The organism is Brevundimonas sp. SS2672, assembly GCF_059579685.1.
The window spans coordinates 1,409,216-1,463,867 of the sequence record NZ_CM184201.1 but is presented as its reverse complement, the minus strand read 5'-3'; the positions used below and the strand labels follow the sequence as shown (position 1 = coordinate 1,463,867).

The 54,652-nt window shown below is 66.3% G+C and carries 58 protein-coding genes, 3 tRNA genes, 1 other RNA gene and 2 pseudogenes (2 of these 64 cut by a window edge); 40 read left to right on the top strand and 24 right to left on the bottom strand.

All coding sequences use genetic code 11. The features are described from left to right. A protein-coding gene (locus AC52GN_RS07485; protein ID WP_496528653.1) for an NHL repeat-containing protein crosses the window boundary here: on the bottom strand, nucleotides 1-734 show its 5' portion. The gene continues 256 nt to the left of window position 1, outside the view; the window shows 734 of its 990 coding nt (coding positions 1-734); the start codon lies at nucleotides 732-734; its stop codon lies off the left edge, out of view. Nucleotides 735-955: 221 nt separating this feature from the next. Here AC52GN_RS07485 and rpmF point away from each other — a divergent pair, with 221 nt between their 5' ends. The 11 genes from rpmF (at nucleotide 956) to gcvA (ending at nucleotide 11,064) form a co-directional block, all read left to right on the top strand. Beyond that, nucleotides 956-1,138, top strand: coding sequence for a 50S ribosomal protein L32 (gene rpmF, locus AC52GN_RS07480; RefSeq protein WP_040345353.1), 183 nt, complete (start codon nucleotides 956-958; stop codon nucleotides 1,136-1,138). Nucleotides 1,139-1,304: 166 nt separating this feature from the next. Further along, nucleotides 1,305-2,582: a phosphopyruvate hydratase gene (eno, locus tag AC52GN_RS07475; protein WP_496528652.1), complete on the top strand. Its 1,278-nt coding sequence runs from the start codon at nucleotides 1,305-1,307 to the stop codon at nucleotides 2,580-2,582. 153 nt (nucleotides 2,583-2,735) lie between these two features. Next, on the top strand, nucleotides 2,736-3,056 hold the full coding sequence (locus AC52GN_RS07470; RefSeq protein ID WP_291776129.1) for an FtsB family cell division protein: 321 nt from the start codon (nucleotides 2,736-2,738) through the stop codon (nucleotides 3,054-3,056). Nucleotides 3,057-3,221: 165 nt separating this feature from the next. Further along, nucleotides 3,222-4,199 (top strand): pyruvate dehydrogenase (acetyl-transferring) E1 component subunit alpha, encoded by a 978-nt coding sequence (gene pdhA, locus AC52GN_RS07465; RefSeq protein WP_496528781.1) that lies wholly within the window; start codon nucleotides 3,222-3,224, stop codon nucleotides 4,197-4,199. 3 nt (nucleotides 4,200-4,202) lie between these two features. Further along, complete coding sequence (locus tag AC52GN_RS07460; protein WP_496528651.1) at nucleotides 4,203-5,561, top strand: pyruvate dehydrogenase complex E1 component subunit beta; 1,359 nt, start codon at nucleotides 4,203-4,205, stop codon at nucleotides 5,559-5,561. Beyond that, nucleotides 5,558-5,875, top strand: coding sequence for a DUF5076 domain-containing protein (locus AC52GN_RS07455; RefSeq protein ID WP_343829776.1), 318 nt, complete (start codon nucleotides 5,558-5,560; stop codon nucleotides 5,873-5,875). Before AC52GN_RS07460 ends, AC52GN_RS07455 begins: the two co-directional genes overlap by 4 nt. Then, entirely contained in the window at nucleotides 5,875-7,140 is a 1,266-nt protein-coding gene (locus AC52GN_RS07450; protein ID WP_496528650.1) for a pyruvate dehydrogenase complex dihydrolipoamide acetyltransferase, read from the top strand. Before AC52GN_RS07455 ends, AC52GN_RS07450 begins: the two co-directional genes overlap by 1 nt. A gap of 15 nt (nucleotides 7,141-7,155) precedes the next feature. After that, nucleotides 7,156-7,635, top strand: coding sequence for a glutathione peroxidase (locus AC52GN_RS07445; protein ID WP_338574968.1), 480 nt, complete (start codon nucleotides 7,156-7,158; stop codon nucleotides 7,633-7,635). Between the two features lie 2 nt (nucleotides 7,636-7,637). Further along, nucleotides 7,638-9,044, top strand: coding sequence for a dihydrolipoyl dehydrogenase (lpdA, locus tag AC52GN_RS07440; RefSeq protein WP_496528649.1), 1,407 nt, complete (start codon nucleotides 7,638-7,640; stop codon nucleotides 9,042-9,044). Between the two features lie 65 nt (nucleotides 9,045-9,109). Continuing rightward, a complete protein-coding gene (locus AC52GN_RS07435; protein WP_496528648.1) occupies nucleotides 9,110-10,111 on the top strand; it encodes a cysteine synthase A in 1,002 nt (333 codons plus the stop codon). Beyond that, the gene (gene gcvA, locus AC52GN_RS07430) at nucleotides 10,111-11,064 is read left to right on the top strand and encodes a transcriptional regulator GcvA (RefSeq protein ID WP_496528647.1); all 954 of its coding nucleotides are present in this window, start codon (nucleotides 10,111-10,113) and stop codon (nucleotides 11,062-11,064) included. The genes AC52GN_RS07435 and gcvA overlap by 1 nt, the downstream gene beginning before the upstream one ends. 68 nt (nucleotides 11,065-11,132) lie before the next feature. On the opposite strand, the gene AC52GN_RS07425 is transcribed toward gcvA, so the two are convergent. From AC52GN_RS07425 to AC52GN_RS07405, 5 genes are read right to left on the bottom strand one after another with little or no spacing between them, the layout of a single operon-like run. Next, nucleotides 11,133-11,942, bottom strand: a complete 810-nt coding sequence (locus AC52GN_RS07425) for an MBL fold metallo-hydrolase (RefSeq protein ID WP_346486958.1) — start codon at nucleotides 11,940-11,942, stop codon at nucleotides 11,133-11,135. Continuing rightward, nucleotides 11,939-12,724 (bottom strand): TatD family hydrolase, encoded by a 786-nt coding sequence (locus AC52GN_RS07420; protein WP_343829783.1) that lies wholly within the window; start codon nucleotides 12,722-12,724, stop codon nucleotides 11,939-11,941. Before AC52GN_RS07420 ends, AC52GN_RS07425 begins: the two co-directional genes overlap by 4 nt. Before the next feature lies 1 nt (nucleotide 12,725). Further along, nucleotides 12,726-13,706, bottom strand: coding sequence for a DNA polymerase III subunit delta' (locus AC52GN_RS07415; RefSeq protein ID WP_291775253.1), 981 nt, complete (start codon nucleotides 13,704-13,706; stop codon nucleotides 12,726-12,728). Continuing rightward, nucleotides 13,703-14,329: a dTMP kinase gene (gene tmk, locus AC52GN_RS07410; protein ID WP_291775255.1), complete on the bottom strand. Its 627-nt coding sequence runs from the start codon at nucleotides 14,327-14,329 to the stop codon at nucleotides 13,703-13,705. Before tmk ends, AC52GN_RS07415 begins: the two co-directional genes overlap by 4 nt. Nucleotides 14,330-14,369: 40 nt before the next feature. Beyond that, complete coding sequence (locus AC52GN_RS07405) at nucleotides 14,370-15,245, bottom strand: septal ring lytic transglycosylase RlpA family protein (protein WP_496528646.1); 876 nt, start codon at nucleotides 15,243-15,245, stop codon at nucleotides 14,370-14,372. A 149-nt stretch (nucleotides 15,246-15,394) separates the two neighbouring features. Here AC52GN_RS07405 and AC52GN_RS07400 point away from each other — a divergent pair, with 149 nt between their 5' ends. The 7 genes from AC52GN_RS07400 (at nucleotide 15,395) to AC52GN_RS07370 (ending at nucleotide 21,219) form a co-directional block, all read left to right on the top strand. Continuing rightward, nucleotides 15,395-16,336: a DMT family transporter gene (locus AC52GN_RS07400; RefSeq protein WP_452112259.1), complete on the top strand. Its 942-nt coding sequence runs from the start codon at nucleotides 15,395-15,397 to the stop codon at nucleotides 16,334-16,336. A 65-nt stretch (nucleotides 16,337-16,401) separates the two neighbouring features. Beyond that, nucleotides 16,402-16,491 (top strand) — tRNA-Ser (locus AC52GN_RS07395). Nucleotides 16,492-16,661: 170 nt separating this feature from the next. Continuing rightward, a complete protein-coding gene (locus AC52GN_RS07390; RefSeq protein WP_496528645.1) occupies nucleotides 16,662-18,158 on the top strand; it encodes an efflux transporter outer membrane subunit in 1,497 nt (498 codons plus the stop codon). Next, a complete protein-coding gene (locus tag AC52GN_RS07385) occupies nucleotides 18,159-18,500 on the top strand; it encodes a hypothetical protein (RefSeq protein WP_496528644.1) in 342 nt (113 codons plus the stop codon). A gap of 38 nt (nucleotides 18,501-18,538) precedes the next feature. Continuing rightward, a complete protein-coding gene (locus AC52GN_RS07380) occupies nucleotides 18,539-19,156 on the top strand; it encodes an HlyD family secretion protein (protein WP_496528643.1) in 618 nt (205 codons plus the stop codon). Beyond that, nucleotides 19,153-20,085, top strand: a complete 933-nt coding sequence (locus AC52GN_RS07375; protein WP_496528642.1) for an ABC transporter ATP-binding protein — start codon at nucleotides 19,153-19,155, stop codon at nucleotides 20,083-20,085. The genes AC52GN_RS07380 and AC52GN_RS07375 overlap by 4 nt, the downstream gene beginning before the upstream one ends. Before the next feature lie 78 nt (nucleotides 20,086-20,163). Then, the gene (locus AC52GN_RS07370) at nucleotides 20,164-21,219 is read left to right on the top strand and encodes an ABC transporter permease (RefSeq protein ID WP_496528641.1); all 1,056 of its coding nucleotides are present in this window, start codon (nucleotides 20,164-20,166) and stop codon (nucleotides 21,217-21,219) included. Here AC52GN_RS07370 and AC52GN_RS07365 read toward each other — a convergent pair. Next, nucleotides 21,216-21,797 (bottom strand): DUF488 domain-containing protein, encoded by a 582-nt coding sequence (locus tag AC52GN_RS07365; protein WP_496528640.1) that lies wholly within the window; start codon nucleotides 21,795-21,797, stop codon nucleotides 21,216-21,218. The genes AC52GN_RS07370 and AC52GN_RS07365 overlap by 4 nt on opposite strands. 8 nt (nucleotides 21,798-21,805) lie before the next feature. Beyond that, complete coding sequence (locus tag AC52GN_RS07360; RefSeq protein WP_338575140.1) at nucleotides 21,806-22,033, bottom strand: hypervirulence associated TUDOR domain-containing protein; 228 nt, start codon at nucleotides 22,031-22,033, stop codon at nucleotides 21,806-21,808. Nucleotides 22,034-22,208: 175 nt separating this feature from the next. On the opposite strand from AC52GN_RS07360, the gene tkt reads away from it, so the two are divergent. From tkt to AC52GN_RS07340, 4 genes are read left to right on the top strand one after another with little or no spacing between them, the layout of a single operon-like run. Next, a complete protein-coding gene (gene tkt, locus AC52GN_RS07355; RefSeq protein WP_496528639.1) occupies nucleotides 22,209-24,308 on the top strand; it encodes a transketolase in 2,100 nt (699 codons plus the stop codon). After that, nucleotides 24,305-25,432 carry a transaldolase gene (gene tal, locus AC52GN_RS07350; protein ID WP_496528638.1) on the top strand — a complete coding sequence of 376 codons (1,128 nt, stop codon included), beginning with the start codon at nucleotides 24,305-24,307 and terminating at the stop codon, nucleotides 25,430-25,432. Before tkt ends, tal begins: the two co-directional genes overlap by 4 nt. 15 nt (nucleotides 25,433-25,447) lie before the next feature. Next, the gene (gene gnd / locus AC52GN_RS07345; protein ID WP_496528637.1) at nucleotides 25,448-26,458 is read left to right on the top strand and encodes a phosphogluconate dehydrogenase (NAD(+)-dependent, decarboxylating); all 1,011 of its coding nucleotides are present in this window, start codon (nucleotides 25,448-25,450) and stop codon (nucleotides 26,456-26,458) included. Continuing rightward, entirely contained in the window at nucleotides 26,455-27,291 is an 837-nt protein-coding gene (locus tag AC52GN_RS07340) for a Cof-type HAD-IIB family hydrolase (protein WP_496528636.1), read from the top strand. The genes gnd and AC52GN_RS07340 overlap by 4 nt, the downstream gene beginning before the upstream one ends. Here AC52GN_RS07340 and AC52GN_RS07335 read toward each other — a convergent pair. The 4 genes and pseudogenes from AC52GN_RS07335 to AC52GN_RS07320 form a co-directional block, all read right to left on the bottom strand. Then, nucleotides 27,286-29,091 (bottom strand): glycoside hydrolase family 15 protein, encoded by a 1,806-nt coding sequence (locus AC52GN_RS07335; RefSeq protein ID WP_496528635.1) that lies wholly within the window; start codon nucleotides 29,089-29,091, stop codon nucleotides 27,286-27,288. The genes AC52GN_RS07340 and AC52GN_RS07335 overlap by 6 nt on opposite strands. Before the next feature lie 24 nt (nucleotides 29,092-29,115). After that, entirely contained in the window at nucleotides 29,116-29,349 is a 234-nt protein-coding gene (locus tag AC52GN_RS07330; protein ID WP_496528780.1) for an oxidoreductase C-terminal domain-containing protein, read from the bottom strand. 30 nt (nucleotides 29,350-29,379) lie between these two features. Beyond that, a pseudogene (locus AC52GN_RS07325) lies at nucleotides 29,380-29,985 on the bottom strand (NAD(P)/FAD-dependent oxidoreductase); the annotation flags it as partial. Nucleotides 29,986-30,007: 22 nt separating this feature from the next. Continuing rightward, nucleotides 30,008-30,081 (bottom strand) — tRNA-Gln (locus AC52GN_RS07320). A 218-nt stretch (nucleotides 30,082-30,299) separates the two neighbouring features. On the opposite strand from AC52GN_RS07320, the gene AC52GN_RS07315 reads away from it, so the two are divergent. From AC52GN_RS07315 to AC52GN_RS07290, 6 genes are all read left to right on the top strand, one after another. Beyond that, nucleotides 30,300-30,376, top strand: a tRNA-Pro gene (locus AC52GN_RS07315). Nucleotides 30,377-30,451: 75 nt separating this feature from the next. Next, on the top strand, nucleotides 30,452-31,000 hold the full coding sequence (locus AC52GN_RS07310; protein WP_496528634.1) for a DUF924 family protein: 549 nt from the start codon (nucleotides 30,452-30,454) through the stop codon (nucleotides 30,998-31,000). A gap of 76 nt (nucleotides 31,001-31,076) precedes the next feature. After that, complete coding sequence (locus AC52GN_RS07305; protein ID WP_496528633.1) at nucleotides 31,077-32,024, top strand: CsgG/HfaB family protein; 948 nt, start codon at nucleotides 31,077-31,079, stop codon at nucleotides 32,022-32,024. 131 nt (nucleotides 32,025-32,155) lie between these two features. Then, nucleotides 32,156-33,013, top strand: a complete 858-nt coding sequence (locus tag AC52GN_RS07300; protein ID WP_496528632.1) for a thymidylate synthase — start codon at nucleotides 32,156-32,158, stop codon at nucleotides 33,011-33,013. Between the two features lie 14 nt (nucleotides 33,014-33,027). Beyond that, nucleotides 33,028-33,327 carry a nucleoside triphosphate pyrophosphohydrolase family protein gene (locus tag AC52GN_RS07295; protein WP_291775869.1) on the top strand — a complete coding sequence of 100 codons (300 nt, stop codon included), beginning with the start codon at nucleotides 33,028-33,030 and terminating at the stop codon, nucleotides 33,325-33,327. A 90-nt stretch (nucleotides 33,328-33,417) separates the two neighbouring features. Next, nucleotides 33,418-34,089 carry an aquaporin gene (locus tag AC52GN_RS07290; RefSeq protein ID WP_291775867.1) on the top strand — a complete coding sequence of 224 codons (672 nt, stop codon included), beginning with the start codon at nucleotides 33,418-33,420 and terminating at the stop codon, nucleotides 34,087-34,089. Here AC52GN_RS07290 and AC52GN_RS07285 read toward each other — a convergent pair whose 3' ends face one another. Then, complete coding sequence (locus AC52GN_RS07285; RefSeq protein ID WP_496528631.1) at nucleotides 34,090-34,689, bottom strand: hypothetical protein; 600 nt, start codon at nucleotides 34,687-34,689, stop codon at nucleotides 34,090-34,092. Nucleotides 34,690-34,743: 54 nt separating this feature from the next. Between AC52GN_RS07285 and AC52GN_RS07280 the strand changes: the two genes are divergently transcribed. Together AC52GN_RS07280 and AC52GN_RS07275 are read left to right on the top strand one after the other, a co-directional pair. Continuing rightward, nucleotides 34,744-35,271, top strand: a complete 528-nt coding sequence (locus AC52GN_RS07280) for a dihydrofolate reductase (protein WP_496528630.1) — start codon at nucleotides 34,744-34,746, stop codon at nucleotides 35,269-35,271. Between the two features lie 15 nt (nucleotides 35,272-35,286). Next, complete coding sequence (locus AC52GN_RS07275; RefSeq protein ID WP_338575239.1) at nucleotides 35,287-35,607, top strand: YbjQ family protein; 321 nt, start codon at nucleotides 35,287-35,289, stop codon at nucleotides 35,605-35,607. Here the strand turns inward: AC52GN_RS07275 and AC52GN_RS07270 are convergent. Together AC52GN_RS07270 and AC52GN_RS07265 are read right to left on the bottom strand one after the other, a co-directional pair. Then, nucleotides 35,604-36,026 carry a universal stress protein gene (locus tag AC52GN_RS07270; protein WP_312219178.1) on the bottom strand — a complete coding sequence of 141 codons (423 nt, stop codon included), beginning with the start codon at nucleotides 36,024-36,026 and terminating at the stop codon, nucleotides 35,604-35,606. The two genes, AC52GN_RS07275 and AC52GN_RS07270, sit on opposite strands and share 4 nt — an antisense overlap. A gap of 11 nt (nucleotides 36,027-36,037) precedes the next feature. Then, nucleotides 36,038-37,105: an Mrp/NBP35 family ATP-binding protein gene (locus AC52GN_RS07265; protein ID WP_496528629.1), complete on the bottom strand. Its 1,068-nt coding sequence runs from the start codon at nucleotides 37,103-37,105 to the stop codon at nucleotides 36,038-36,040. An 87-nt stretch (nucleotides 37,106-37,192) separates the two neighbouring features. Between AC52GN_RS07265 and miaA the strand changes: the two genes are divergently transcribed. Beyond that, complete coding sequence (gene miaA / locus AC52GN_RS07260) at nucleotides 37,193-38,065, top strand: tRNA (adenosine(37)-N6)-dimethylallyltransferase MiaA (RefSeq protein WP_496528628.1); 873 nt, start codon at nucleotides 37,193-37,195, stop codon at nucleotides 38,063-38,065. On the opposite strand, the gene AC52GN_RS07255 is transcribed toward miaA, so the two are convergent. Further along, nucleotides 38,062-39,177: a sialidase family protein gene (locus AC52GN_RS07255; protein WP_496528627.1), complete on the bottom strand. Its 1,116-nt coding sequence runs from the start codon at nucleotides 39,175-39,177 to the stop codon at nucleotides 38,062-38,064. The genes miaA and AC52GN_RS07255 overlap by 4 nt on opposite strands. Nucleotides 39,178-39,247: 70 nt before the next feature. Here AC52GN_RS07255 and ssrA point away from each other — a divergent pair. The 3 genes from ssrA (at nucleotide 39,248) to AC52GN_RS07240 (ending at nucleotide 40,782) form a co-directional block, all read left to right on the top strand. Continuing rightward, nucleotides 39,248-39,615: a transfer-messenger RNA gene (gene ssrA, locus AC52GN_RS07250) on the top strand. Nucleotides 39,616-39,717: 102 nt separating this feature from the next. Then, complete coding sequence (locus AC52GN_RS07245) at nucleotides 39,718-40,215, top strand: SspB family protein (protein WP_496528626.1); 498 nt, start codon at nucleotides 39,718-39,720, stop codon at nucleotides 40,213-40,215. Nucleotides 40,216-40,296: 81 nt separating this feature from the next. After that, nucleotides 40,297-40,782: an Ivy family c-type lysozyme inhibitor gene (locus tag AC52GN_RS07240; RefSeq protein WP_496528625.1), complete on the top strand. Its 486-nt coding sequence runs from the start codon at nucleotides 40,297-40,299 to the stop codon at nucleotides 40,780-40,782. 61 nt (nucleotides 40,783-40,843) lie between these two features. Here AC52GN_RS07240 and AC52GN_RS07235 read toward each other — a convergent pair whose 3' ends face one another. Beyond that, nucleotides 40,844-41,194, bottom strand: coding sequence for a RusA family crossover junction endodeoxyribonuclease (locus AC52GN_RS07235; protein WP_291775843.1), 351 nt, complete (start codon nucleotides 41,192-41,194; stop codon nucleotides 40,844-40,846). Between the two features lie 105 nt (nucleotides 41,195-41,299). Here AC52GN_RS07235 and fumC point away from each other — a divergent pair. After that, nucleotides 41,300-42,692: pseudogene (gene fumC, locus AC52GN_RS07230) on the top strand (class II fumarate hydratase). 64 nt (nucleotides 42,693-42,756) lie between these two features. Here the strand turns inward: fumC and AC52GN_RS07225 are convergent. Continuing rightward, entirely contained in the window at nucleotides 42,757-43,152 is a 396-nt protein-coding gene (locus tag AC52GN_RS07225) for a YccF domain-containing protein (RefSeq protein WP_200167394.1), read from the bottom strand. Nucleotides 43,153-43,245: 93 nt separating this feature from the next. Next, nucleotides 43,246-43,479, bottom strand: a complete 234-nt coding sequence (locus AC52GN_RS07220; protein ID WP_291776148.1) for a DUF2171 domain-containing protein — start codon at nucleotides 43,477-43,479, stop codon at nucleotides 43,246-43,248. An 84-nt stretch (nucleotides 43,480-43,563) separates the two neighbouring features. Here AC52GN_RS07220 and AC52GN_RS07215 point away from each other — a divergent pair, with 84 nt between their 5' ends. Together AC52GN_RS07215 and AC52GN_RS07210 are read left to right on the top strand one after the other, a co-directional pair. Beyond that, nucleotides 43,564-44,157, top strand: coding sequence for a glutathione S-transferase family protein (locus tag AC52GN_RS07215; RefSeq protein WP_496528624.1), 594 nt, complete (start codon nucleotides 43,564-43,566; stop codon nucleotides 44,155-44,157). Further along, nucleotides 44,157-44,345: a DUF4169 family protein gene (locus tag AC52GN_RS07210; RefSeq protein WP_291775834.1), complete on the top strand. Its 189-nt coding sequence runs from the start codon at nucleotides 44,157-44,159 to the stop codon at nucleotides 44,343-44,345. The genes AC52GN_RS07215 and AC52GN_RS07210 overlap by 1 nt, the downstream gene beginning before the upstream one ends. Here AC52GN_RS07210 and AC52GN_RS07205 read toward each other — a convergent pair. Continuing rightward, complete coding sequence (locus AC52GN_RS07205) at nucleotides 44,342-45,646, bottom strand: diguanylate cyclase domain-containing protein (RefSeq protein WP_346487735.1); 1,305 nt, start codon at nucleotides 45,644-45,646, stop codon at nucleotides 44,342-44,344. The two genes, AC52GN_RS07210 and AC52GN_RS07205, sit on opposite strands and share 4 nt — an antisense overlap. 178 nt (nucleotides 45,647-45,824) lie before the next feature. Here AC52GN_RS07205 and AC52GN_RS07200 point away from each other — a divergent pair, with 178 nt between their 5' ends. Further along, nucleotides 45,825-46,754 (top strand): YihY/virulence factor BrkB family protein, encoded by a 930-nt coding sequence (locus AC52GN_RS07200; protein ID WP_496528623.1) that lies wholly within the window; start codon nucleotides 45,825-45,827, stop codon nucleotides 46,752-46,754. Here the strand turns inward: AC52GN_RS07200 and AC52GN_RS07195 are convergent. After that, nucleotides 46,720-46,965 (bottom strand): sulfurtransferase TusA family protein, encoded by a 246-nt coding sequence (locus AC52GN_RS07195; protein ID WP_496528622.1) that lies wholly within the window; start codon nucleotides 46,963-46,965, stop codon nucleotides 46,720-46,722. The two genes, AC52GN_RS07200 and AC52GN_RS07195, sit on opposite strands and share 35 nt — an antisense overlap. Then, nucleotides 46,962-47,456, bottom strand: coding sequence for a CinA family protein (locus AC52GN_RS07190; protein ID WP_496528621.1), 495 nt, complete (start codon nucleotides 47,454-47,456; stop codon nucleotides 46,962-46,964). Before AC52GN_RS07190 ends, AC52GN_RS07195 begins: the two co-directional genes overlap by 4 nt. Before the next feature lie 73 nt (nucleotides 47,457-47,529). Between AC52GN_RS07190 and AC52GN_RS07185 the strand changes: the two genes are divergently transcribed. Beyond that, on the top strand, nucleotides 47,530-49,806 hold the full coding sequence (locus AC52GN_RS07185) for a spermidine synthase (protein ID WP_496528620.1): 2,277 nt from the start codon (nucleotides 47,530-47,532) through the stop codon (nucleotides 49,804-49,806). On the opposite strand, the gene mfd is transcribed toward AC52GN_RS07185, so the two are convergent. Beyond that, the gene (mfd, locus tag AC52GN_RS07180; RefSeq protein WP_496528619.1) at nucleotides 49,803-53,252 is read right to left on the bottom strand and encodes a transcription-repair coupling factor; all 3,450 of its coding nucleotides are present in this window, start codon (nucleotides 53,250-53,252) and stop codon (nucleotides 49,803-49,805) included. The two genes, AC52GN_RS07185 and mfd, sit on opposite strands and share 4 nt — an antisense overlap. Next, complete coding sequence (locus tag AC52GN_RS07175) at nucleotides 53,252-53,581, bottom strand: FAD assembly factor SdhE (protein WP_496528618.1); 330 nt, start codon at nucleotides 53,579-53,581, stop codon at nucleotides 53,252-53,254. Before AC52GN_RS07175 ends, mfd begins: the two co-directional genes overlap by 1 nt. An 87-nt stretch (nucleotides 53,582-53,668) precedes the next feature. Here AC52GN_RS07175 and recG point away from each other — a divergent pair, with 87 nt between their 5' ends. Next, on the top strand, nucleotides 53,669-54,652 hold the 5' portion of the coding sequence (gene recG, locus AC52GN_RS07170) for an ATP-dependent DNA helicase RecG (protein WP_496528617.1). It continues 1,107 nt past the right edge of the window; 984 of the gene's 2,091 nt are visible here — the first part of the coding sequence; it begins with the start codon at nucleotides 53,669-53,671; its stop codon lies off the right edge, out of view.

Below are 54,652 nucleotides of genomic sequence, written 5' to 3'. Positions count from 1 at the left end.
CCGTCGCCGCCGTCCAGCGCCGAATCACCTGTGTCGATCGCCGTGATCTCGCGGGTGCTCGTATCGATTCGGAAAAGCTTGCCGGCCTTCATCTGCACGACGATCAGATAGCGTCCGTCCGGCGTGGCCGCGATTCCGTTCAGATTGGCGTCCTCGCCGTAGCGAATGGCCGTTCCCTCGAACGACAGCCAGGGCTGCAGCGCCTGATCGGCGATGGGATCGCGCGGCGCGCGCCATAGCACCGGTCGCACGGTGTCGGTGAAGTAGGCCGCATCGGTCGTCAGGGCCACGTCGTTGATCAGCGCCGCGCCTTCGGGGGTGGTGAATCGCGCCAGTCGTCGACCGGTGGCGATGTCGACGACATGCATCGAGCCTGTCCGCGCCCCGGCGACCCACAGGCGTCCTTCTCCATCGGCCTTGAGGCCCAGAGCCACTGAAACCGGCGTCGCGGGGCGGGCGTCGGCCATATCCAGCGGATCGCCGATCACGATGGTCGCCCTGTTTTCGGGATCAACGCTGACGACGACGCCGGTATTGGCGCTGGTGGTGTAGATCGCGCCGGTGGCCGGATCGACCGTCACGCCCTCGGGGTAGGCCGCCGCTTCGGGTAGAGCCAGGACCGCGATGCTCGACGTGGACTGTTCCCGAGCCTGAGCCGGCGTTCCGGCGAGGAGGCCGATGAAGGCGACCGACCCCGCCGTCGTCATCCAGAAATCGCGCCAAGAATCGCGCATGTCGTCCTCCCGTGATATTCAGCGCCGGAACTCTGCCGTAGGGATGGACAGGACGCCACCCTCGTCGAGGCGGCGGCGGGCTGAACCATTATCATTCCGCGACTTGAAATCCCTTGCGGCTTCATGCATAAGCCCGCCCTCGCGTGGCGGCTCTTATCGGGGGGCCGCCGCTGTTGTTTTCGCGTCTTCACCGGCGCACCGACTTAGAGATTGAGACGGACATGGCCGTTCCGAAGCGCAAAGTATCCCCCTCGCGTCGCAACATGCGTCGCGCTCACGACGCCCTGGGCGCCAACACCTATGTCGAAGACAAGGACACCGGCGAGCTGCGTCGTCCGCACCACATCGACCTGAAGACCGGCATGTACAAGGGCCGTCAGGTTCTGACCCAGCAGGAAGACTAAGGTCTCCTCTGGCGATCCGGCTCCGGCCGGGCGCAAATTCAGCGGCGCGCGAGCCTCTCGCGCGCCGTTTTCGCATATGTTCACCGTCGTCTCGCCTGTGGCGATTCAAGCGGGTCTGGTCTAAACCGGCCCGACCTTTCCCAACTCAGTCAGAGCGCAGAGATTCATGACCGATATCGTCGACATCGTCGCCCGCCAGATTCTCGACAGCCGGGGCAATCCGACGGTTGAAGTGGACGTGATCCTCGAAGACGGCAGCTTCGGCCGCGCCGCCGTGCCGTCGGGCGCCTCGACCGGCGCGCACGAAGCCGTCGAACTGCGCGACGGCGACAAGGACGTCTGGGGCGGCAAGGGCGTCGAGAAGGCGGTCGACGCCGTCAACGGCGAGATCTTCGACGCCCTGTCCGGCATGGACGCCGAGGACCAGCGCCGCATCGACGAAGCCCTGATCGAACTGGACGGCACCGAGAACAAGTCGCGTCTGGGCGCCAACGCCATGCTGGGCGTGTCGCTGGCCGTGGCCAAGGCCAGCGCCATCTCGGCCGGTCTGCCGCTGCACCGCTATATCGGCGGCGTCTCGGCCCGCATCCTGCCGACGCCCATGATGAACATCATCAACGGCGGCGCCCACGCCGACAACCCGATCGACATTCAGGAATTCATGATCATGCCGACGGGCGCCGAGAGCTTCTCGGAAGGCCTGCGCATGGGCGCCGAAATCTTCCATGCGTTGAAGAAGGCGCTGAAGGACGCCGGCCACAACACCAACGTCGGCGACGAGGGCGGCTTCGCTCCGAACCTGGCCTCCGCCGACGAAGCCCTGACCTTCATCACCAAGGCGGGCCAGGCGGCGGGCTATCTGGCAGGCGAAGACTTCCACCTGGCGCTGGATGTCGCCTCGACCGAGTTCTTCAAGAACGGCAAGTATGAGCTGGCGGGCGAGGGCAAGTCCTTCGACGCCGAGGGCATGGTCAACTATCTGGCCGATCTGGTCGAACGCTTCCCGATCGTCTCGATCGAGGACGGCTGCGCCGAGGATGACTTCGACGGCTGGAAGCTGCTGACGGATCGCCTGGGCGACCGTGTCCAGCTGGTCGGCGACGATCTGTTCGTGACCAACCCGCGCCGTCTCGCCGCAGGTATCGGCGAGGGCCTGGCCAACTCCATCCTGATCAAGGTCAACCAGATCGGCACCCTGTCCGAGACGCTGGACGCCGTCGATATGGCGCACCGCGCGGGCTACACCGCCGTGATGTCGCACCGTTCCGGCGAGACCGAGGACTCGACCATCGCCGACCTGGCCGTGGCCACCAACTGCGGTCAGATCAAGACCGGCTCGCTGGCCCGTTCGGACCGGACGGCCAAGTACAACCAGCTGCTGCGCATCGAAGAGATGCTGGGCGACCAAGCCGCCTATTTCGGCGACGGCATGCTGCTGAAATAAGCTGCATCACGAAGATGTGCTGGGCGCCGCCTCCGAACCTCGGGGGCGGCGTTCGCAATTACGGCCAAGCTACGGTTCGTTAGGCATTTTCGCTCACTGATAGGTCACCGTGTTTGTGCGCGCTCAGAAGGAGCGTCCGTTGTGCCCGAGCAGATGAAGCCCTACCTGCCGTCCGTCCTGCTGCTGTTGCTGATCGCCTATCTGGGCGTGCAAGCCCTGACGGGTGAACGCGGCCTGCTAAGTGGCGGTGAACGCGACGCTTTGCTGTCCCAGCGACAGTCCCAACTGACGCGCTTGACCGAGCAGCGCCAGGACCTGGAAGTCCGCGTCCGCTACCTGCGCACCGAGAGTCTCTCGAAGGATCTTCTGGAGGAGCGGGCGAGGGCGGTGATCGGCTTCGCCGACCCGCGCGACTATGTGGTTCGGCTGAACGGCCCCGCTGGCCACAACCGTGGCGCGACCCGCGCCTCCTGAACTATTGTTACAGCCTGGCTGGCTGCTTTGCGTTTCGGGAACGAAGGCTGCTAAAGCCCCTTTCTGTAACGATAAGAGTCCCTGAAACAGGGGTGTAAGCCGGGAGATGCCGGATGGCGAAAGCCGCCGCTCAGAAAAACTCGCCCAGCACGGGCGAAAAGATTCCTGAACACGCCGCAGGCTTCCAAGGAAGACCTGCTGCGTTTCTACCGCGAGATGGTTCTCATCCGTCGCTTTGAAGAGCGCGCGGGCCAACTCTACGGCATGGGCCTGATCGGGGGCTTCTGCCACCTGTACATCGGTCAGGAAGCCGTGGCCGTCGGCGTTCAGGAGAGCGTCAAGCAGGGCTACGACAAGATCATCACGGGCTACCGCGACCACGGCCACATGCTGGCCGCGGGCATGGACCCGAAGGAAGTCATGGCCGAGCTGACGGGCCGCATCGGCGGATCGTCCAAGGGCAAGGGCGGGTCCATGCACATGTTCGACGTGCCGACCGGATTCTATGGCGGTCACGGCATCGTCGGCGCGCAGGTCGCGCTGGGCACGGGTCTGGCCTTCGCGGGCAAGTACCGCGGCGACGACTCGGTCAGCTTCGTCTACTTCGGCGACGGCGCCTCGAACCAGGGGCAGGTCTACGAGAGCTTCAACATGGCCCAGCTGTGGAAGCTGCCGGCCATCTACATCATCGAGAACAACCAATACGCCATGGGCACGAGCATCGAGCGCTCGTCGTCCACGACCGAACTGTATCAGCGCGGCGCCAGCTTCGGGATTCCCGGCGAGCAGGTCGACGGCATGGATGTACTGGCCGTGCGTGACGCCGCCGCCCGCGCCGTGGCGCGCGCCCGCGCCGGCGAAGGTCCCTACATCCTGGAAGTGAAGACCTACCGCTATCGCGGCCACTCCATGTCCGACCCGGCCAAGTACCGCACCAAGGAAGAGGTGGACGAGGTCAAGAAGACCCGCGACCCGATCGACCACATCAAGATGCTTCTCGCCGCCGCCAAGGCGACCGAGGACGAACTGAAGGCGATCGACAATGAAGTGAAGGCCGTCGTGGCCGAAGCTGTACAGTTCGCTCAAGAGAGCCCTGAGCCGGATCCGTCCGAGCTCTACACCGACGTCTACGTGGAGGCCTGATACGTGACGGACATTCTGATGCCGGCGCTGTCCCCCACGATGGAAGAGGGCACGCTGACCAAGTGGCACATCAAGGCTGGCGACGTCGTGTCGGCCGGCCAGGTGATCGCCGAGATCGAAACCGACAAGGCGACGATGGAAGTCGAAGCCGTGGACGAGGGCGAAGTTCTCGAAATCCTGGTGCCGGAAGGCGCCGAGGGCGTGAAGGTCAATACGCCGATCGCACGTCTGGCGGGCGAAGACGGCGCTGCGGCGCCCGCGCCGAAGGCCGCTGAGCCGATGACGGCCGTTGAAGCCGAGGCGCCTGTCGCCGCAACGGCCGCCGCTGCGCCTGCCCAGCCCAAGGTCGAATTGCGTGATCCTGAGATTCCGGCCGACGCCAAGCTGGTGAAGACCACCATCCGCGACGCCCTGCGCGACGCCATGGCCGAGGAAATGCGCCGCGACGAGGCCGTCTTCCTGATGGGCGAGGAAGTCGCCCAGTATCAGGGAGCCTATAAGGTCAGCCGGGATCTGCTGCAGGAATTCGGGGATCGCCGCGTGGTCGACACTCCGATCACCGAGCACGGATTCGCCGGCCTGGGCGTGGGCGCGGCGTTTGCCGGCCTGAAGCCGATCGTGGAGTTCATGACGTGGAACTTCGCCATGCAGGCGATCGACCACATCATCAACTCGGCGGCCAAGACCCTGTACATGTCCGGCGGCCAGATGGGCTGTCCGATCGTCTTCCGCGGCCCGAACGGCGCCGCCGCCCGCGTGGCCGCCCAGCACAGCCAGGACTACTCCGCCTGGTACGCCCAGATTCCGGGCCTGAAGGTCGTGGCGCCCTATGACGCCGCCGACGCCAAGGGGCTGCTGAAGGCCGCCATCCGCGATCCGAACCCCATCGTCTTCCTCGAACACGAGATGATGTACGGCCACGAGTTCGACGTGCCGGACGTCGAGGACTATGTCGTGCCGATCGGCAAGGCCAAGGTCCGCCGCGAAGGCACGGACGTCACCATCACGGCGCACAGCCGTATGGTCGGCTTCGCCCTGCAAGCCGCTGAAAAGCTTGCTGAAGAAGGCATCTCGGCCGAAGTCGTCGACCTGCGCACCCTGCGTCCGCTGGATCACGAGACGATCGTCGAGAGCGTCAAGAAGACCAACCGCCTGGTTTCGGCCGAGGAGGGCTGGGGTCCCATGGGCGTCGGCGCCGAAGTGGTCGCCCGCGTGATCGAGCACGCCTTCGACTATCTGGATGCGCCGCCGCTGCGCGTGCACCAGGAAGACGTGCCGCTGCCCTACGCCGCCAACCTGGAAGCCCTGTCCCTGCCGGGCGTCGACAAGATCGTCGCCGCCGTGAAGAAGGTGATGGCGTGACCCAGCCCGCAGAGTTCGAACTGACCGTGCCGGACAGCGTCGCCGCTGACGCCGACGCGGTCGAACTGCTGCGCATGTGGTGGTCGAAAGACGAACCGGTGATGTCGGTGAAGCCTGCCTTCGCCGACCCCATCAAGTTCGGAGAACTCCTGGCCTATGCCGCGCGCCACATGGCGCATGGCTACGCCGTGCGTCACGGCCACAATGAAAAGGCCGCCTATGACCGCATCCTTCAAGGGCTCAGCGACGTGATCAAGGCCGATAACGTCCGCACCGTCGCCGAGCCGGTTTCACCGCAAGCGGGGAACGCCTGATGACCGATATCCTGATGCCCGCCCTGTCTCCGACGATGGAGGAGGGCGTGCTGGCCAAGTGGCACGTCAAGGTCGGCGACACCGTCTCGGCCGGCGACGTGATCGCCGAGATCGAGACCGACAAGGCGACGATGGAAGTCGAAGCCGTGGACGAAGGCGAAGTGCTGGAAATCCTGGTGCCGGAAGGCTCCGAGGGCGTGAAGGTCAATACGCCTATCGCCCGCCTGTCCGGCGACGACGTAGCGCCCGCGCCCAAGAAAGTTGATGCTCCGGCCGAGACGCCGAAGGCTGAAGCGCCCAAGGCGGAGGCTCCGAAGGCCGAAGCCGCGCCCGCTCCGGCCGCACCGAAGTCTGACGACGGCGGCCGCATCTTCGCCTCGCCGCTGGCGCGCCGTCTGGCCGCCCAGGCAGGTCTGGACCTGAAGGCCGTCAAGGGCACCGGCCCGCACGGCCGCATCGTCAAGCGCGACGTGGAGGCCGCCGGCAAGGGCGGCGCTCAACCGGCCGCCGCGACGGCTGCGACCGCAGCCGAGCCGCGCAAGGCCCTGTCGCTGGTTCAGATGGGCATTCCGGACGGCAGCTATGACCTGATCCCGCTGGACGGCATGAAGAAGGCCGTCGCCCGCCGCATGGTCGAGAGCGTGCAGAACGTGCCGCACTTCCCGCTGTTCATCGACGTCGAGATCGACCAGCTGATGGCCGTCCGCGCCAAGGTGAACAAGATGCTGGAGCCGCAGGGCGTCAAGGTCTCGGTGAACGACTTCGTCATCAAGGCCGCCGCCCTGGCCCTGAAGATGGTGCCGGAGGCGAACGCCTCCTACACCCCCGAAGGCATCGCCATGCATCACAACGCCGACGTTTCCATGGCGGTGGCGATCGACGGCGGCCTGATCACCCCGATCATCCGCAAGGCCGAGACCAAGGGCCTGGCCCAGATCGCGACCGAGTCCAAGGACCTGGCCAAGCGGGCCCGTGAGCGCAAGCTGAAGCCCGAAGAGTTCCAGGGCGGCACCTTCTCGGTGTCCAACCTGGGCATGTTCGGCATCAAGCAGTTCACCTCGATCATCAATGAGCCGCAGGGCTGCATCATGAGCGTGGGCGCCGGCGAACAACGTCCAGTCGTCAAGGACGGCCAGATCGTGCCGGCTACCGTCATGACCGTGACCCTGACCTGCGATCACCGCGTGGTCGACGGTGCGACGGGCGCCCGCTTCCTGCAGGCGTTCAAGCCGCTGATCGAAGATCCCGTGGCGATGCTGGCGTAAGGGGAGGGTGAAGTCATGACCTCGGTCTATGACTTCTCCGCCCGGGCCATCGATGGCGCGGACGTGGCGCTGGACCGCTTTCGCGGTCAGGCGTTGCTGATCGTCAATACGGCGTCAAAGTGCGGCTTCACCGGCCAGTATGCCGGGTTGGAGAAGCTGCACCGCGACTTCGTCGACGCGCCGTTCGAGGTCCTGGGCTTTCCCTGCAACCAGTTCGGCCAGCAGGAGCCGGGCAGGGCGGCGGAAATCGCCGCCTTCTGCGCCAGCAGCTTCGACGTGACCTTTCCTCTGTTCGACAAGGTCGAGGTCAACGGACCGAACCGCCACCCTCTCTACGCCTGGCTCACCCGACAGAAGCGCGGCTTCCTGGGCTCCCAGGCCATCAAGTGGAACTTCACCAAGTTCCTGACCGACCGCGAAGGCCGCGTCGTCGCGCGCTATTCGCCCCAGACTGAACCCGAGGCCATCAAGGCCGACATCGAGAAGTTGATCTGATCATGGCTGCTGAATTCGATCTCGTCGTCATCGGCTCGGGCCCCGGCGGTTACGTCGCGGCCATCCGCGCCAGCCAACTGGGCCAGAAGGTCGCCATCATCGAGCGCGAGAACCTGGGCGGCATCTGTCTGAACTGGGGCTGCATCCCGACCAAGGCCCTGCTGAAGTCCGGCGAGAAGTTCGAAAGCCTGTCGCACCTGAAGGACTACGGCCTGTCCGCCTCGGGCGCCTCGTTCGACTTCGACGCCATCATCCAGCGCTCGCGCGGCGTGGCCAAGCAACTGAATCAGGGCGTCGGCTTCCTGATGAAGAAGAACAAGATCGAGGTCATCGAGGGCTCGGCCAAACTCGAGAAAGGCGCCGCTGCGCCGAAGGTCGTCGTGGCTCTGAAGGCCGGCGGCTCGCGCGCGATCGAAGCCAAGACCGTCATGCTGGCTGTCGGCGCCCGCGCCCGCGCCCTGCCGCAGATCGGGCTTGAGGCTGACGGCGACAAGATCTGGGCCTATCGCGACGCCCTGGCGCCGAAAAAACTGCCCAAGACCTTCGTGGTCATCGGCTCGGGCGCCATCGGCATCGAGTTCGCCAGCTTCTACCGCGCCCTGGGCGCCGAGGTGACGGTCGTCGAAGCCGTCGACCGCATCATGCCTGTCGAGGACGAAGAGGTCTCCAAGGCCGCCCAGAAGGGCTTCGAAAAGCGCGGCATCAAGTTCAAGCTCGGCGCCAAGGTGACGAAGGTCTCCAAGGATTCCAAGGGCGTGAAGGTCGATCTTGAAGTCAATGGCAAGGTTGAAAGCCTGGAGGCCGAGGTCTGTATCTCGGCCGTCGGCATCACCGCCAACACCGACGGCATCGGTCTGGAGGCGCTGGGCGTCGAACTGGACCGCGGCCACATCAAGACCGACAGCCACTGCCAGACCAATGTGAAGGGCCTGTACGCCATCGGCGACTGCGCCGGCGCGCCCTGGCTGGCGCACAAGGCCTCGCACGAAGGCATTCACGCCGCCGAACACATCGCGGGTTACAAGACGCCGAACGTCCATTCGCCGATCGCCGGCTGCACCTACGCCCAGCCGCAGGTCGCCTCGGTCGGGGTGACGGAGCAGGGGGCCAAGGCCGAGAAGCGCGAGGTCAAGATCGGCCGCTTCCCGTTCAAGGTGAACGGCAAGGCTATCGCGGCGGGCGAGACCGAAGGCTTCGTCAAGGTCATCTTCGACGCCAAGACCGGCGCCCTGATCGGCGCCCATATGATCGGCGCCGACGTCACCGAGATGATCCAGGGCTACGTCACCGCCATCACGATGGAAGCGACCGAGGAAGACATCCATGGCATCGTCTATCCGCACCCGACCATGTCCGAGGCCATGCACGAGGCCGCACTCGACGCCTATGGCCGCGTCATTCACATCTAGGCCGGTTGTTAGAAAATCTGAACTGTGGCTAAGAGGATCGCTCCTCCCCACGGTTCGGATTTTCCATGATTGTCGCGCCTGACGTCCTCGGCCTGATCGGCAACACGCCCCTGGTGCGCCTAAAGCGCGCCTCTGAGGCGACCGGCTGCGAAATTCTGGGCAAGGCCGAGTTCCTGAACGTCGGCGGCTCGATCAAGGATCGCGCCGCGCTCAGCATCATCCGCGCGGCGCGCGCCTCAGGGGCGCTGAAGCCTGGCGGAACGATCGTCGAAGGCACGGCGGGCAACACCGGCGTGGGCCTGGCCCTGGTCGGGGCGGCGCTGGGCCATCCGGTCGTCATCGTCATGCCGCGCACCCAGACGGAAGAAAAGAAGCGGGCCGTACGCCTGCACGGCGCCCGCCTGATCGAGGTCGATCCGGCGCCCTTCGCCAGCCCCAACCACTTCGTCCACTTCTCGCGCCGTCTGGCCGAAGAACTGAACGACAGCGAGCCGAACGGCGCCTTCTACGCCGACCAGTTCGACAATCCGGCCAATCGTCAGGCCCACTATGAGGCCACCGGACCGGAAATCTGGAAGCAGACGGACGGCCGCGTCGATGGTTTCATCTGCGCCGTCGGCTCGGGCGGCACTCTGGCGGGAACCTCAGCCTACCTCCGTGAGCGCAATCCGGCCCTGCAGGTCGGACTGGCCGACGTGCCGGGCGCCGCCCTCTACAGCTGGTTTACCGAGGGCGTGCTGAAAGGCGAGGGCGGTTCAATCGCCGAAGGGATCGGCGTAAATCGCATCACCGGAAATCTGAAGAGCCTCTCGGTCGACCATGCCTATCGCATCGAGGATGCCGAGTTCCTGCCGATCCTCTTCGACCTGGTTCGCGAGGAAGGGCTGTCGCTCGGTCCCTCGAGCGGCGTCAACATCGCCGGCGCCATCCGCATGGCTCGGGATATGGGGCCCGGCCACACCCTCGTGACCGTCTTGTGCGACGCCGGTCAGCGCTACGCCAGCAAGATTTATGACCCGGCGTTCCTGAACGCTCGCGGCCTGCCGACGCCGAACTGGATGCGCTGATGACCCGCCGCAAGGATTCCGTCGTCGACAGCCGGCTTCCGCCGCTCAACGCCCTGAAGGCTTTCGAGGCCGCCGCCCGTCGGCTCAACATCACCCGCGCCGCCGAGGAGCTATCCGTCACGCCCGGCGCCATCAGCCAGCAGATCCGCATTCTGGAAGAGCATGCAGGAGCCCCGCTGTTCCATCGCGAAGGTCGTCAGATTGCGCTGACGGAGCTGGGCGCCGAACTCTATCCGCTGTTGCGCGACGGGTTCGACTATCTGAAACGGGCAGGGGACCTGCTCTATCGGCCCGACCGCCGCCACGCCCTGGCGGTCAGCGTGCCGCCGTCCTTCGCCTCCAAATGGCTGGCGCCGCGCATCGCCCGTTTCGCGGCGGCGCATCCTGAAATCGAGGTCTGGATGTCGGCCGACATGCGGCTGGCTGACGTCAGCGGCGGCCGGGTCGATGTTGCGGTCCGTTACGGGCGGGGCGACTATCCCGGCGTGCGCTCGGAAAGGTTGCTGAACGCCGATGTGACGCCGGTCTGCGGGCCCTCGTTAACCATGGGCGACAACGCCTTGCGTCGGCCGTCGGACTTGGCGCGCCACGTCCTGATCCATCTGCGGCCCAGCGAATTGGAAGAACCGCGCCCGAACTGGTCGGCCTGGCTCAAGGCCCGGGGACTGACGGACATCGACGCCCAGGCTGGGCCGCGTTTCGATCAGACGGCCTTGGCCATTGAAGCGGCGGCTCATGGTCAGGGCGTGGCCCTGGCGCCGTACGCCTTTGTCGCTGAAGACCTTGCGTCCGGCCGGCTGGTGGCGCCTTTCGCTGACGGCGCTCTGACTACGGAACTGGCTTACCACGTGCTGACCAAGCGCAGCGGCGCGTCGGCGCCGGCAAGGGCGTTCGCCGCCTGGCTCAAGCATGAGGCCCAAAGCGCAGCAGAGGCCAGCATCGACGACCTGTGAAGGCGAATGCAGTGTTATCGCCTAAGATATATTATGCGAAATATAAGTTGCTGATCTGACCCGTGCCGTCAGACGCCAAAGCTTCCCCGCCAGCCGTCGAACGCAACTTCGACGTTCGCAGGCACAGACCGCGACAGGACGTTGTAGTCCAGATCGATATGCAGGTTGGTCAGCACGGCTTTCGACACCTCTGCGCGCGCGATCCATTCCAGCGCCTGATCAACGTGGGCGTGGGTAGGATGCGGCGTGTAGCGTAGCGCGTCGATGATCCAGAGTTCAGCGCCGCGAACGGCCTCGAGCGCGGCGTCGTCCAGGCCGGAAACATCGCTTGAATAAGCAATCGGCCCAAGACGATAACCCACCGAGCGGATCGGTCCGTGGGCTTGGTCAAAGGTCCTGACGGGGATCGGGCCGCCAGGCCCCTCGATCCGCCAGTGTTGCCCGTGCGGCGGGATTCGCTGGGCTTCGACAATGGCCGGATAGCCGTGATGGCTTTCGAAGATGTAGTCGAAACGCCGTGTCAGGGCTTGATGGGTGGCCGCATCCATCCAGGCGGGAATTCGTCGCCGGGCATGAACGGCGAAGACGCGCAGATCGTCGATGCCGTGGGTCTGGTCCGCGTGATCGTGGGTGTAGAGAACCGCATCGATGTGGCGTGTCCCGGCGGCCAGCATCTGCTGACGAAAATCCGGCGACGTGTCGATCACCACGCTGGTCACGCCGTCCGGGCCATGGCGTCGCGCCAGCATGGAGCAGCGGGTGCGCCGGTTGCGCGGCTCGGCAGGATCGCAGTCGCCCCAGTCGCCATCGCCGCGCGGCACGCCGCCGGACGAGCCGCAGCCGAGAATGACGACCTCCAGCTCGTCCCGCCCACTCATTCCGCAGGCCTCGGAATGCGGTCGAACAGGTTGAAGAAGGCGTCGGTTGTTCGTTGATCCGCCTGCTCGAGCGTCCAGCCGCGGACCTCAGCCAATTTTTCGAGCACCAGGCCGACGTAGGCCGGCTCGTTTCGGCGGCCGCGATGTGGGATCGGCGCCAGATAGGGACAGTCGGTTTCGACGATGATGCGATCCTCAGGCATCCGGCGGATGACCTCCCTCACCTCTTCGGCCGCCTTGAAGGTGGCGATGCCGGAAACGGAGAACCAGGCGCCGAGTTCCATCGCTGTTTCAGCCAGTTCCAGGCCGCTTGTGTAGCAATGCATCAAGATCTTGAAGGGGGCGCGGGCGTGTTCCTCGCGCAGGATATCAGCCATGACTTCATCGGCCTCGCGCGTGTGGATGACCAACGGAAGCTCGGTGCGCCGCGCCGCTTCGATATGCTGGCGGAAGACCTTGGCCTGAACATCGCGCGGGCTGAGATCATAGTGGAAGTCCAAGCCGCATTCGCCGATGCCGATGACGCGCGGGCGATCCGCCAGTTCGATCAGGCGATCGGCGGTCAGATCGGCATAGTCCTTGGCCTCGTGCGGATGGACGCCGACCGTGCACCAGATGTCGGCGTTGTTCATCGCCAGGGCGTGGGTCGCCTCAAAGGTCGACAGCTTGTCCGAAATCTCGACCATCAGCCGCACGCCCGCCTGGCGCGCACGGTCGATCACCGCCTCGCGATCCTCATCGAACTGAGGCGCGTGAAGGTTGACGTGACTGTCGATGAGCATATCAGGCGGCGGCTTTCGTGCGGGCGATATCGGCCAGGGCTCCGGCCAGGACGTCTCCCTTATCAAGATTCAACCCGGCGGCGCGATCGGGCAGCTCGGACAGACGTCCCCACAGCTCGGCCCAGCGCGCGCCTTCTCGTCCCTCGGATTCGACGGCCCGACGCTTCACAGCGGCGATTACGCGGTCCATCAGGGCTTCGAAACGCGCCTGTCCTTCGGCGCCCCGGAAACCGTCGGCGATCGCCAATTGCTCTGCGCGGTCCACGTCCGGCCCCTCGACCCAGGCGCGAGCCAGACGGTCGACTTCGGTCATGGCTCCGGAGGCCAGATCCAGGGCTGCGCCGGGCGAACCGCCCGCCATGCTCGCCGCCGCGACCGCTTCATCGCGGGATACGCCGGTGCGTCGCTCGACCAGTTCCGCCAGGCGCGCTTCCGGCCAGATGGGAAAGGTCAGCCGCCGACAGCGCGATCGGATGGTGGCCAGCAACCGACCCGGCGCATGGGTGACCAGGAAGAGCACGCCGTTTTCAGGCGGTTCCTCAAGAATCTTGAGCAAGGCGTTGGCGGCATTGACGTTCAGGTCGTCCGCCGCGTCGATGATGGCGACGCGGCTTCGGGCTTGCGAGGGGCTCTTGGCGAAGAATTCGGGCAGGTCGCGGGCCTGATCGACCGAAATGGCGCGCTTCAGCTTGCCGCCCTCCACCGCGCGTTCCAGCACCAGAAGATCCGGATGGGCCTGGGCGGACACCAGGCGGCTGACGGGGTCATGCGGCGCGGCGCCCAGCGGCCCGCGCGACGGGTCCGGCGCGGCCCCCAGCAGGCGGCGCGCGGCGCGATAGGCGAAGCTGGCCTTGCCCGATCCCTCGACCCCGCACAGCAGCCAGGCGTGGTGCAACCGGCCGCGGTTCAGGGCGTCCAGAAAGGCTTCCTCAGCCTGGGTATCGGCGATCAGATCGAAACGGTCGCGCGGATGCTCGCTCAAAGTAGCCGCTCCTCCACCACGGCCCAGAGGCGGGCAGAGACCGCTTCCACCTCTCCGGTCGCATCGAGGACGACGCACCGTTCGGGGTGACGTTCAGCCACCTGGAGGAAGCCGTCACGCAGTTTCTGGTGGAAGGCCAATCCCTTGGATTCGAAACGGGTCTCGAACAGGCCGCGCCCGAAGGCTCGATCCAGTCCGACTTCAACCGGAAGGTCGAACACCAGCGTCAGGTCCGGCTGATCGCCATTGACCACGGCGTCGTCCAAGGCCTCGATCAGGCTTTCGGGCGTTCCCCCGCCGGCGCCCTGATAGACGCGGCTGGAATCGGCGAAGCGGTCGCAGACCACCCAGCGTCCGGCCGCCAGGGCGGGGAGAATGGTCCGTTCCAGATGGTCCGAGCGCGCCGCGTACATCAGCAGGGTCTCTGTCCGCGCGGACCATCGATCCGCCTCGCCCGAAACGGCGATACCACGGATTTCCTCGGCGCCCGGCGACCCGCCAGGCTCGCGCGTCTGAAGCACGTCGAGCCCGCGCGCACGCAAGCGTTCGACCAACAGGCGCGCCTGGGTCGTCTTGCCGGCGCCCTCGCCGCCTTCGAAAGTGATGAATCTGCCTCGCTGCACCTGCGCACAATGGCGAGCGAGGCGCGGGAAGCAAGCCCGTTCAGCCGCCTATCAACAGGGCGTCGCCAAACCCGCGTGCGACGACAGCCTGACGCGCCCGCTCAGCGGCCCCCGCATCGGGCCAGGGACCGACCACGACGCGGAACAGCGCGCGGCCGTCCCGGTCGATGTTCTGGACCACAGCCTTGTCGCCGAGACGTCGCGCCACGCGATCGGCCCCGCGACGATCCGAATAGGCCCCCGCCTGCACCCAATAGGCGTTCAAGGCCGCTGGCTGCGCCGTCGCATACGTCGGCGCGGGCGGGCTCGAGGCCGTCACGGTTTCATAATAGGGGCGCGGTCCCGACGACTGAGTCGTCGCTTGCGCCTGAACCTGGGCTCGAGGCTGAGGCGCGTTATCGACCTCGGCTCGGCGAAGAGACGTTCCTCCGCCCTGACGCGGCGCCCGCCCGACATAGCGGACCCGCACGTCCCCGACGCCTTGCTGCAGGAGACCCAGTTCTTCTGCCGCCCCGCGCGACAGGTCGATGATGCGGCCGTCGACAAATGGGCCGCGATCATTGACGCGAAGGATGACCCGACGGCCGTTGGCGCGGTTGGTCACCTCGACCAGGCTGGGCAACGGCAGGGTCTTGTGAGCGGCGGTCAGGGCGTTCATGTCGAACCGCTCGCCGGTGGAGGTGGACCGTCCGTGATGATAGCTGCCGTACCAGGACGCCTGGCCCACCTCGTCGTAGTTCGGCTGTTCCTTGGGGTGATACCAGCGGCCGCGAACCTGATACGGACGCATGGTGCCCGAGACGAACGGAGCGGGGTCGGTCACCACGGGCGCACTGATGGGCGCATCGCCCTTGCCGCCCAGGCTGGCGCAGGCCGCCAGGGTTGAGAAGGCGGCGAGAATAATCGCCCCTTTCAACAATCTCGCCCACATAACGCTCTGCACTCCAGCCGACAGGAAATCGGAGCGAGACTAGAGGCAGAGGTTTCCAGTTTGGTTAACGCTCAGTTTGCGCGTATGGCCTTGCGTCAAAGCCCCTCCCCGGCTGGACGTCAGAACTGAGCGCCTTGAACACTTCCCTCTACAAGACCCGAACCGGGGTCTTCCTTCTTGCGATCCTGTGTTGCGCCCTGTGGGGCAGCGCATTTCCCGCCATCAAGAGCGGCTACGCCCTGTTGCAGGTCGCGCCGACCGACATCGCGAGCCAACTGTTGTTCGCGGGCTGGCGTTTCGCCCTGGCCGGCGTGATCCTGCTGATCGTGGCCGTGGGCATGAAGAAGCCGGTTCTGGCCATGAGCGGCCGTCAGGCCGGGCAAGTCGCCCTGCTCGGGCTGACCCAGACGGCCATTCAATACGTTTTCTTCTACATCGGCCTGGCGCACGCCACGGGCGTGAAGTCCTCCATCATGAACGCGACCAGCGTCTTCTTCAGCGTCGTTCTGGCCCACTTCATCTATGCGGATGATCGGCTGAGCGGCCGCAAGGCGCTGGGCTGCCTGATCGGATTCCTGGGCGTCGTCGTGGTCAACCTCGGCGGCGGGGGTGAATTCGGCTTCGACTTCACCCTGTTGGGCGAAGGTTTCATCGTGATCGCGGCCTTTGTCCTGGCCGCCGCCTCCATCTATGGCAAGCGACTGTCGCGCAATCTGGACCCCATGGTCATGACCGGCTGGCAACTGGCCATCGGCGGCTTGATTCTGACGGCTGCAGGCATGGCGATGGGCGGGCGAATTCAAGGACTGGACCTGACGTCGGGGACTTTGCTCCTGTATCTGGCACTGCTCTCATCGGTGGCCTTCGCGGTGTGGAGCCTGCTCCTGAAGCACAACCCGGTGGGGATGATCGCCGCCTTCAACTTCCTGATCCCGGTCTTCGGCGTCTCGCTGTCGGCGGTTTTTCTGGGAGAATCCATGCTGCGCTGGAGCTACCTGATCGCCCTCATTCTGGTCTGCGCCGGCATCTGGCTCGTCACCCGCCCGAATGCACCGCCGAACGGCAAGATCGCCTGACGCTTTCCGCTTGGGTCGCGCTCGGCTTGCCGCTATGCACGGGCGAGCGCGAGCCGAGTCGCGTGGGACAGGTGGCCGAGTGGTTTAAGGCAGCGGTCTTGAAAACCGCCGTAGGTGGAAGCCTACCGTGGGTTCGAATCCCACCCTGTCCGCCACATCCCCGTATCCAGAATCTCCGGCTCGCTTTCTGCGAGGCCGCCAGATAGGCCGCGCAAAAACACGGCCTCTTCGCGGGCGCGATGCGACCATTGCGCCGGAAGGGACGTTATGGCTCCGTAGCCGTACAGCTTGGATCAGGCGTCGGCATGATGCTGAGGGGCCGAGGATGACGAAGACAGCGCTGCGCATGGGTTCGGAGACCCTCGCCGCTCGTCTCGCTGCGCCGGTCATGCTTCCCGTGTTGTTGGCAGCCTGCATGGCTGGTCCGAACTACCGCACCCCCACCACCCTGGCGACGCCTGCGGCCTTCTCGCACGGCGAGCCTACCGGCCAGCCCGCCCCTGCCTGGTGGCGAACATTCCGTGATCCCATGCTGGATCGCCTGGTCGACGAGGCGCGGGCCGCCAACCTGGATTTGCGTCAGGCGACGCTGCGGGTCGAGGAAGCCCGACACCAGGCGCGCATCGTCGGAGCCGCCACCGCGCCCACCATCTCGGCCGACGCACAGGGCGGCTACACCCGGCTTAGCAAGACCACCTCCATCGCCGCGCTTCTGGGCGAGTCAGGGACTCCGGGTTCCGAACCGATCGGCGCGCCGGGGACGGCGTTCGAGACCTACCAGACCGGTTTCGACGCCTCGTGGGAGCTGGACCTGTTCGGGGCCGGTCGACGGGCGCTGGAGGCGGCTGATGCTCGCACGGCATCGGCGGTCTGGACCCGGCGTGACGCCGAAATCATCCTGACGGCTGAAGTCGCGCGGGCCTATCTGGACTATCGCGCCCTGGATCAGCGCATCGCCGTGGCCGACGCGCTTCAAGAAGTGCGAGACGACGCCCTGCTTTTCCATCAAATCCGCCGACGCCATGGCCTGACGTCGACTCTGGATGAACACACCGCCGAACGCGACAGAGCGTCCATCGCCGCCGCGCGTGAGGATCTCGTCGCCCAGCGCACCGCGCAGGCCCACGCCCTGGCGGTCCTTCTGGCCCGGCCGCCTACGGCGCTGATCAACGATCTGGCCGAGACCCAGGCCGCGCCGACCGCGCCCGCCGTCATTCCGGTCGGCCTGCCGTCGGATCTGTTGCGGCGACGGCCGGATGTCCGGGCGGCCGAACGAAACCTCGCGGCCGCCACCGCCGAGATCGGCGTGGCTGTCGCCGACCTGTATCCTTCGATCAGCCTGACCGGCGCGATCCATTTGGTCTCTGGCTCTCTCAGCACGCTGATCTCGTCCGACAGCCTGCAACCCAGGGCGGGCGCCGCTCTCATGCTCCCGCTGCTCGACGGCGGACGGCGCCGCGCGACGGTGGACCTGCGTCAGACCCAGGCGCAGGAAGCTCTTCTCACCTATCAGGGCGCGGTGCTGATCGCGCTGAAGGACGTCGAGGACGCCTTGAGCCGGCTGGAGGCCGACCGCGTCCGAGAGGAGCAAATCAGAGCCGCCGAATCCGCCGCTCGCGACCAATGGACGACCCTTCAGGCTCAACAGAACGCCGGACTGGCGACCGCGCTGGACCTGCTGGCGGCGCGCGCCTCCTTCCTGGACGCCTCCGACGCACGCATCCAGGCGCAGGGGGCGGTCGATCTGGACGTGGTGGCGCTTTTCAAGGCGCTCGGCGGCGGTTGGGACGACCGTCGCATCGCCGATGCGGGAGAGCTCTAGATGGCCGACACTGCACAACGCCGTCGACGTATCGCGCGCCGCCCGCTTGTCATCGGCCTGGTTGTCGGAGGCGCAGCCTGCACCCTGCTGGTCTGGAGCCTGTCCGATCGGCGGCCGTCAGACACCCCGATGTTTACCGGCTATGTCGTGAGCCAGAACCTCTACATGTCCGCCCCCGTGGCGGGCGTGGTGGACACCCTGAACGTCGTGCGCGGTCAGCGTGTCGAGGCCGGCGCCCCCTTTTCCGCATCGACCCTACATCCCTGGGCGCGCGCGCCGATCAGGCGATCGCCCAGGTCGATCAAGAGCAGGCGCAACTGGAGGCCGACGTCGCCGCTCTGAACAAGGCTCGCGCCGATCTGGCTGCGGCTGCCGTGGACGTGGACCGTACGGGCTCCGACCTGGCCCGCTATCTCGCAGCGGAGCAAGAAAAGACGGGATCGGTCGCGGGCCAGCAACTCGACCAGGCTCGAACCGCTGCCGCCGGCGCCCAGCGGCGCAGAGACGCCGCCCGAACCGACGTGGATGCCGCCGCCGCCCGCATCGCCGCCAGCCGCGCCGCCATTCAGGGCAGCCAGGCGGGGGTGGTCGACGCCCGCCGCCAGCTCAGCCAGCTCTCGCCCGTCGCCCCGATCGCCGCGCGGGTCGAGGATGTCATGTATCAAGCCGGCGAATGGGCCGCCGCCAATGCGCCGATCATCAGCCTGGTCCCAGACGATCAGGTCAAGGTGCGCTTCTATGTGCCCCAGGCCATGGTGAGCGCCTATCCGCCGGGCGCAACGGTCGCCATCGCCTGCGACGGCTGCGCTTCGGGCATGACGGCGCGCGTCAACTACGTCGCCAGCCGCCCGGAATACACGCCCCCGATCATCTACAGCCTGACTGCGCGCGACAAGCTGGTCTTCCTGGTGGAAGCTGCGCCCTCAGCCCCGCGCGCGCTGACGCCAGGCCAGCCGATCGACGTCACGCCTCTGACAACTGCCCCCGCTCGCCGATGAGCCGGGTCATCGACGTCAGAGGTCTGAACAAGTCGTTCGGCGACAAACATGTGGTGCGCGACGTCTCCATCGCCGTGGACGAAGGGCGGATCACGGGCTTTCTCGGCCCGAACGGCTCAGGCAAGACGACCACGCTGCGCCTGCTGTGCGGCCTGCTGACCCCTGACAGCGGCGAAGGCGAGGTCCTGGGGCTCAACTTTCGAACCGAGAGCAGCCGGATCAAGCGTCAGACCGGCTACATGACCCAGCGGTTCTCACTGTACGATGACATGACCATCAGCGAGAATCTGGTCTTCGTCGCACGCGTCTATGGTCTTGACGATCGCGCCGACCGCGTGGATCGGGCGCTGAAGCGACTGGGCCTGGCCGAGCGCCGCGACCAGTTGGCGGGCGCCCTGTCCGGCGGCTGGAAACAGCGGCTGGCTCTCGCCGCCGCGACCCTGCACGAGCCGAAGCTCCTGTTGCTGGACGAGCCGACGGCCGGCGTCGATCCCAAGGCCAGGCGTGAATTCTGGGATGAGATTCACGCCCTCGCCGCAGAGGGTCTGACCGTCCTCGTGTCGACCCACTACATGGATGAGGCCGAGCGCTGCCATGACATCGGCTACATCCTGCATGGCGAACTGATCGCGCGCGGAACGGGCGAAGAGATCATAGACCGCTCGAACCTGGTCACCTTCAACGGCGAAGGTCCCGATATCGACCACCTGGCCCACCTTCTGGCGACCCAGGCCGGCGTGGTCAGCGCCTCGGCCTTCGGCGCGACGGTTCACGTCAGCGGCGTAGACCGCGCCGCGCTGGAGCAGGCCCTGTCTCCCTATCGTCAGGCCCCTTATCGCTGGAGCGAGGTCAAGCCGTCCCTGGAGGACGTCTTCATCCAGCTGATGAGCCGCGAGACGGAAAGCGTCCAGGAAGGACATGACGCATGACCGGCGCCTTGCTGCGAGATCTATGCGGTCCTGACCAAGGAATTCACCCAGCTCAGCCGGGACCGGATCACCTACGCCATGATCCTGCTGATGCCGCTCGTGCAGTTGCTGCTGTTCGGCTACGCCATCAACATGGACCCTCGGCATCTGCCGGCGGCTGTCTTCTCCAGCGACCACAGCGCGACCGCCAACGCCGTGGTCTCGGCGATGGAGCGCACCAGCTACGTCGATGTGCGCTACCTGCCCCGCTCGACCGATGAGATGGACGCCCTGCTGCGACGCGGCCAGGTCATGCTGGGCCTGACCATTCCCCCCGACTTCACCGAACGGGTGCTGAAAGGCGACCAGGCCCAGGTCCTGGTCGAAGTGGACGCCTCCGATCCTGTGTCGGCCGCCGGCGCATTGGGCGCCGTCGCCGCCCTGCCCGACAATGCGCTTGATCGGCAGTTGGTCGGCGCTGCGGCCAGACCCTCGACCTCTCCGCCGTTCGAGGTGGTGACGCACCGTCTCTATAATCCTGAGAACATCACCGCCTACAACATCGTGCCTGGCCTGCTGGGCGTCATCCTGTCCATGACGCTGGTGATGATGACCGCCATGGCCGTGACCCGAGAACGCGAGCGCGGCACCATGGAGGCGCTGCTTTCCACCCCAGCCACGCCGATAGAGATCATGGTCGGCAAGCTGACGCCCTATGTCCTGGTCGGCATCGTCCAGACCGCCGTCATCCTGGTCGTCGCTCGCGTTCTGTTCAGCGTGCCCATGGCGCAGACTGCGGCGGGCTGGATCGCCCTGACCTTCGGGGTCAGCCTGTTCATCCTAGGCAATCTTGCGCTCGGCTATCTGATCTCGACCCTGGCCAAGAGCCAGCTGCAGGCCATGCAGATGTCCTTTTTCTACATGATGCCGTCGATCTTCCTGTCGGGTTTCGCCTTCCCCTTCTACGGCCTGCCTGTCTGGGCCCAGTACATCGGCAATGTCCTGCCGATCACGCATTTCCTGAGGATCGTGCGCGGCGCCCTCCTCAAGCAGCAGACCCTGTCGGACATGGGACCGAACCTGTTGGCGCTGGGGCTGTTTGTCCTGATCGTCTCGACTCTGGCGCTGTGGCGCTCGCGCACAACGCTGGATTAGGTCAGGATCTCCTCGGTCATTCCTTGATGATCGTCGCCGGGCTCTTGATAGATCAACCCGTCGGCGACCCGCCTGACGCCGGGCGTCGGCCTGGCGGCAGTCGTCTGGCCGGGCCCCATGATGTGGAAGACCTCGGCCCCGTCGGCGAGCAGATAGTCAGCGATGATCCGACGGTGACATCGCCACCAGAGCGCTTCCGAACACATGACGGCGCAGGTTCGTCGTCGACCCAGCTCGAGCAGTTCGGCCAGGCCGAGCCGGAACGCAGCCGTCAAGGCGTAGTCGGCGTAGTTCCGAAAACTCCGGTTGCGCCACAGGGTGTTCGGCGACGCAGACCATTGACGTTCACGCCCGCGCAGGCCGCCCAGCGCCGCGAGGTGACGATAGCCGATCCCCCACGGTTCCAACGCCTGCGGCAGGACGTCGATATTGAACTGCGGATTGGCGCGCGAGCGCGGCATCTTGCGGACATCGACGACGATTTCAGCTCCGGCGTCGCGAAGCAGCTCCGCCATTTCCTCGATGGAATGCGTGGAATGGCCGATCGTGAAAAAGGGCCGCCGGAAATCTTCGGCCATCCCCAGCGTCAGTCGTTCAGGCGCGTCAGGACCGCGCCGCGATGAAGGGCGATGTGATCTGTCTTGCTGCTCTTGATCTCATACTGAGGTTCGGACGGACGGGCGTGGTGGATGTGGCCCTTGTAGTCGACGTCCTGAGTGTGGACCCGAATTATCGTGCCGCTGACGCGACCGGCTTCCGAGTTCCAGCTCACTCGGTCCCCGACCCGGAATTGTTCGGCTCCCCTATCGCCCATCCTCGGTCTCCTGCCCTTGCCTCATGGCGATCCCCTCGGCCTGTCGGCCAACGGCAGGCCGCATCCAAAGGTTCCCACGGCTCTCATCCGATCGGCCGGGAACGGTGCAACCTCGCCTTCCCTCGCGAGTTTCGATCGGGGGCGTCCGCATCGCAATCAAGCGAGACAGGATGTCATGACCGCCGCCGAAGAGATGCTGAAGCCGAACACGGCTTCAATCGATCAGCTCTGCATCGACACCATACGCACCTTGTCGATGGACGCCGTGCAGAAGGCGGAATCCGGACATCCCGGCACGCCGATGGCCCTGGCGCCGGTCATCTACACCTTGTGGCAGCGCGTCCTGCGTTACGATCCCACGGACCCGCTCTGGCTGAACCGCGACCGCTTCGTGCTGTCCAACGGTCACGCCTCGATGCTTCTCTATTCGATCCTGAATCTGACCGGAGTCCGACAGTGCGGCCCGGATCACGAACACCTCGACACCCCGTCCGTCTCGCTCGACGACATCAAGGCCTTTCGGCAACTGGACAGCCGATGTCCCGGCCATCCCGAATACGGCCATACGACTGGAGTGGAGACGACCACTGGACCGCTGGGTCAGGGCTGCGGAACCAGCGTGGGCATGGCCATCGCCGAACGCTGGCTGTCCACGCATTTCAACCGGCCCGGCTTCACCATCTTCGACCATGACGTCTATGTGCTGTGCAGCGACGGCGACCTGATGGAGGGCGTCAGCAGCGAGGCGGCCTCGATCGCCGGTCATCTGATGCTGGGCAACCTCTGCTGGATCTATGACTGCAACACCATCACCATCGAGGGTCACACGGACCTGACGTTCACGGAGGACGTGGCGGCGCGCTTCCTGGCCTATGGCTGGAACGTGCTCCACGTCGGCGACGCCAATGACGTCGAGCGCATGGCCGAGGCCTTGCAAGCCTTTCGCGAGCACGACAGCACGCCGACCCTGATCATCGTCAACAGTCATATCGGCTATGGCGCGCCGCATAGGCAGGACACCCGCGCGGCGCACGGCGAACCCCTGGGCGAGGAAGAAGTCCGTCTGGCCAAGCGTCGCTACGGCTGGCCCGAAGACGCGCATTTCCTGATTCCCGACGGCGTGCGCGCCCATTTCGACGCAGGCGTCGGCCGGCGCGGACGAGCGGCGCGAACGGCATGGCGGGAAAATTATGACGCCTATCGCGTCCAGCATCCCGATCTGGCGGCGCAGTTGGACCAGATGGCCAGGGGCGAGGCGCCGAGAGGCTGGGACGCCGACCTCCCCGTCTTCCCCGCCGACGCCAAGGGCCTGGCCAGTCGAGCGTCGTCGGCCAAGGCGCTCAACGCTGTCGCCGCGCGCTATCCCTGGCTCGTAGGCGGCTCGGCGGACCTGTCGCCCTCGACCAAGACCAATCTGACATTCGAGGCGGCGGGCGACTTCGAGGTCGGCGCCTATGCTGGCCGCAACCTGCATTTCGGGATTCGCGAGCACGCCATGGGAGCCGTGCTCAGCGGCATGGCCCTGTCCGGACTTCGCGCCTACGGCTCCAGCTTCCTGATCTTCTCCGACTACATGAAGCCGTCGATCCGCCTGGCCGCCCTGATGCGGCTGCCGGTGATCTACATCTATACCCACGACTCCATCGGCCTGGGCGAAGACGGGCCGACCCACCAGTCCATTGAGCAACTGGTCGGCCTGCGCGCCATCCCGAACCTGATCGTGCTTCGTCCCGCCGACGCCAATGAAGTCGTGGAGGCCTGGCGCGTCATCGGGAACCTCAAGGATCAGCCCGTCTGTCTGGTGCTCAGCCGCCAGGCCCTGCCGACGTTCGATCGCACCCTCTACGCCTCCGCCCAGGGGCTGGCGCGCGGCGCCTATGTCATGGCGGACGCTCGGGCCGACGATCCGGAAGTGATTCTGATCGGCGCCGGCAGCGAGGTCGCCGTCTGCGTGGCGGCGTTCAAGAGGCTGACGCAACAGGGCGTCGCCGCTCGGGTCGTCAGCATGCCGTCCTGGGAACTGTTCGAGCAACAGGACCTGGCCTATCGCGACAGCGTCCTGCCGCCCGGCGTCATGGCGCGCGTTTCGGTCGAGGCCGGCGCGGTGATCGGTTGGGGCCGCTATGTCGGGTCCGCCGGCGCCCGGATCGGCATGAGAAGTTTCGGCGCCTCGGCGCCGGCCGACGATCTGATGGCCCGGTTCGGCTTTACGGCGGACGCCGTGTTTGAAGCCGCCAAGGCTCAGTTGATCACAGTAAAGGGACAGGGCCTATGACACCGCTCCGACAGCTCGAAGCCTGCGGTCAGGCGATCTGGCTCGACTATCTGAAGCGCAGTCTGATCCAGGACGGCGGCTTGAAGGCCCTGATCGACGACGACGGCCTGAAGGGCGTCACCTCCAACCCCTCGATTTTCGAGAAAGCCATCGCCGGAACCGACGAGTACGCCGAGGCGATCAGCGCCTTCCTGGCCAAGGGCGACCACAGCGTTTCGGAGATCTACGAACACCTGGCCATCGCCGACATTCAGGCGGCGGCGGCGGTCCTGCGTCCGGTCTTCGACAGGACGCAGGGGCGAGACGGCTACATCAGCCTGGAATGCTCGCCCTATCTGGCGGATGACACCCAGGCCACCATCGTCGAAGCCATGCGTCTGCATCAGGCGATCGACCGACCCAATGTCATGATCAAGGTGCCGGCGACCCCGGCGGGCATCCCGGCGATCCGCGAACTGACCGGGCGCGGTTTGAACATCAACATCACCCTGCTGTTCTCCCTGGCGGTCTATGAGCAGGTGGTCGAAACCTACGTGTCCGGCCTCGAACAGTGGCGACAGTCCGGCGGCGACCTGTCGCGCGTCGCCAGCGTGGCCAGCTTCTTCCTCAGCCGGATCGACACCGAAGTCGACAAGCGACTGGACGCGCTGGAGGACAAGGCTCTGGCGGACGGGCTGCGCGGCCAAGCGGCCATCGCCAGCGCCACCCTAGCCTACAATCGCTACCAGGCCCTGTTCTCCAGTCCTCGCTGGCAGACTCTGGCCGCCACCGGCGCGCGGACCCAGCGCCTGCTATGGGCGTCCACCAGCACCAAGAACCCGGCCTACAAGGACACCCTTTATGCCGAGGCGGTGATCGGTCGCGACACCGTCGACACCCTGCCGCCGGCGACCCTGGACGCCTTCCGCGATCACGGGGTCGTCGTTCCCGACGCCATCGAGCGCGGCGTGGACGAGGCCCGCGCCCTGCTCATCACCCTGGAGCAGCACGGCGTGTCGATGCAGGCCGTCACCGACGCACTGGTGGTCGACGGCGTTCGCCAGTTCACCGACGCCTTTGACAAGCTGTTCGCCGCCCTCGCCCGCCAGCGCGACGTCCATCTCGCAAATCCGCGCCGCTCGTAGAGAAGGAAGGCCGTCATGCAGATCGCCATGGTCGGACTGGGCCGCATGGGCGGCGCCATGACCCGTCGCCTGATGGCCGCAGGTCACGATTGCGTCGTCTACGCCCTGGACGCCAAGGCGCGCGACATCCTGGCGAGCGAGGGCGCCACGGCCGCCGTCTCTCTAACGAATCTGGTCGAGAAGCTGCAGAAGCCCCGCGCGGTCTGGCTGATGCTGCCCGCCGGTCAGGCCACTGAGGACACCGTTCAGCAATTGCGCGACCTGCTCGCGCCCGGCGACGCCATCATCGACGGCGGCAACAGCTTCTACAAGGACGACATTCGCCGGGCCAAGGCACTGGCCGACAAGGGCGTGGCCTATGTCGATTGCGGCACTTCGGGCGGGATCTGGGGCCTGGATCGCGGCTACAGCATGATGATCGGCGGCCCGCCGGAAACCGTCGCCCGTCTCGATCCGATCTTCGCCGCCCTGGCCCCCGGTTTCGGCCACATCCCCCGCACGCCAGGGCGCGACGGCCAGCCCTCGACGGCCGAGCGCGGCTATATCCATGCGGGCCCGACGGGCGCCGGGCACTTCGTCAAGATGGTGCACAACGGCATCGAGTACGGCCTGATGCAGGCCTATGCCGAAGGCTTCAACATTCTGCGCAACAAGAACTCCGAAGACCTTCCCGAAGACGAGCGCTACACCTTGAACCTGGCGGAGATCGCCGAGGTGTGGCGGCGGGGCAGCGTCATCGCCTCCTGGTTGCTCGACCTGGGGGCAGCGGCCCTGGTCAAGGACGGCCAGCTCAGCGACTATTCGGGATACGTCCAGGATTCCGGCGAGGGTCGCTGGACCGTGGAGGCGGCCATCGAGGAAGCCGTCCCGGTGGACGTGCTGTCCACCGCCCTCTATGCGCGCTTCCGTTCACGCAAGGATCATACCTTTGCCGAGCGCATGCTGTCCGCCATGCGCTTCGGCTTTGGAGGCCACATCGAAGGCGCCGAGGCGATCGACCCCATGCCGCCGTCGCCTCGACCATGAAGGACTGCCCGGACATACGCCTGTTGCTGGCGGATGTGGACGGCACCCTGGTCACACGCGAAAAGGTTCTGACCGAGGCTGCGATGCAGGCGTCGCGAGACTTGGCCGCTGCCGGGATCGCCCTGGCGTTGACCAGCGCCCGGCCGCCGCGCGGCATGCGGATGCTGATCCGGCCCTTGGCCTTGCAGGGCGTTCTGGTCGGCTTCAATGGCGGGCTTTACGTGCGGCCTGATCTGTCCGTGATCCGGCGTCATGCGATCGATGCCGAGACGGCCAGGGCGACCGTACACCTGCTGCGCGATCAGGGGCTGGACGTCTGGCTCTACACGGAAAAAGACTGGCTGGTCCGCAACCCTCATGGACCGCATGTGGCGCGCGAGGCCTGGATCCTGCAGTTTGACGCCAAGGTCGTGAGGGACTTCAGCGACGATGATCTGAGCCAGACGCTGAAGATCGTCGGCGTCTCCGATGACCTGCCTCTGGTCGCCCGCTGCGAGACGGCGGTTCGCCATAGGCTTGGCGATCGAGTCAGCGCGGCCCGTTCGGAACCGCACTTCCTCGACGTGACTCATCCTCAGGCCAACAAGGGCGCCGTCGTGCTCGCCCTGGCCCGGCGACTGAACATCGCGCCCGAGCAGGTCGCGGCCATCGGCGACATGCCTACGGATGTGATGATGTTCAGCAAGAGCGGCCTGTCCATCGCCATGGGCAACGCCAGCGAGGCGGTCAAGGCAAAGGCCGACGTGGTGACCGACAGCAATGAGAACGACGGGTTCGCCCATGCGGTCAGGCGGTTCGTCCTGCCCGCCGGCTCTACGCCCCCACGATCATGACGCCGTGCGCCGCCCCGCACGCTGAAGACTGGGCTTGGCGCTTCGCGTCAGGTTCTGAGCTGTATTCAACAGGCCGACGTGTGAGAAGGCCTGCGGGAAATTGCCGACCAGCCGCCCGGCCCCCGTATCATACTCCTCGGACAACAGGCCGACATCGTTGCACAGCCCGAGCAGGCGCTCGAACAGACGCCTCGCGTCCTCGATCCGGCCGAGCATGACGTAGGCGTCGGCCAGCCAGAAACTGCAAGGGAGAAAGGCCCCTTCGCCAGGCGGCAGGCCGTCGTGCACGCGGAAGCTGTCATAGCGCCTGACGAAACCCTCGGGCGTCAGCAATTCTCGCTCGACGGCGGCGACCGTAGCGGCGAAGCACGGATCATCATGGGCTACGAAGCCCAGATCGCCGATCAGCAACAGGCTGGCGTCAGGGCTGGGATCGTCATAGGCGCGTTTGAACGCCCCGGTCGCGGCGTCTAAGCCATTCTGAAGCACCGACGTCTTGATGGTCTGGCGCAGAGCGCGCCATTCGTCGACCGGCCCGTCGAGCCCATGATCCTCTACCGCCCTGACGGCCCGATCCATCACGACCCAGGCCATGATCTTGGAAAAGGTGAAGTCATGAGGCCCGGAGCGCACCTCCCATATGCCTTCGTCCGGCTGATCCCAGACCTTGGCGACGTGAGCGACCACTGCGCGCTCCAACGCCCAACTGCTGTCCTCGACCAAGCCCCAGCGTCGCGCTTGATGAAAGGCGTCCATCAACTCGCCGTAGACGTCGAGCTGGAACTGCTGGTGCGCCGCATTGCCGATCCGAACCGGCGCGGCGGCCTCATATCCCGGCAGCCAGTCGGCGCCCCATTCCATCAGCCGCCGCTCTCCGGCGAGGCCGTACATGATCTGCATCTCGTCGGGTGCGCCGGCCACAGCGCGCTGAAGCCATCGGACCCAGGCTCGGGCTTCCGTGAAATGCTCGGCGTTCATCAGCGCCAGCAAGGTCAGGGTGGCGTCACGGATCCAGCAATAGCGATAGTCCCAGTTTCTCGTCCCGCCCAAGGCCTCCGGCAGGGAGGTCGTCGGGGCCGCGACCAATCCGCCGGTCGGAGCATAGGTCAGGGCCTTGAGCGTCAGCAGCGAGCGTTGGATAGGCTGTGCATAGGGGCCTTTGACCTTGCCGCGCGCCGCCCAGCGCGACCAGAAGCTTCGCGTGGCCTGCAGGGCGACCTCGGGATCAACGGCCCTGGGGACCGGCCGATGAGACGGGCCGTAGGTCAGGACGAAAGGCATGGTTTCGCCCGCGCTGATGGTGAAGCGCGCCACTGTCGACAGGCCTTCGCCGCGGATCGGCGCCGGCGTGCGCAGGATGACCATGTCCGGACCGGCGACCGCCTTCAGGGCTCCGTCATCGCCTCGGGTCACCCAGGGCAGCGTCGCGCCGTATCCGAAGCGAAGGATCAACTCCATGTCCATCTCGACGAACCCGGTCTTGCCGACGACGCTGCGGATCAGGTTCGAATCTCGTCCGCGTAACGACATGAAGTCGACGAGAGCGATCGTTCCCGTCTCGGTCTCGAACGTCGTTTCCAGGATCAGGGTGTCGGGCTCGTAGCGGCGCGTGACCCGCGCCGTCGGGTCGGTCGGCGCGATCTTCCATCGACCGTGGCGAGGCTCGCCCAACAGCGCGGCGAAACAGGCCCCAGAATCGAAGCGCGGCCAGCACAGCCAATCCACAGAGCCGGTTCTTGAGACCAAGGCTCCGGTCTCGCAGTCTCCGATCAGCGCGTAATCTTCAATCCGCGCCGACACGGCCCATCCCCAAGATCGCCATCGTCAGCCTCTCAGCTCCTCGCCGATCCGCAAACTCTCCAGATCACGGCCGAGCGTGGCGGCGGCGAGCAGACGGTCGCCGGCTTCGAAACGGACGGTGGCGTCCGCGTTCTCGATTGAGCCGTCGAGGCGAATGGCGTCCCAGGCTTGCGCGTGGCCGACGTAGCGGATCGCCTGATCGTAGTGCTGGCTCCAGAAGAAGGGAGCGTCAATGAACTCCGTCGGCTCGCCCAGCATGTTCAGGGCGGCGACCTGCCCCTGACGCTCGGCCACGACCCAGTGTTCGATGCGCCAGGCCTCGCCGGCGACTCGCCCGGGATAGCGAGCGATGTCCCCGGCGGCGTAGACCCCGGGATGGCTGGCGCGCATCGTCCGATCGACGATCACCCCGCCGTCGACCGCCAGCCCGGCGTCGATCGCCAGTTGCAGCCGAGGCCGCACGCCGACCCCCAGCACCACGAAATCCGCATCCAGACGCGTCCCGTCGGCCAGGGTCACCCTGTCGCCGTCAAAGGCCACGGCCGTGGCGTCCAGGTGAAAACGCACGCCCTGTTGTTCATGCAGGTTCCGCACGAAGGCGCCGAGCCCCTGCCCCATGACGCGTTCCAGCGGCGTCGTTTCCGGAGCGACGACATGCACCTCCAGCCCCCGCGCTCGCAACGATGCGGCGGCCTCCAGTCCGATGAAGCTTGCCCCGACGATCACGACGCGATGAGCATGATGCGCCGCCGCGATGATGGCCCGGGCGTCGGCCAGCGAGCGCAGGACGTAAACACTGTTCCGCTCGAAGTCCGGCCCTTTCAGTCGGATCGGTTCCGCTCCCGTCGCCAACAGCAGGGCGTCATAGCCGATGCGTTCGCCGCTGGACCCGACCGCCTCCTGCGCCGGAAAACGGTGGCTGGGGAACTAGGACTCGAACCTAGAATGACGGTACCAAAAACCGTAGTGTTACCATTACACCATTCCCCAGCGGTCCGGCGTTCCCGCCGCCGCAGTGCGTCGCGGCGAGGAGCGGTCATCTACGCCAAGGTTTCGGGGGATGCAACACCTGAAAACGAAAGAAATTTCATCGACCCGAGACTTTTTTCGGGAGGCTCATTTACCCGCTTGCGGGGGGCGGTCGGCATGGCTATAAGCCCCCTCCTCGACGCAGATGGCGGCCCACGGGTCGCATGATTTGCGAAAGTCGGAGTGTGGCTCAGTCTGGTAGAGCACCGCGTTCGGGACGCGGGGGTCGCAGGTTCGAATCCTGCCACTCCGACCATCTTTCCTTACATTGTGAAGATAGGCGACACGGCTCGGTCCGTGCTTTTTGACGTGTCGCTGCTAGGCTTGGGTCATGACCCAACTGCTCACCCCCGCCGAAGTCATCGAATTCTGGACCGACGCCGGTCCTGAAAAATGGTTCGCCAAGGACGCCGTCTTCGATCGCGCCTTCACCGACCGCTGCTGCGACAGCCACTACGCCGCGGCACGACGCAAACTGGATCATTGGATCGAGACTCCTGAGGCCGCCTTGGCCTTGATCATCCTGTTGGACCAACTGCCGCGAAACGCGTTTCGCGACACGGCCCATATGTTCGCGACCGATCCTTTGGCGCTCGGGTTTTCAAAGGAAGTGGTCCAGCGAGGTCACGACCGCAAGATCGATCCGGAGCTGCGCGCCTTCATGCTGATGCCGCTGATGCACTCCGAAACGCTGGATGATCAGGAGCAGTTGTTGACCCTGCTGAACCCGGAAACGGAGGCTGAGACCTACCGATTCGCCATCATCCATCGCGACATCATCGCTCGCTTCGGCCGCTTTCCTCACCGAAACGCCTGCCTGGCCCGGCCCACGAGCGAGGACGAGGCCGAGTTCCTGCGCTCCGACGGCTTCAAGGGCTGAGGTCGATCAGCGCGGCGTCTTGGGAGGATCACAAAGCTGGGATATATCCGCCCGTTCTCGAAGAACGGGGGATTATATGAAACTCGCTGCACTGACCGTCGCCGCCCTGGCGGCCTCTACCGCCCTCACCGTCGCCGCGCCGGCCGAAGCCCAGGCCCGCCGCAGCGGAGCCCAGCGCACCCAGGATGCGCAAATGGCCCAGATTCCGCGCTGCAGCGCCAGCCTGGGCTCGATCACCATCGCAGACGGGCAGTCCGATTACTGGCGCGAACTCCAATTGTCGCCGCCGCAAAGCCTGCTGCGCGTTGTGATCCAGCGTTCGGGCTGCTTCACCCTGGTCGATCGCGGCACGGGCATGAGCGTGGCTCAACGCGAACGCGAATTGGCTTCGGGCGGCGACCTTCAGCGCGGCTCCAATGTGGGCGGCGGCCAGGTCCGGGCGGCGGATTACGTCCTCGTCGGCGAGATCGCCAGCCAGAACGCCAACTCCGGCGGCAACGCCCTGGCGGGGCTGGCCGGCGCAGCGCTCGGCGGCCGCGCCGGCGCGATCGTCGGCGGCCTGCGCACGCGCAACATGGAAGCCAACACCGTCCTGTCGCTGACCAATGTCCGCACTTCGGAAACCCAGCTGGTCACCGAAGGCTACGCCTCCAAACGCGACATGAGCTGGGGCCTGGGCGCGGGCGGATTCGGCGCAGGCGCCCTGGGCGGCGGCAGCTATGAAAACACCGAGATCGGCCGCATCGTGGCCCAGTCGTTCATCCAGGCCTACACCGACATGGTGACCCAGATGGGCGGCCTGGAGGGCGGCTCGGCGGCCCAGGAGGCCCCGATCCAGACCTATACCGTCCAGCAGGCGGCGACCCTACGCTCGACGCCCAACGGCGGCTCGGTCGTGCGCGCCCTTCCGGTCGGCCTGCGCCTCTATCCGACCGGCAACCGGGACGGCGCTTGGTGGGAGGTGATGGACGACAACGACAACGTCGGCTGGGTCCAGAACGAACGCCTCGCGCCCGGAACCTGATCCTAAATCAATAGCTTGATTGTACGCCCGCCAGAGTTCCATGGCGGGCGTACCTATTTGTGATCATTTCGCCCACAGGTCAGGCCTCTTCGTGCCGTTTCAACGTGTGCATTTCATGCACAATGCGAATCATGAACGCCCAAGCTGCCCTCGCCGATCTTGAAGCCCGCACGGCGGCCGTCCCCGCCGATCATCCCGAATGGCAGTATCTGAATCTGTTGCGGGATATCCTCGACAACGGCGTGCGACGCGACGACCGCACCGGCACGGGAACGCTGGGCGTCTTCGGCCGTCAGATGCGCTTCGACCTGTCCAAGGGCTTCCCCCTGCTGACGACGAAGAAACTGCACACGCGGTCGATCTTCATCGAGCTGCTGTGGTTCCTGCGCGGCGAGACCAACATCGCCTGGCTGAAGGACAACGGCGTCAGCATCTGGGATGAATGGGCCGATACGAACGGCGACCTGGGTCCCGTCTACGGCAAGCAGTGGCGCTCCTGGGCCGCCCCGAACGGCGCGAGCATCGACCAGATCCAGAAGTTGGTCCACGGCCTGAAAACTAATCCCAACAGCCGTCGCCACATCGTCAGCGCCTGGAATCCGGCCGATGTCGACGACATGGCTCTGCCGCCCTGTCACTGCCTGTTTCAATTCTTCGTCGCCGACGGAAAGCTGAGCTGCCAGCTATATCAACGCTCGGCGGACGTCTTCCTGGGCGTGCCGTTCAACATCGCCTCCTACGCCCTGCTCACGCACATGCTGGCCAGGGTCGTGGGGCTGGAGCCGGGCGACTTCGTCCACACCTTCGGCGACGCCCACCTGTATCTGAACCACCTGGAGCAGGCCGAGCTGCAACTGAGCCGCGCCCCCCTGCCCCTGCCCACCCTGACGGTGGCGGACAAGGACGATCTGTTCGGCTTCGAACTGTCCGATTTCGTGGTGAACGACTATCAATCCTGGCCGCACATCAAGGCCGCCGTCGCGGTCTGACGCAGCGCCTTTTCATGAAACTCTCCGAACTTCAGGCGGACGTCCTCCGCATCTCCGACATCTATGCGCGTGAGCACGCCATCGACCGTGACCGCGACTGGGCCTTGCTGAAGTTGCAGGAGGAACTGGGCGAACTGACCGCCGAGCACCTGCGCCTGACCTCCCGCGCACGCGGCGCCGCCAACGCCCAGGCTCTGGCCGATGAGGCTGCGGACGTCCTGGGCATGCTGCTGATCTATTGCGACCGGGCCGGCGTGGACCTGAACGCTGCGATGGAGCGCAAGTGGCTGCGCTGGCTGAAGGCCGAAACGTAAACTCGAGTAACGGCGACTGGCGAACCTGTCGATTCGAGCGCACCCTCCGTCGATCCGCTTCGAAGCGGTGACAGGAAACGGGAGGGTTCCATGGTCAAGAAGTTCGCCGCCGAACTGGTCGGCACGCTGGTTCTGGTGCTTTTCGGGTGCGGCGCAGCCGTGCTGGGCGGATTCGATCACGTGGGGCAGTTGGGCATCGCCCTGGCCTTCGGCTTCGCCCTCATCGCCATGGCCTACGGCATAGGCCCCATCTCAGGGTGTCACATTAACCCGGCCGTCAGCCTCGGCGTCTTCGCCGCAGGACGGATGAGCGCGAAAGACATGATCCTCTATTGGATCGCCCAATTCATCGGCGCGATCATCGCCGCGGCCATTCTGGGCGCGATCGCCAAGACGGGTTTCGCCAATCTGGGCCAGAACGGCTTCGATGCGGGATCGCCGGGCGGGTACGGCCTGCAGGCGGCGCTGACGTTCGAGATCGTGGCGACCGCCATCTTCCTGATCGCCATCCTGGGCGTGACCGGCGCCAAGGGTCACGGCGCCTTCGCGGGCGTGGCCATCGGCATCACCCTGGCGGTCATCCACATCGTCGGCATCCAGGTGACGGGCGTGTCGGTCAACCCGGCCCGCAGCTTCGGCCCGGCGCTGTTGGCAGGCGGACAGGCGCTGAGCCAGGTCTGGGTCTTCTTCGTCGCACCCGCGATCGGCGCCGTGATCGGCGGCTTGTTCTTCCGCCTGAAACTGCTCGAGCCGGACGCCTGATCAGGTCGAGACGGCGCTGTCCGGCGCTGTCATCGGCATCCGCGCCAGCCGGGCGCTGAGCGCATCCTTGTCTTCGGGCGCGGGCACGAGCACCACGCTGTTCTTGACCGCGCCCATCGACACCGTGGCCCGATAGGCGAAGACCATGCCTTCACGCGCCACGAAGCTGACGGTCGCGGCGTTGTTCTGCGGCCCCGCCAGACCGCCGAAGCCGGCCGACAGTTCATGCTCGCCCGGATCCACCGCAATAGCGGTGAACTTGCCGCCCTTGATCTGGGCGAACTCCCTGCGGTCAAGCGCCAGGTTCATTCCCGCCGCCATAGCCACAAACCCTTCGCGGTAGACGATGACCAGAGCCTTGCCCGACGGCGGCGTCAGGCTGGCGATCTCGGCGCGTTCGGCGTCGGATGCGGCGACGCCGGCCCGGTTCCCCGCAAGGTTGGCCATGATGTAGGCCGTGAAGGCGCCCGCGAACAGGCCCGCCATCATCGGCAACACCCCCAGATCCGCCCCGACCGCTCCGCCCAGGAAGCCGACGACAAAGGAAACGACCAGCAGGACGATGAATCCGACGATCAGGGGCTTGGCGTACTTGTTCACACGGGGCTCCGAGGGCATTTGAAGGCGACGTTCCCGCAACAACGGACAATCAGCTTGGCTGTTCCCACCATCGCCCTCGTCGTCGCTCGCGCCAGGAACGGCGTCATCGGTCGAGACGGCGACCTGCCCTGGCGTCTGCGCTCGGACCTGCAGCGCTTCAAGGCCGTCACCATCAGCAAACCCTGCATCATGGGTCGCAAGACCTGGGAAAGTCTGCCGCTGAAACCCCTGCCTGGCCGTTTGAACATCATCCTGACCAAGGATGAATCCTACGCCGAGTCAGGCCTGGCCAAGGGCGCCGTGGTCTGTTCCAACCTGGACGAGGCGCTTTCCATCGCCCGCGAACAGGCCGCAGAGGATGGCGTCGACGAGGTTTGCGTCATCGGCGGCACGGCGATCTTCGCCGCCGCCCTGCCCCGCGCCAAACGCCTGTATATCACCGAGGTCGAAGCCGAGCCTGAAGGCGACGCCGTCTTCCCGCCCTTTGACGAAACCGCCTTTGTCCGCACGGCGTTTGAAGCCCACGAGGCGGGCGAGAAGGACGACCACGCCTTCGCCTTCACCGTTCTGGACCGCCGCTGAGCCGAGGAGATTTCCATGATCGTCGCGACCACCAACGACCTGGCCGGCTACCGTATCGTGCGCCAACTGGGCGTGGTGCGCGGCATCACCGTGCGTTCGCGCAACGTCATCTCCGACGCCATCGGCGGGGTGCAGTCGATGATCGGCGGCAAGGTCGGCGCCTATGTCAAACTGGCCGAGGCCGCCCGTCAGGAAGCCTATGACGACCTGATCGCCCATGCGCGCGAGATGGGCGCCAACGCCATCCTGGCCATGCGCTATGACGCCAACGAGATCATGCCCGGCGTGACCGAGGTTCTGGCGTACGGCACCGCCGTGGTGGTCGAACCCGCCTAGCGGGCGATTGTCACGCTGACGGGCGCGCGGGCGGCTACGGCCTTGGCCGTCGAGCCCATCAGCCAGTTGACCAGACCCTTGCGGTCTCCCGTACCCACGACGATGTGGTCCGCGCCCAGAGCGCCCGCCGCCGCGATCAGGGCGTCAGCGACGTCGTGGCCTTCCGTCGTCACCGCTTCAACCGCCTTGCAGTGACGCCGCGCCTCGGCCATCGCGCGCACCAGAATGGCGTCCTGTTCCTCGGCCTTCCAGGCCCGGATGTCGGGATGGCCGCTGGCCGAACTGAGCGGATTGACCGCCACCAGGGCCAGCCTGGCGTCATTCGCCCTGGCCAGTCGCGCCGCCTGGCGCACCGCCGTTTCAGCATGCGCGCTGCCGTCGATGCCGCAGACGATGACGGACTTTTCCTGTTCAGCCATGACGCCCTCCCTCAGAGGCCCAACGCCGCGGCAACCTGCGCGGCGATGTGATGGAAACGCTCGGACGCCGGGTGCTGCGGGTCAACGGCGACCAAAGGCCGCCCCGCGTCGCCCGCGCGACGCAACGCCCCGTCTAACGGGAGGTCGCCCAGATAGGGCGCGCCAAGACGCTCGGCCTCAGCCTGGACGCCGCCGGTTCCAAACACCTCGCCGCTCATGTTCTCGATCAAACCCAGGGTCGGCACGTCGACCTTGGCGAACAAGATGTGCGCGCGGCGCGCGTCCGCCAGAGCGACTTCCTGCGGCGTCGAAACAATTACAGCCCCATCCAGCGGCGTTTTCTGGATCAACGTGAGTTGCACGTCGCCGGTGCCGGGCGGCAGGTCGACGACCAGAACGTCCAGCGGCTCCTCTTCCGTCCCCCAACGCGTCTGGGTCAGCATCTGATTGATGGCCTGAGACGCCATCGGCCCACGCCAGATCATGGCGTCCTCGGCCTTGGTCAACAGGCCGACGGACATGGCCTTCAATCCATGCGCCACATGCGGAACCATGGCGCCGTCTTCATAGGCGGGCTGCCCTGAGATCCCCAGCATGGTCGGCAGCGACGGCCCATAGACATCCGCATCCAGCACGCCGACCGACAGACCGCGAGCCGCCAGGGCCGCCGCCAGATTGACGGAGACCGTCGACTTGCCGACGCCGCCCTTGCCGCTGGCCACGGCCAGGACGCGCTTCACATGGGCGGGGCGATCGGTCGGGACCGGCGCCTTGGGCCGCCCCTGATCGGTCGCGGCCTTCGACAGACCCGCCGTGCGGCGGGGCGGCGCAGCCACGGCCTCGGCGGTCAGGACGACGGACACCCGCTCCACGCCCGGCAGGGCCTTCAGCACCGCCTCTGCCGCGTCACGGACGGGGGCGTAGAGCGCTGTCTCCTTGGCCGGAACCTCCAGTACGAAGCCCGCGCGGCCTTCAGCCACGACCAGTCCCTGCACCAGCCCGGCGGCCGCCAGTCCCTGACCCGATTTCGGATCGGTCACGGCGTCGAGTGCGGCGAGGACGGCGGCGCGGTCGGTCACGATGGAGACTCCTTCATGGCCCGACGGACTTGCCGGACCGATGACGGGCGTTCTATCGCCCTAAGCGTCCGTTCGCGAGTTGATCCTTTGTCCCAGCCTCTCGTCACCCTGATCGCCGGCCCCACCGCTTCGGGCAAGTCGCGCCTGGCGATGGAGAGCGCGCGCGAAACGAACGCCGTCATCATCAACGCCGACAGCCAGCAACTCTACGCCGACCTGTGCGTGCTGAGCGCCCGACCTTCGATAGAAGACGAGGCTGAAATCCCGCACCGCCTCTATGGCGTCGCCGACGCCGCTGACGCTTGGTCCGTCGGTCGTTGGAGCCGGGCGGTCATGGACGTGCTGGCCGAGCTGGCGCCTCAGGGTCGCTCCGCCCTGCTGGTTGGGGGCACGGGCCTCTACTTCAACGCTCTGACCAGGGGGCTGGCCGAAATCCCGCCGGTCCCGATCGAGATCCGCGACGCTGTTCAGGCCGAGTTCGACTCCGAGGGCGAGGCCCCCTTCCGCCGCCGGTTGGTCGAGATCGACCCCGCCGCTGAAGCTGCGATCTTTCCCGGCGACAGACAACGCCTCGTCCGAGCGCTGAGCGTGCATCGCGCCAGCGGCCGCGCGCTCAGCGCCTGGAAAGGAGAGACACAGCCGCTGCTTCCGCCAGGCACTTACGATGCTGTCGTGGTGGAGCCGCCCCGCGACCGGCTGTACGCTTCCTGCGACATGCGCGTGGATGCGATGATGGCGCATGGCGCGCTGGACGAGGTTCACGCCCTAACCGCCCGAAAACTGGACCCTGGCCTACCCGCCATGAAGGCCGTCGGCGTACGCGAACTGGCGGCGCATCTGACGGGGGAGCTATCTCTGGACGACGCGGTGACAGCCGTGAAGCAGTCCACCCGCAACTACGCCAAGCGCCAGTTGACCTGGTTCCGCAACCAGACTCCCGGTTGGCGGCGCCTGACCTAGGTCAGCCGTAACGGGTCCAGGACCACATGCCGGATTCGGGTCCGATCATGGGTATAGGTGACATGGATCAGCCCGTCCGACGCCTGAAACACCGCCGGATAGGCATAGCCATGCGGCAAAGGCTGGGTTTCCAGCGTCAAGACCTTTCGCCACGATAGACCGTCTTCCGAGAGGCCGACATTGAGGGGATAGCGCGGGCCTCTTCCCGGCCGATCCGGGTCATGGGCGGCGTGGTTATAGATGATCACATGGCGTCCATCCGCCAGGGTGGAAGCGTCCGTACCCGAATTGGGATTAGGCAGATCGACCGCGCCGATGGGGCTCCATGTCCGCCCGCCATCATGCGACCAACTGGCCGCCAAGGCTCCCTGACGCGCACGCGCCACGGCCTGCAGCGCGCCGTTTGGATGGACCAGGACGCTGGGCTGGATGGCGTCGATATTCAGGGGCGACGAGACCGGGTCGGTCAAAGCCCAGTTGCGCCCCTGATCCGTGCTGATTTCAAAATGGAGTCGCCAATCCGCCCCGGACGCCGAGCCCATGCCTTCGCCCGCCTCAGTGCTGGACGGCGAAAGCCAGGTTCCATCCGCCAGAATGATCGGCTTGTTCTTGATCGGCCCGAGAACGCCTTCCGGCAACCGGCGCGGCGGCGACCATGTGCGCCCGCCATCCGGCGACGTGATGACCATGCCCCACCAGGAAAACGGATCGGGTCCGACCTTGTAGAACAGGATCAGGTCGCCCTGCGGCGGCTGAAACAGGACTGGGTTCCAAGTGGGGTGACGCGTCCCGTCGTCCTGCACGCCGTCCGCCACGCGCGCGCCCTCGGTCCAGCGCCCTCCTTCAAGGCGAGCGAACCAGATGCAGACATCCGGATGCTTCTCATGCGTGCCTCCAAACCAGGCAGCCGCCATGACGCCGTCGGACGTCTCCACGATGGTCGAGGCGTGGCATTCCGGATAGGGCGCCTGCTCATAGATGAAGCCTGAGCGGACAATGGCCGAGCCTTCCGTCTGGGGCTCCGCCTTAGCGGCGGTTGCAGCCGCCAGGCCGCCGCCGACCCCGGCGGCGCCAAGCCCCAGCCCCAGTCGTCTGCGCGTGATATCGCCCATGCCACATCTCCCCTCCGGTTCATGCTCCTGATATTGTCCACCGGTGTCAATCATTCCCGCCGCCGACTTCCCTCTTGGATAGGCGCTCGCAAGGACCTATATTGAACCTGCTCGGGTTCGCCCGAGCTATGGCGATAAACGCGCCTGTAATAAGCGGACCGGACCCGGGTGCGATTCCCGGCGGCTCCACCAACTTCTTCCCCGCGTTATCGGCGGAGGCAGCATGGGGCCGACTAGCATCGACGGACGTGTAAAGAGGATTGCTTTCGCTCGTCCTGGCCCACCGTATCGGGCCATTATCTAACTGCGAACGATAACTTCGCTGGAGAAGTCCGCCTCGCCGCGTAATGCGGTTCGGTTGATTTCGAACTTAAACTCCTAGGGGTTCAGATCCTTAGGCGGGGCCTGTCGGGAGCCTGGCAACAGAATCCCGGCGCTTCATCCCGACATCGAAATTCCTGTGCCGACTGCGACTCTTGTGTCTTCCGTCGCTCGCCCTGGACGGGTAACAGTCGCGTGTTCCCCTTTTCTGAGGCGCCGATGACGGATCAAACTCCCCCTGTCGACGAGATGCATTACGAGCAACTCGCCCAGGACGCCCTGCGCGGCGTGATCCGCCTTGCGCTGGAGCGCGCGGCCGAGCCTGAGGGCATTCCCGGCGCCCACCACTTCTACATCACCTTCAAGACCCGCGGGACCGGCGTCAGCGTTCCGCCGGACGTCCTGGCCAAATACCCGGACGAGATGACGGTGGTGCTGCAGCACCAGTATTGGGATCTGGCGGTCGAGCCCGACCTGTTCTCGGTGATGCTGAAGTTCGGCGGCGCGCCCAAGGTGCTGACCGTTCCCTATAGCGCCGTGGTCCGCTTCTACGACCCCAGCGTGCAGTTCCTGCTGCAGTTCGACGAGCCGGAAATCGTCGAGGCCGAGATCGCGCCCCTGTCGCCGCCCGCGCGGGACCCGGACGCCGCCCCGCCTCCACCCTCGGACGACGATGGGCCGAAGGTCGTGTCCCTGGATCAATTCCGCAAAAAATAACGCCGCCCCGTTTGAGGAGGCGCAACCTTTGTCGGCGGGCAAGCATTGCCGTGACCTCCCCATCCAAGCGAGGTCGTTGTGATGCGCCTGTCTCTCATATCCGTCGCCGCTCTGACGCTGGCCGCCTGCAACCAGCCGGAAGCGACGTCGCCCGCCGAGACGCCCGCCGACCCGGTCGAAATCGCCCCCGCGCCGACCAACGCCGCCGTATCGGACTGGAGCGCCCTGAACGCCCAGGTCGGAAAATATCCGAACGAGACCAAACTGCTGGAAGACAGCGCGATCACAGCCGACCTTAAGACGCTGCTGGGCGCCAAATTCGACGTTCTGGCCACCAACATGCAGACCCAGGCGCCGCTACAGAAGGACGGCCCCGTCCTGTTCACCTCGGGCAACAAACAGCATGAGGGCGGCGTCAACGCGGCCTATCTGCTGATCGACCCGGCGGCCAAGGCGCTGGAAGTCGGCCTGTGGGAAGGCGGCAAGCTGACGACCTACAAGACCCCCGGCTCGAACATCACCAAGCCGAAGGACGTCCAGACGATGATTTCGAACGCAGAGGCCTGATCCGTCTCGTGTGATCCGAGTTCCCAGATAGGGGTCGCGCCCAGCGCGGCCCCTATTTTCGTCACCCTCTGGGAAATACGCGAATAGTGATCCTCTCGCGCTCGCCTTCGCGGCGCTCGACCAACAGACGGGCGACCTGGCTGTCGTCGTGAAACAGATAGCCCTTGATGGCGTCCAGCAGGGCCTTGGCCAGGTTGTCCAGATCCATCCACGGCGGGTCGCCGACGTGCTCCATCACGATCTCGACGACGTAGTCGCCCCACGATGGCCGCGACGTCCACTCCTTGCGCATGAACTCATAGACCAGCGGCTTGTAGTATTTGGCCTGGGTGGTCAGGCCGTCGATGGTGATCTCGACCGCCTCGCCCTGCTCGCGCGCCCTGACCTTTCCGGTTCCGATCCAGCCGTCCACGCGCCGTCCGCCTTTCGTGATCAGCGGCTCGCCTTGCTCCGCCGCGCCTGCGTGCTACACCGCCCGGCATCTTCCCGCCACGCCTGAGAGACGAGTCCCGCGCACATGAGCAACGTTCGTATCGAAACCGACACCTTCGGCCCCATCGAGGTCGCCGCTGATCGCTATTGGGGCGCGCAAGCTCAGCGCTCGCTCGGCAACTTCAAGATCGGTTGGGAGAAGCAGCCCCTGCCGGTCGTGCGCGCCCTGGGCATCGTCAAGCGCGCCGCCGCCGAGACCAACCGCGACCTGGGCAAGCTGGACGCCAAGCTGGCCGACGCCATCATCGCCGCCGCCAATGAAGTGATCGAAGGCAAGCTGAACGACCACTTCCCGCTGGTCGTCTGGCAGACGGGTTCGGGCACCCAGTCGAACATGAACGCCAATGAGGTGATCTCGAACCGCGCCATCGAGATTCTGGGCGGCGAGATGGGCTCCAAGAAGCCGGTCCACCCCAACGACCACGTCAACATGAGCCAGTCGTCGAACGACACCTATCCGACGGCCATGCACGTCGCCTGCGCCGAGCAGGTGGTCAACGACCTGATCCCGGCGCTGAAACACCTGCACGCCGCCCTGGACGCCAAGGCCAAGGCCTGGGCCCACATCATCAAGATCGGCCGCACCCACACTCAGGACGCCACCCCCCTGACGCTGGGCCAGGAATTCGGCGGTTACGCCCATCAGGTGGCCATGGGCATCGAGCGCATCGAACTGACCCTGCCGCGCCTGATGGAGCTGGCCCAGGGCGGCACCGCCGTCGGCACCGGCCTTAACGCGCCGATCGGCTTCGCTGAAAAGGTCGCGGCCCAGATCGCGGGCATCACCGGCCTGCCCTTCACCACGGCGCCGAACAAGTTCGAGGCCCTGGCCGCCCACGACGCGATGGTCTTCACCCACGGCGCGATCAACACGGTCGCCGCGTCGCTGTTCAAGATCGCCAACGACATCCGCTTCCTGGGCTCGGGCCCGCGCGCTGGTCTGGGCGAACTGTCGCTGCCGGAGAACGAGCCGGGCTCGTCGATCATGCCGGGCAAGGTCAACCCGACCCAGAGCGAAGCCCTGACCCAGGTCTGCGTCCAGGTGTTCGGCAACAACGCCGCCCTGTCGTTCGCCGATCTCGCAGGGCCACTTCGAACTGAACGTCTACAACCCGGTGATGGCCTACAACTTCCTGCAATCGGTGCGTCTGGTCGCCGATGCGGCCATCAGCTTCACCGACAACTGCGTCGTCGGCATCGAGCCGCGCGAGGACAACATCAAGCACGGCCTGGAAAACAGCCTGATGCTGGTCACCGCCCTGAACGCCAAGCTGGGCTATGACACCTGCGCCAAGATCGCCAAGACGGCGCACAAGAACGGCACCACCCTGCGCCAGGAAGCCGTCGGCGGCGGTTATCTGACCGACGCCGAGTTCGACGAATACGTCCGTCCCGAAAAGATGATCGCACCACAGTAAGCCGCGCTTATCATCAGACGTGAAGACGCCGGCCGGGTTCGCCCCGGCCGGCGTTTTTCATGCTTCAGCCCTTGTCCCGGATGGTCCGCCCCACCGGCGCCAGCGACAGTTTGGCCAGTTCGACATTCTTCAGCGCGAAGGGAATGCCGATCAGGCTGACGAATTGCGGCACGGCGATGAGGATATGCGCCAGGGCGATGTACCAACCCGCCAGCACCAGCCAGATCACGTTCAGCCCGACGCCCAGGCAGCCTGCGCCCAGATCGGCCGGGTTCGGGTCGCGCCAGACGATCTCTCGCCCGAACGGCCAGAAGGAATAGCTGGCGATCCGCCACGCCGAAAAAGCCCACGGCAGGCCGACTACGGTCAGCGCCAGCAGCAGCCCGCCGAACAGCCAAGCCAGACCTGAGGCGAAGCCGCCCAGGAAGAACCATAGCAGGTTCAGGATCAGTCGGATCAAATCAATCGCCCCTTTGCGTTGCTCTTCCCTTCATATGGCGAAAGGCCCCGCTGATTGCAGCGGGGCCTGGGATGAAATCGCGGTAAGGCGACGCTAGTGCTTCTCGGTCCAGCGCGCCTTGGCTTCGTCCTTGCTCAGGCTCAAATGGACATGTTCGTCCACGCGAGACACCCAGCTGACCGGAATCATGTGGTGCTTGAGGCCTGAACCCAGGTCCAGCTTGGCGAGCTCGATCTGGTCGCCCATCACGTGATCGACACGGCCGACATGGGCGCCGTCGGAACCGACGACTTCCTGATGTTCCTTGATCATCGAGGCGTTTATCATGGTCTTCTCCATGGCTGTGCGGGACCTCATGAGAACGAGCCCGCCGGTCATGAGTTCATCGCAAGGCCGTCCACGGAGTTCACAATGTCGATGATCGTCCACCACGCGCCGCAGTCCCGCTCGACGCGTCTTCTGTGGCTGCTGGAAGAGCTGGGCGCCGACTACCGCGTCCATTACGTCGACATCCTGCGACGCGACGGCCACGGACGAACCGACCCCGCCAATCCGCATCCGCTGAAACAGGCTCCGGCGCTCGAGGTCGACGGTCAGGTGCTGATCGAATCGGTGCTGATCTTCCTCTTCCTGACCGATCGGCACCCCGAGGCGGGACTGGCGCCGGGACCGGCCGATCCGCGCCGGGCGGAATATCTGTCGTGGCTGGGCCTCTACAACAATGTGCTGGAAACGGTTCTGACGTCCGGTCCGCCCGCCAGTTGGAACCAGGCTCAGCAGGCCGCCTATGCCGAACTGGACCGGCGCTGGCGTACGGCGATCCAGGACGGCGGCTTCATCCTGGGCGACTTCTCCGCCCTCGACATTCTGTTCGGCAGCCTGCTGCAATGGTTCCGCGCCGCCATGCCCGCGGGCGAGCCCTATGACGCCTATGTCCAGCGCATCGGCGCCCGTCCGGCGCTGAAGCGCGCCTGGGCCAAGGACAGCCCGGACGGGCATGTCTGATGGGCGAGATCGTCAACCTGAACAAGGCGCGCAAGGCCCGCGACAAGGCCGCGGCCAAGCGCACGGCCGAAGCCAACCGCCTGACCTTCGGCCGCACACGCGCGGAACGCGACGCGACCAAGGCTGAACGCGAACGCGCTTCCGCCATGCTGGACGGCCACAAGCTCGAAGACGAGACGGACGCCTAGGCCGCCAGGACCTGGATCGAAGCGCGCTCCAGCAAGGCCGCCGGCGACTCGCCCGGCGTCATCTCGGCCACGCCGACGTCCAGTTCGACCACGAAGGGCGAGCGGTTCGTCCCCGCGTCAAAGGCTGTGCAGGCGATCACCGCCGCGATCCGCTCCGCCGTCAGGCGCGCCGCCGCATGGTCGGTCGCTGGTAGGGCCAGAGCGAACGTCTCCGATGACAGGCGTGCGGCCGTATCCTCCACGCGCACCAGTCGCGAAACCATGGCGCCGATCTGAGGCATGGCCCGCTCCAGCCAACCGCCCTTCCGCACGGCCGCCATCGTCTCATTGTCCGGCACGCGCAGGACGCAGACCGACAGGCGACGATTTCGCACGCCTGCGCCCTTGGCGATCCGGGCCAGATGCGCGGCGAACAGGTCGCGGCTGAACAGGCCGGTCTCCGGGTCCATCAAGTCAGACCCGCGTATGGCGTCCAGGGCGCGCCTCAACCCCTGCCGCCGGCGATGATTGCGCGCCAGGGCCAGCACCCGCTCGGCGGCCTCCTCTTCCGAGGTCTCGGCGGCGGCGACGTCTGCAAAGCCTCTTTCGAACAGGTCGATCAGGTCCGGCTCGCCCTCATCCCGCAGATAGAGGGTCAGGGGGATGTGATAGAGACGCGTGTTACGGCGCATACCGGCCGCGATCGACAGCGCAGGGGCATGATCCCGATCGCCCCAGAGCACGGCGGCGTCAAAGGCCCTCTCGTGGAGATAATCAAAGGCCGTATAGGGGGTCGGCGCCGCCACCGCCTCGGCGCCGGCCGCCGCCAGGGCGTTCGACAAGGCCAGAAAGCGGCGGTCGGCCGCCCCCGCGGTCAGCACCTGCATCGGCCTGTCGTTCATGGCCGGTTCCGGCAGATCGACTCCGTGCGCCGCAAAGGTGGCCCGGCGCAACATGAACTCTTCTTCGGCCACGGCGGCCCGCGTCATCTGCTCCAGTCGCAACGCCATCTGCAACGGATGAGGATCTGTTGAGACCACGAGGTCGCACGCGTCCGCCACGTCCTCCGAGGCGGCGCCCAGGCCCAGGATCGACAGATAGCGCGGAGCGGCGGCGCGGCGCAGTTGCTCCAGGCCGCTTTCGGGGACGCTTCCCAGCTGGACTACGGCCGCGTCGACGGGCAGGTCCGACACCGCCAGAAGCGCAGCGTCGAGCGAGCGCGCGGTGACGGTGCGCCAGCCCAATCGGTCCATGTCCTCGCAGAGGGAGCCCAGCTGATCGTCGGCGTCGGCGACGACCAGAACGCGCGGATCAGATTCCAAACATTGTCTCCTTGGCCTGGCCGGTTCGCCCCCGCGACCGCGCCAGACGCCGCCATGATACCGGCGCCGACGAGGCCCGCAATGGGCAAGGTCGATCATCCAATGACGACATTGGGACTTCTCACCGCATGGCGAATGGGGTTAATCCGCCCCCTTCTTTGACGATCGAGACTGCGGATTGACCTTTTCCACGCCGATCACGGCCCAACCCCGACTCTGGCTGCGCCTGACGACCCGGGCCTTCAGCCGCAGTTGGGGACGCGATGTCATGCTCTACACGGGCGGCGTGTCCTTCTTCGCCCTGCTGGCGCTCTTCCCGGCCATCGCCATCCTGATCGGCTTCTACAAGGCGGTCCTGACCATCGGCCAGGTCAGCGAGCAGGCCGCCGCCCTGGCTGACGTCATCCCCTCGGCGGCGCGCACCCTGTTCCTGAACGAGATCGACCGTTTGGCGAACGCCTCGGCGCGCACGGTCTCGGCCCAGAGCGCCATCGCCCTGGTGATCGGCGCCTATGCGGCGCATCGGGGGTTCAAGGCCTTGCTGGCCGGACTGAACCTGATTCATGACGAGACGAACCCGCTCGGCTTCTTCAAGTTCAACATGCTGGCCTTCCTGGTCGCCCTGGCGGCCTTCGTGCTGTTCACCATCGTATCCGGGGCCGTCGTGACCTCGCGCCTGATGGAGCACGCCTATGTGGATCAGCCGGCCGGTTGGCTGGCCTTGCCTCTGGACGGCATTTGGCCCGCGCTCGGCCTGTGGCTGGGGCTGACCATGCTGTATCGCTACGCCATGGCGCACGCCAAGCGCGTCGCGTGGAAGGCGGCGGTCATCGGCGGCCTGGTCGCCACGGTCATGTCCAGCTTCTTCTCGTGGCTGTGCACCATCTACGTCGAGCAGATCGTCCACCTGGGCGCGACCTACGGCTCGGTCGGCGCCGTGGTGGTGCTGCTGATCTGGCTGTCGTGGAACGTCAACGCCGTCTTCTACGGCGGCGCCTTCGCCACGGAGCTCGAGATCGAGTGGGAAAGGAACGCAACCCCGCCCGAGCCGGTCGCCCTGCCCGACACGATCGTCAACCTGTCCGAGCGGCGCCAGTCTCGACAGTAAAGCTCAGGACGCCGTCCGCCTCGTCGATCTGAACCACGCGGCCGCCCAGTTCCTGCACCAGGAAGGGCACGTCGATCCGCGCCATGGCGTCCGTGGCCAGCAGAATCAGTCGGGAGCCCGGCGCCTGGCCCTCCAGCGCCTTGCGCAGGCGCAGGCTGGGAACCGGGCATTTGTGGCCGCGCGCATCAACGGTGGTCGTGATCACGCTCATGCCGGAATGGCGTCCAGCAGGAGACCCAGAGCGGTCCGCACGCTTTCCAGCCGGATCGCGTCACGCCCGATGTCGCCGAAGCGTTTCTCGACATGCGCCGTGCGCCCGTCCGGGCCGTGGGCCGCGAAATGCACCAGGCCCACCGGCTTCTGGGGCGATCCCCCGCCCGGTCCGGCGATCCCCGTCACCGAGACCGTGATGGAAGCCCGCGAACGCGCCGCTGCGCCTTCGGCCATAGCGCGCGCCGTCGGCTCGGACACGGCCCCAAAGCGCTTCAGCACCTCTTCCGGCACGCCCAGCATCTCGACCTTCGCTTCATTGCTGTAGGTGACAAAGCCGCGATCCAGCACGGCCGAGGAGCCGGCGATCACCGTCAGCGCGCCCGAGACCAGGCCGCCGGTGCAGCTCTCGGCCGTGGCGATCAGCAGGCCCGCCCCTTCCGCCCGGCGGATCACAGTATGGGCGGTCGCCTCGATGTCCTGCGGCAACATGGGAATTCGCTCCGTCCTCGAGTCGTCATAGCCTCGTCGAACGGAATCAGCCGCCCGACGCCGAAAGCTGCGAATGACCGAACATATCCTGTCTCCGGCGCATCGCAGGATCGATGCGATAACACCTGCGGCCTTCGCCGTCGCCGTCTTCACCTCGGCCAGTCTGGTTTTCGTCGTCCAGCCGATGACGACGAAACTGGTGCTGCCCCTGCTGGGCGGCTCGCCATCGGTGTGGAACACCGCCATGGTCTTCTTCCAGGCGGCCTTGCTGGCGGGCTATCTCTACGCGCACCTGCTGCAGCGCATCCCCTCGATCCGGCTCCAGGCGACGGTCCATCTGATCCTGCTGGCGGCCGCCGCCCTGTTTCTGCCCCTGAGCATCACCCAGGCGCTGGGCGATCCCGACCCGTCCGCTCCCATCGGCTGGCTGCTCGGCGCCCTGGCGTTGTCCGTCGGCGCGCCTTTCGCCGTGCTGTCGGCCACGGCGCCCCTGCTGCAGGCCTGGTATGCGCGAGTCCGCGCAGGGCGGCCCGACGGGGCCAACCCCTATGTCCTCTACGCCGCCTCCAACCTGGGCAGCTTTCTGGCGCTTCTGGCCTATCCGGCCCTGATCGAGCCGCTCGCCTCGCTGTCAGGACAAAGATGGGGCTGGACGGTCGGCTATGGCGTCTTCGCCGCCATTCTGGTGGGGCTGCTGATGCTCATGCCGCGCGCCGGCGGCGTCGTTCAGGCCCGTCCGACCAAGGAGCGCAGCCCGCCCATTCCCTGGCGTCGCAAGGCGGTGCTGGTGCTGCTGGCGGCGGCGCCGTCCAGCCTGATGCTGGGCGTCACCACTCACCTTTCAACCGACGTGGCCTCCGCGCCCTTCCTCTGGGTAGCGCCCCTGGCGCTCTATCTTCTGACCTTCGTCATCGCCTTTCAGGCCAAGCCCTGGATTCCCCTGTCTATCACCTTGCTGGCCCAGGCGGCTTTCACCGTCATGATCGCCGCCCTGGTCGGCATGACGACCGGCCAGTGGCTGACCCTGCTGGGGCTGCATCTGCTGGGCTTCTTCTTCACCGCCCTGATGTGCCACCAGCAGATGGCGGCCCGGCGCCCAGCCCCGGACCGGCTGACGGAATTCTACCTTCTGCTGTCGCTGGGCGGCGTCCTGGGCGGCGCCTTCACCGCCCTGATCGCGCCGGTCGTGTTCGAGACGGTGCTGGAGTATCCGCTGGTCATGGTGCTGGTGTGCCTGGCTCGGCCCTGGCTCGGCGACCGCCCGACCAAACGGACAGTCTGGCTGATGACAGCGGGACTGATGCTCGCCGCCTTCGTGCCCCTGCTGTTCGAGATGCTGCGTTACGATCCGCCGCTGAGAGCGGCCTTCAGCGATTTCGGCCTGACCACAACGGCTCAAATCATCCTGGGCGTCGCCGCGCTTTGCGCCTTCCTGATCCGGGACCGAGCGTTGATGTTCACGGCCGTCGTCGCCGCCATGACCCTCTCGGCCCACTACATCGGGCGCGGCTATGACTGGAGCCTGACCGAACGCAGCTTCTTCGGCGTCATGCGCGTGGCGGCCACGGCCGATCCCAAGATGGGAGGCGACATTCATGTGCTGATGCACGGCACAACCCTGCACGGCGCCCAGGCCCGCAACCCTGACTTCGCCTGCGCCCCGACCATGTACTATGCGCAGACCACGCCTCTGGGTCAGGCGGCGGAGCTGATCCAGGCGCGCGGTCCAGGCGCCGTGATCGGCATCGTGGGACAGGGCTCGGGCGCCATGGCGGCCTACAAGCGCGCCCCGGACCAGATGAGCTTCTTCGAGATCGACCCCATGGTCGATCGCCTGTCGCGCGATCCCCAGTGGTTCACCTTCATCTCGGATTGCGCCGACGGTCCGATCCGCACCGTTCTGGGTGATGCGCGGCTGACGCTGAACCGGGAGGCTCCCGGTTCTTATGACCTGTTGGTGATCGACGCCTTCTCGTCCGACGCCGTACCGACCCATCTGCTCACCCGTGAGGCGATCGAGGGCTATCTCAAGCTGCTCAAGCCCACGGGCGTAGTCGTGCTCCACCTGTCCAACCGCAATCTGGACATCACCCTGCCCGCCGTCGCCGCCGCGCGCGAACTGGGCGCGGCCGAACTGCATCAGGTCTATATCGAACACCCCGAAGCGGCCCTGATGGCCGAGGCCTCGACCGAGGCCCTGGTCATCTCGCCTACGGCCGAAGGACTGGCCGACTTCAGAGCCGACGGACGCTGGCGCAAGCTGGCGCCGACCGAGGTGCGGCCCTGGACCGACGACTACGTCAACCTGTTCGGCGCCGTGATGCGAAGCATGCAGGCGCGAGCCGGCTAGGCCGCGCCCGCCACCCGCGCCAGATCGGCCGTAATCCGCTCGGCGACCTTCAGGCGGTCGTCGGGCGTCGGCCAATCGCCCTTCACCACGATCTTCTGGTCCGGCCGAATCTTCCAGAAGGCGTGGTTCTTCTGGATCAGACCCACGAGGCCCATCGGGTTGGGGAAGGTGTTGTTGCGCAGGGTCAGCACCGCGCCCTTGGGTCCGATGTCGATCTTTTCGATCATGGCGGTGCGGCAGTTGGCCTTGATCCCGACGATCCGCAGAAGCTGCTGCGCCTCGTCCGGCAGCGGGCCGAACCGGTCGATCAGTTCGGCGGCCATGGCCTCGCGGTCCTCCATCTTCTCGGCGTCGGACAGGCGGCGATACAGGCTCAGACGGACGTTCAGGTCCGGGACGTAATCCTCTGGAATCAATACGGCCGCGCCGACATTGATCGAGGGCGACCAGCCGCGATCCGGCGCCGCCTCGCCCTGCTCGCGCAGTTCGGCGACGGCGTCCTCCAGCATCTGCTGATACAGTTCGACGCCGACCTCGCGAATGTGGCCCGACTGTTCGTCGCCCAGCAGGTTGCCGCCGCCGCGCTGATCCAGATCGTGGCTGGCCAGCTGGAAGCCCGCGCCCAGATTGTCCAGCGACTGCAACACCTGCAGCCGCCGCTCTGCCGAGAGGCTCAACGGCTTGGTCGGATCGGTCGTCAGATAGGCGAAGGCCCGCGCCTTGGACCGGCCGATCCGGCCCCTGATCTGGTGAAGCTGGGCCAGACCGAACATGTCCGCGCGATGCACGACAAGCGTGTTGGCCGTGGGAATGTCGATTCCGCTTTCGACGATGGTCGTCGAGACCAGCACGTCATATTCGCCGTCATAGAAGGCGCTCATCACGGCTTCCAGCTGGGTCGGGCTCATCTGGCCGTGGCCGACGACGAACTTCACCTCGGGCACCTGTTCGCGCAGGAACCGCTCGATGTCGGGCAAATCCTTCAGGCGCGGGGCAACGTAATAGGCCTGACCGCCGCGATATTTCTCGCGCAGCAGGGCCTCGCGCACCAGCACCGGGTCCCACGGCGTGACATAGGTCCGCACCGCCAGACGATCGACCGGCGGGGTGGCGATGATCGACATCTCGCGAATGCCCGACAGCGCCATCTGCAAGGTGCGCGGAATGGGCGTGGCCGTCAGGGTCAGCAAGTGAACATCGGCCCGCAGGGACTTCAGCTTCTCCTTGTGCTTGACGCCGAAGTGCTGCTCCTCGTCGACGATGACGAGGCCCAGATCCTTGAATCCGACCTGATCGGCCAGCACGGCGTGTGTGCCCACAACGATCTCGAAACTGCCGTCCTTCAGGCCCGCGCGGGTCTCGTTCGCGTCCTTGGCCGTGACCATGCGCGACAGGTGGCGCACCTTGATCGGCCAGCCGGCGAAGCGCTCTGAGAAGGTCTTGAAGTGCTGGCGCGCCAGCAGGGTCGTCGGGCAGACGATGGCGACCTGTTGACCCGTCATCGCCACCACGAAGGCGGCGCGCAGTGCCACTTCGGTCTTGCCGAAGCCGACGTCGCCGCAGATCAGGCGATCCATCGGCGTGCCCTTGCCCAGATCCTCCAGCACGTCGCCGATGGCGTTCAGCTGGTCGTCCGTCTCCTCATAAGGGAAGCGGGCGCAGAACTCGTCGAACAGACCCGCGGGCGGCACGATGGCGTCGGACACCCGCAGCGCCCGCTTGGCGGCCAGGGCGATCAGCCCCTCGGCCATGGCGCGCAGGCGCTCCTTGGCCTTGGCCTTGCGCGCCTGCCAGCCCGCGCCGCCCAGACGGTCCAGTTGAACCCCTTCGGCGTCCGTGCCGTAGCGCGTCAGAAGGTCAATGTTTTCAACCGGCAAGTAGAGCTTGCTCTCGCCCGCATAGAGGAGTTCGAGGCAGTCGTGCGGCGCCTCCTGGATCTCCAGCGTCCGCAGACCCTCATAACGGCCGATGCCGTGATCCAGGTGAACGACCAGATCGCCCGCCGTCAGGGCAGACGCCTCAGCCAGGAAGTTGGACGCCCGCCGCTTGCGCTTGGGCCGCGCCAAACGGTCGCCCAGAATGTCGGTCTCGGAGATGACGGCCAGATCATCGGTGGCGAAGCCATGCTCCACCGGCAGCACGGCGCGCAGATAGATGCCGTCCGGCGCGCCGCGCACATCGTCCCAATCGCGCACCGCCACGACGTGCGTCAGACCGTGATCGCCCAGCATGGCCGCCAGACGTTCGGCCGAACCTTCGGACCATGAGGCGAACAGGACGCGCTTGCCCTGCCCCTTCAGCGCCTCGGCGTGCTGGGCCACGGCGGCGAACAGATTGACGCTGTCCTGCGACCGCTCGGCGGCGAAACTGCGGCCCAGACGGCCGCCCGCGTCCTCGCCCGAACCGGCGGCCAGCGGAGACAGACGGCGCACGGCGCGACCGGCCAGGGCGCTGTTCCAGTCGCCGTCGTCCAGATAGAGCCGTGCTGGCGGCAGGGCGCGATAGGCCGCTCCGCCCTTGCCGCGCGCCGCCTCCTTGCGCGCCTCATAGGCGTCGACGGTCAGATTCCAGCGTTCCGTACGCGCCTGTTCCGTCTGGCTGTCGAGAAAGACCGGCGACGTGTCCGGCAGATAATCGAACAGCGCATCCAGCCGGTCGTAGAACAGAGGCAGCCAGTGTTCGACGCCCTGACGGCGCGCGCCCTCGCTGACGGCGGCGTACATCGGCTCATCGCCAGGCGCGCCGAACAGGTTCAGATAGCCGCTGCGAAAGCGCGAGATGGCCTCCGCGTCCAGCAGAACCTCCGACACGGGGGACAGCGAAACCGCCTTCAGCTGGCGCGTCGAGCGCTGGGTCTCGGGATCGAAGGCGCGGATCGATTCCAGCTCCGAGCCGAACATGTCGAGCCGCACCGGCTCGTCGAACCCCGGCGGGAAGACGTCGATCACCCCGCCGCGGATGGCGTATTCGCCGCGCTCCGACACGGTCGAGGCGCGCACATAGCCATTGGCCGTGACATAGCGTTCCAGAGCCGCAGTATCGAGATCGGCGCCGACCTTGGCCGCAAACCCGGCGCCAGTGACGGCGCTGCGCGGCGGCGTGCGCTGGGCGGCGGCGGCGACGGTGGCGACCACCAGCAGCGGCGTCTTGTCCGCCGGATCGCGCGTCGCCAGCCGCGTCAGCGTCGCCATGCGCTGGGCGGCCACCGAAGCCGTGGGGCTCAGCCGATCATAGGGCAGACAGTCCCACGACGGATATTCAAGAACTTCAACATCCTTGGCGAAGAAGCGGAAGGCCTGAATAAAGTTTCCCGAGCGCTGATAGTCACGCGCCACGAACAGGACGACTCCGCCCTGCGCCCTGATGCGGTCAGCGACGATCAGGGCGTCCAGCCCCTCCGGCGCGCCGCCCAGCTCCATGTCGGTCCGCGCCAGCGCCGCGTCCATCAGCCGATGCCCTTAGCCACTTCGGCGGCGACATGGGAGCGCATGAAGGCGCGGATACGAGCCATCATCGGCCCTTCGAATTCGGGCGGGGTCGGTTCGCGCTCGATGATCCAGGCGTAGAGATACTGGTCCTCTTCATCCAGCAGGCGCTCGAACTCCGTCAGTTGGTCATCGGTCAGCGTCGGCGCGACCTGATCTGCGAACGGGCCCAGCACCATGTCCGCCTCGCGAAAGCCCCGACGCCAGGCGCGGAAGGCGATGCGGCCCAGACGGGTCTTACGGTCGTCAGAGTTCAGGGCGTCCTCGGGACGTGCGTCGATATCGGCCACGCGGTTTCCTTGCCTGTCCGTTCACTTCGGTAAGAGGCGGATCAGATAGCGTTCCAGACGCCGCTGCGCCAGCTATGCTGCGTCATCATGAGGCCCGAGATTCTCTTTCCCCTGTTCGCGGACGTCACCACGCTGAAAGGCGTGGGGCCGCGCAGCGCGCCCCTGGTGCAGAAGGTGGCGGGTCCGCTGGTGCGCGACGTGCTGTTCCTGTCGCCCAGCGGCGTGATCCAGCGCCGCCGGACCACGGCGATGGAGGCCGTCGATGGCGAGATCGGCGTCTTCGAGGTGACGATCGACCGCCTGATCCCGCCGCACAAACACGGCGCGCCGATCAAGGTGCGGGCCATCGACGAGACGGGCTTCATCCACCTGATCTGGTTCGCCGGATCGCCGCGCCATATCGAGAGCCTGGCTCCGCGCGGATCGCGGCGGCTGGTGACCGGCAAGGTCGAGCGCTTCAACAGCGAAGTCCAAATCGCCCACCCCGACTACATTCTCCCGCTTGAGAAGGCAGACGAGATTCCGCTGTCCGAACCGGTCTATCCGGCGACGCAGGGGCTGACATCGCGCCAGATCCGCAAACTGGCGCAGGGTGCGCTGGCCCTCGCGCCAGAACTGCCGGAATGGCAGGAGCCGAACTGGCTGGCGGCGCGGCGCTGGGTCGGCTGGCGCGCAGCGTTGGAGGCCCTGCACGCGCCCGCGAACGAAGCCGACCTCGCGCCCGACACATCGGTGCGCCAACGTCTGGCCTATGACGAACTGTTCGCGCATCAACTGGCTCTGGCGCGCCGTCGCCGCGCTCGCCAGATCACGCCCGCCGCCCGCATCGCACCGGGCGAGGCGTCGGCGCGGGTGCTGGCCGCCCTGCCCTTCGCCCTGACCGGCGCGCAGCAACAGGCCATTGCCGAAATCCGCGCCGATCTGACCTCGGGCGAGCAGATGGGGCGACTGCTTCAAGGCGACGTCGGCTCGGGCAAGACGGCGGTCGCCGCGCTGGCCCTGGCTGATGCGGCCTCCAGCGGCTTTCAGGCCGCCCTGATGGCGCCGACCGAGATTCTGGCGCGCCAACAC

What these genes read in the sequence shown, in the direction of transcription:
- rpmF (WP_040345353.1), top strand. Translation starts at nt 956, where the DNA reads ATGGCCGTTCCGAAGCGCAAAGTATCCCCCTCGCGTCGCAACATGCGT.
- eno (WP_496528652.1), top strand. Translation starts at nt 1,305, where the DNA reads ATGACCGATATCGTCGACATCGTCGCCCGCCAGATTCTCGACAGCCGG.
- AC52GN_RS07470 (WP_291776129.1), top strand. Translation starts at nt 2,736, where the DNA reads ATGAAGCCCTACCTGCCGTCCGTCCTGCTGCTGTTGCTGATCGCCTAT.
- AC52GN_RS07450 (WP_496528650.1), top strand. Translation starts at nt 5,875, where the DNA reads ATGACCGATATCCTGATGCCCGCCCTGTCTCCGACGATGGAGGAGGGC.
- AC52GN_RS07445 (WP_338574968.1), top strand. Translation starts at nt 7,156, where the DNA reads ATGACCTCGGTCTATGACTTCTCCGCCCGGGCCATCGATGGCGCGGAC.
- lpdA (WP_496528649.1), top strand. Translation starts at nt 7,638, where the DNA reads ATGGCTGCTGAATTCGATCTCGTCGTCATCGGCTCGGGCCCCGGCGGT.
- AC52GN_RS07435 (WP_496528648.1), top strand. Translation starts at nt 9,110, where the DNA reads ATGATTGTCGCGCCTGACGTCCTCGGCCTGATCGGCAACACGCCCCTG.
- gcvA (WP_496528647.1), top strand. Translation starts at nt 10,111, where the DNA reads ATGACCCGCCGCAAGGATTCCGTCGTCGACAGCCGGCTTCCGCCGCTC.
- AC52GN_RS07425 (WP_346486958.1), bottom strand. Translation starts at nt 11,942, where the DNA reads ATGAGTGGGCGGGACGAGCTGGAGGTCGTCATTCTCGGCTGCGGCTCG.
- AC52GN_RS07420 (WP_343829783.1), bottom strand. Translation starts at nt 12,724, where the DNA reads ATGCTCATCGACAGTCACGTCAACCTTCACGCGCCTCAGTTCGATGAG.
- AC52GN_RS07390 (WP_496528645.1), top strand. Translation starts at nt 16,662, where the DNA reads ATGACGAAGACAGCGCTGCGCATGGGTTCGGAGACCCTCGCCGCTCGT.
- AC52GN_RS07385 (WP_496528644.1), top strand. Translation starts at nt 18,159, where the DNA reads ATGGCCGACACTGCACAACGCCGTCGACGTATCGCGCGCCGCCCGCTT.
- AC52GN_RS07375 (WP_496528642.1), top strand. Translation starts at nt 19,153, where the DNA reads ATGAGCCGGGTCATCGACGTCAGAGGTCTGAACAAGTCGTTCGGCGAC.
- AC52GN_RS07370 (WP_496528641.1), top strand. Translation starts at nt 20,164, where the DNA reads ATGATCCTGCTGATGCCGCTCGTGCAGTTGCTGCTGTTCGGCTACGCC.
- AC52GN_RS07365 (WP_496528640.1), bottom strand. Translation starts at nt 21,797, where the DNA reads ATGGCCGAAGATTTCCGGCGGCCCTTTTTCACGATCGGCCATTCCACG.
- AC52GN_RS07360 (WP_338575140.1), bottom strand. Translation starts at nt 22,033, where the DNA reads ATGGGCGATAGGGGAGCCGAACAATTCCGGGTCGGGGACCGAGTGAGC.
- tkt (WP_496528639.1), top strand. Translation starts at nt 22,209, where the DNA reads ATGACCGCCGCCGAAGAGATGCTGAAGCCGAACACGGCTTCAATCGAT.
- tal (WP_496528638.1), top strand. Translation starts at nt 24,305, where the DNA reads ATGACACCGCTCCGACAGCTCGAAGCCTGCGGTCAGGCGATCTGGCTC.
- gnd (WP_496528637.1), top strand. Translation starts at nt 25,448, where the DNA reads ATGCAGATCGCCATGGTCGGACTGGGCCGCATGGGCGGCGCCATGACC.
- AC52GN_RS07340 (WP_496528636.1), top strand. Translation starts at nt 26,455, where the DNA reads ATGAAGGACTGCCCGGACATACGCCTGTTGCTGGCGGATGTGGACGGC.
- AC52GN_RS07330 (WP_496528780.1), bottom strand. Translation starts at nt 29,349, where the DNA reads ATGCTGGGCGAGCCGACGGAGTTCATTGACGCTCCCTTCTTCTGGAGC.
- AC52GN_RS07310 (WP_496528634.1), top strand. Translation starts at nt 30,452, where the DNA reads ATGACCCAACTGCTCACCCCCGCCGAAGTCATCGAATTCTGGACCGAC.
- AC52GN_RS07305 (WP_496528633.1), top strand. Translation starts at nt 31,077, where the DNA reads ATGAAACTCGCTGCACTGACCGTCGCCGCCCTGGCGGCCTCTACCGCC.
- AC52GN_RS07300 (WP_496528632.1), top strand. Translation starts at nt 32,156, where the DNA reads ATGAACGCCCAAGCTGCCCTCGCCGATCTTGAAGCCCGCACGGCGGCC.
- AC52GN_RS07295 (WP_291775869.1), top strand. Translation starts at nt 33,028, where the DNA reads ATGAAACTCTCCGAACTTCAGGCGGACGTCCTCCGCATCTCCGACATC.
- AC52GN_RS07290 (WP_291775867.1), top strand. Translation starts at nt 33,418, where the DNA reads ATGGTCAAGAAGTTCGCCGCCGAACTGGTCGGCACGCTGGTTCTGGTG.
- AC52GN_RS07275 (WP_338575239.1), top strand. Translation starts at nt 35,287, where the DNA reads ATGATCGTCGCGACCACCAACGACCTGGCCGGCTACCGTATCGTGCGC.
- AC52GN_RS07270 (WP_312219178.1), bottom strand. Translation starts at nt 36,026, where the DNA reads ATGGCTGAACAGGAAAAGTCCGTCATCGTCTGCGGCATCGACGGCAGC.
- AC52GN_RS07255 (WP_496528627.1), bottom strand. Translation starts at nt 39,177, where the DNA reads ATGGGCGATATCACGCGCAGACGACTGGGGCTGGGGCTTGGCGCCGCC.
- AC52GN_RS07245 (WP_496528626.1), top strand. Translation starts at nt 39,718, where the DNA reads ATGACGGATCAAACTCCCCCTGTCGACGAGATGCATTACGAGCAACTC.
- AC52GN_RS07240 (WP_496528625.1), top strand. Translation starts at nt 40,297, where the DNA reads ATGCGCCTGTCTCTCATATCCGTCGCCGCTCTGACGCTGGCCGCCTGC.
- AC52GN_RS07220 (WP_291776148.1), bottom strand. Translation starts at nt 43,479, where the DNA reads ATGATAAACGCCTCGATGATCAAGGAACATCAGGAAGTCGTCGGTTCC.
- AC52GN_RS07215 (WP_496528624.1), top strand. Translation starts at nt 43,564, where the DNA reads ATGTCGATGATCGTCCACCACGCGCCGCAGTCCCGCTCGACGCGTCTT.
- AC52GN_RS07210 (WP_291775834.1), top strand. Translation starts at nt 44,157, where the DNA reads ATGGGCGAGATCGTCAACCTGAACAAGGCGCGCAAGGCCCGCGACAAG.
- AC52GN_RS07195 (WP_496528622.1), bottom strand. Translation starts at nt 46,965, where the DNA reads ATGAGCGTGATCACGACCACCGTTGATGCGCGCGGCCACAAATGCCCG.
- AC52GN_RS07190 (WP_496528621.1), bottom strand. Translation starts at nt 47,456, where the DNA reads ATGTTGCCGCAGGACATCGAGGCGACCGCCCATACTGTGATCCGCCGG.
- AC52GN_RS07185 (WP_496528620.1), top strand. Translation starts at nt 47,530, where the DNA reads ATGACCGAACATATCCTGTCTCCGGCGCATCGCAGGATCGATGCGATA.
- mfd (WP_496528619.1), bottom strand. Translation starts at nt 53,252, where the DNA reads ATGGACGCGGCGCTGGCGCGGACCGACATGGAGCTGGGCGGCGCGCCG.